This is a genomic window from Streptomyces sp. NPDC046909, assembly GCF_040644695.1.
Taxonomy (GTDB): Bacteria; Actinomycetota; Actinomycetes; order Streptomycetales; family Streptomycetaceae; genus Streptomyces.
In genome coordinates this window covers 1-55,473 of sequence record NZ_JBEYXC010000023.1, presented here as the reverse complement: position 1 = coordinate 55,473, position 55,473 = coordinate 1, and the positions used below count along the sequence as shown (strand labels likewise).

Here is a 55,473-nt window from a genome sequence, read left to right as displayed (position 1 = left end):
GTTACAACCGGCTCAACACCCTCGCGCAGGCGTACTGCCAGCAGGGCACAGGGCTGACCGGCGACGCGAGCCTCGCCACGGCGATCCTCACCGGCCTCGACCATCTGCACTCCGAGGCCTACAACGCCGCCCAGACCCGCTACGGCAACTGGTACAGCTGGCAGATCGGCGCCCCGCAGGCACTGCTGGACATCTGCGTCCTCATGTACGACCAGCTGTCGGCGACCCAGCTCGCCGACTATGTCGCCGCCGTCGACCACTTCGTCCCCGACTCGGCCGTCGCGAGCTACACCGGCACCAGCACCGGCGCCAACCGGGTCGACCTGTGCCGGGTGCTGGCGCTGCGCGGCATCGTCGGCGGCTCCGCCGCGAAGGCCGCGCTGGCCAGGGACGCCCTCTCCCCCGTCTTCCCGTATGTCACGAGCGGCGACGGCCTCTACACCGACGGGTCGTTCATCCAGCACACGACCGTCCCCTACACCGGCTCCTACGGCTCGGTCATGCTCGGCGGCCTCGGCATGCTGTTCGCGCTGCTCGCCGGATCGACCTGGGCGGTGACCGACACGAACCGGCAGATCGTGTTCGACGCCGTGGAGAACGCGTGGGCGCCCTTCCTCTACAACGGGCTCGTGATGGACGGGGTGTCGGGCCGGGCGATCAGCCGGGGTCTGTCGGCGACCGACACGAAGCAGATCCAGGCCAACGATCATCTGCGCGGTCATCCGATCCTCGCGTCGATCGTGCTGCTCGGCCAGGGCGCGAGCACGACGGAGAACGCCCGCTGGCGCGGACTGGTGAAGGGCTGGATCCAGCGCGACTACTACAGCCCGCCGATGGACAACCCCTCCCTGGGCCTGACGAGTCTGGCCCGCCTCAAGAGCGTCCTGGACGACACGACGGTCACCGCGATCGCCGAGCCGACCGGCCACCGCCTGTTCACCAACATGGCGCGCGCCACCCATCGCAGACCCGGCTGGGCGGCGTCGATCAGCATGGCCGACCGGCGCATCACCTACTACGAGACCGGCAACGGCGAGAACCTGCGCGGCTGGCACACCGGTTCCGGAATGCTCTACTGGTGGGGCGACACCTACGCCAACGGCCAGTACAGCGACGCCTTCTGGCCCACCGTCGACCCGTACCGGCTGCCAGGGACGACCACCTCCCGGCTGGCGCTCGCGGACGCGGCCGGCGGCGACTGGGGCGCCTCGCTGCCGGACGTGAACTGGGTGGGCGGGGCCACCGACGGATCACGGGCCGCGATCGGCCAGTACCTCAAGGGACTTCAGTCGACGCTCCTGGCGAAGAAGTCGTGGTTCTGTCTGGACGACTCGATCCTGTGTCTCGGCGCCGGCATCAAGTGCACCGACGGCACGACGGTCGAGTCGACGATCGAGAACCGCAACCTCGGCCCCACCGGCACCCACTCCTTCACCGTCGACGGCACCGCCAAGCCGACCGCCGCCCCCTGGTCGGAGACGCTCACCGGCGCGACCTGGGCGCACATCGGCGGCATGGGCGGCTATGTCTTCCCCGGCGGCGCCACGGTGAAGGCGCTGCGCGACTCGCGCGACGGCGCCTGGAGCACCATCAACAAGGGCGGCTCCACGACCGTCATCAACCGCAAGTACCTGACCCTGTACGTCGATCACGGCACCGATCCGACGAACGGCACCTACGCCTACCTCCTCATGCCCGGTGCCACGGCCGCCCAGACCCAGGCGCGGGCCGCCGCCACGAGCTGGCTGACCGTGCTGGCCAACACCGACGACCAACAGGGCGTGTCCGTGCCCTCGTTGGGCTTCACCGGCGTCAACTTCTGGTTCGGCGGCACGGTCGGCAGCCTTGTCGCGAGCGCCCCGTGCTCCGTGACGATCAGCGAGAAGAGCGACGGCACCGCGGTGATCTGTGTGAGCGACCCGAAGCGCATGAACACGAGCCTCACGCTCACCTGGAACCGGGCGGTGTCGTCGGTGGTGTCGAAGCCGTCCACGGTGACCTCGGCGACGACGGGATCCGCGTTGCAGCTGACCTTCGGGGACATGACCGGCCTGGTCGGCGCCACCCAGAAGATCACCGTCAAGCTGGGCTGACCGCTACGCCCCGAGGAACCGGTGCAGGGACGCCTTCATCGCGGCGACGAAGGCGTCCCGGCCGTCCTCGCTCAGCGCGTCCAGGGACAGATACGGGTTCAGGTCCTCCAGTTCGACGAGCAGCAGCTCACCGCCGGGCGCCCGGCAGGCATCGACGCGCTGGATGCCGTGGCCGATGCCGTTCCAGTCGATGAACCGGCGGGCGAACTCCAGGTCGCCCTCGGTGGGTTCGTACGGTTCCAGCTGCCAGCGCCGGTCGGTGTGCGGCGCGTACAGGGCGTACTGGAAGTCGTGGTCGACGAAGTAGAAGGACACCTCGTAGGCGAAGTCGACACACGGCTGGACCAGCACCTCCCCGGTGATGAGCGCGCGCACCCGGTCCGCGGTGACGATCTCAAGGCCCAGGGAGTCGGCGCCGAGCTTCGGCTTGACGACATACCGTTCCGCCTCCGGCAACCGGTGCAGGTCGTCGGCGCGGTCGACCGTGGGGATCACGGGATACCCCGCCGTACTCAGGTCGAGCAGATACCGCTTGCCCGCCATGTCGGCCTTGCCGGACAGCGGGTTGTAGACGCGCGTCCCGGTCCCGATCGCCCGCTCGCGGAAGGCGTCGTACGCCTCCTGGTACGCGAGGACCGGCCCGCTGTTGCGGACGACGACGGCGTCGAAGGCGTCCATCAACGCCGCCGCGTCCCGCGGACCGCACAGCGCGAGGTCGAACTCCTCGCGCAGGCGTGAGGTGAGGAAGATGTCCTCGTCGCAGTACCGGCGCCCGCGTGCCTCGTAGGCCAGGTCGGTGACGTACAGGATGCGGGACATGCGGCTCTCCTCGGCGGCTGCGGCGAGGAGCGATCGTATGCGGCAGGTGTTCCTCGAACAAAATTCCGGTCTACGGCGTCACAGGCCCGCCGCCCACAGCTCCCGCCGCCCGATCCCCTTCAGGTCGGGCACCACGGTCCGCCGGGGCGCGGGGTCGATCGCCGTGTACGAGGGGACGGCGAGCACCCGGCACCCCGCCGCCTCCGCCGCGGCCACCCCGGCCGGCGAGTCCTCGACCGCGAGGCAGGCCGCCGGGTCGACGCCGAGCGCGCGGGCCGCCGCGCGGTAGGGGTCGGAGGCGGGCTTGGTGCGTGGTGTCTCGCCTTCGGCGACCGTCGTACGGAATCGGTGGGCGCCCAGGATGTCGAGGACCGCGTCCACGACGGGCCGCGAGGAGGCGGAGACGAGGGCGGCCGGGATGCCGGACTCCTGGAGGAGGTCCAGGAGGTCGAGCGCGCCCGGCAGTGCGGTGGCCTCCTGCCGGACGGCCGCGAGGAAGTGGGCCTCCAGGTCGGCGGCGAGTTCCCGCGGGTCGGCGCCGGTGCGGGTGTGCAGGTGGGCGGCGGTGTCGGTGACCGAGCGGCCGAGGACGTGGTCCATGTCGACGTCGGGCGCGATCTCGCGGACCGTGCGCAGCCACAGGGACTCGGTGTCGACGAGGGTGCCGTCCATGTCGAGGAGGACGGCGTGCGGGCGGGCCGCGAAGGGGCGGCCGTCCAGCGACCAGTGCCGGTCCGGGTGGCGGCCGGCGGAGACCAGCGCCTGGACGGCGACATCGATGTGCCGGACGACGGGCGGCGCCGCGCCGATGCCCGGACCGACCGCGGCCAGCCACGCGGTGCGCTCCTCGGGCGTACGGCCGCCGTGGCCGCCCGCGTCGGCGTGGCCGTGGTCGGTGACGACGAGGAAGGTCCAGCGCTCGTCGGCGTACGAGGGCCGGGAGCGGACCGCCGTCAGCAGCCGGCCGAGGCGGGTGTCGGCCTGGCGTATCGAGGCCTCGTACTCCTCGCCGCAGCCCAGGAAGTGCGCCGTCTCGTCGGGTGCGCCGAGGTAGACGAACGTCGCCGCCATGTTCTCCCCGGCGAGCACGCGCACGGCCTCGGCGGTGATCCGCTCGTCGCACTCCTCCCAGGCCTCGGGGGTGTCCTCGGCCGGTGCGATGTAGACGGACCGGGCGGGGGCGCGGAACAGGGGGCCGCCGCCGCGGGCCTGCATGAGGGGTTGCCAGCCGGCCGCGACGAAGGTGGGGCGGTCGTCCTTCTCGGCGAGGCGGGTGGTGAAGTCGGGGAAGACGTCTAGCCGGTGGCCGGTGAAGTTGTTGCTCCACACCGCGTGCTTGGCCACCGTCACACCGGTGACGATGGTCGCCCAGCACGGGCCCGACATGGTCGGGGTGTCCGCGTCCACCTCGACCGGGGTGAGGAAGCCGTCGGCGGCCAGGGCGTCGAGGTGCGGGGTGGACAGCCGGCGCAGCACGTCGAGGCGTACGCCGTCGATGCCGACGACGAGGACACGATCCTGCACGGGATCTCCCTTCGGGGGTGGGGTGTTCAGGCCGAGCGGGACAGTTCCTCGGATCCGACCTCATGGGCGAACGGCAAGCCTCGCGCATACCGGGAGACCTCGTCGATGGCCCAATCGGTCATTCGGCGCAGTTCGTTGCCGAGGGAGCCGGCGATGTGCGGGGTGAGCAGCACGTTGGGCAGCGTGTACAGCGGCGAGTCGGCGGGCGGTACGTCCGGTTCCGTGACGTCGAGGACGGCGTGCAGGCGGCCGGTGACCAGGTGTGCGGTGAGGGCGTCGGTGTCGACGAGGGAGCCGCGCGCGGTGTTGATCAGTGTGGCGCCGTCCCGGAGGAGTGCGATGCGGCGGGCGTCGAACATGTGGCGGGTCTCGGGGAGTTGGGGCGCGTGGATGGAGACCACGTCGCATCGCCGGACGAGTTCGTCGAGGCTCACCGACTCCGCGCCGAGATCGCGGGCCTGCCGGTCGTCGACGTACGGGTCGTGGAGGAGTACGTCGAGGTCGTGCGGGCGCAGCAGGTCGAGGACCCGGCGGCCGATGCGGGAGGCGCCGACGATGCCGACCGTGCGGTGGTAGTTGCCGTGGCCGCTGTAGTACGGCAGGAGGTCGGGCCGGGTGCGGGCGGCGGCGTAGTCGCGGGCGACGTCGAGGACGCGTTTGTTCGCGAACAGGATGGCGGCCAGGGTGAATTCGGCGACCGGGAGGGCGTTGGCGGCGGCCGCGGAGGAGACGGTGATGCCGCGCCGCCAGACGGCGTCGGTGACATGGTGCTTGACCGAGCCGGCCGCGTGGACGACCGCGCGCAGCCGGGGCAGCCTGTGCAGGGTCTCCGCGGTGAGTTCGGGTGCGCCCCAGTGGGTGAAGAGAACCTCGGTCTCGGCGAGTCGACGGGGGTCGGCGGTGGCGAGGTCGGTGACGGCGGTGGCGATGTCGACCCGGGCGACGGAGTGGAGCCGGTCGAGGGAGCCTTCCGTGAGGAGCCGCTGGTGGATGGTGGCGCCCATGGCGAGCAGGGTGGCCGGCGGGTGGCTGGTGTTCAGGAGGGTGCCTTCCGGGGCGGGCAGGGTCACTTGACGGCGCCGGCGGTCAGGCCGGAGCGCCAGAAGCGCTGGAGGCAGACGAACGCGACGATCAGCGGGACGACCGCGACGAGGGAGCCGGTGATGACGAGCGAGTAGAACTCGGGCTGCTGCTGGGTGGTGCTGTTCCACATGAACAGGCCCAGGTTGACCGGGTAGAGCTTGTCGTCGTTGAGCATGACGAGGGCGCCGAAGAAGTTGTTCCAGCTGGCGGTGAACGAGAACAGGAAGATCGTCATGAAGCCGGGCGCCAGCATCGGCAGCGAGATCCGGGCGAACAGGCCGACTTCGCCGGCTCCGTCGACACGGGCCGCCTCCAGGACCTCGTTCGGGACGTAGCCCTCGGAGAAGACGCGGGCCAGGTAGACGCCGAAGGGGTTGACGAGGGCGGGCAGGAGCAGCGCCCAGTAGGTGTTTACGACGCCCGCCTCGGTGGCGAGGAGGTACATCGGCAGCTGGATGACGGTGGTGGGGACGAGGACGCCGCCGAGCACCAGGCCGAACAGCTTCTCCTTGCCCTTGAAGTCGTACTTGTCGAAGGCGTAGCCGGTGGCGACGCACAGGAGCGTGGAGGCGGCGGAGCCGACGACCGAGTACAGGACGCTGTTGCCGAACCAGCGCAGATAGATGCCGTCGTTGAAGGTGAAGACGCGCTGGAGGTTCGCGAACAGGTTGAAGTCGCCGAAGGCGAAGCCCGAGGTGGCGAACAGGTCGCGGTGGTTCTTGGTGGCGGCGAACAGCAGCCAGCTGACCGGCATGAGCGTGTAGAACGCGGCGACGAGGAGGAGGCCGTTGACGGCGCCCTTGGACAGCAGGGTGCCTGCGGAAGTGCGGCGGCGGGGGCGGGCGGTGGTGCGGGAGCTCGGCTCCTCGCGGGTGGCGGGTGCGGTGTCGTGGGTGAGGGTGCTCATGACGTGGCCGCCTTCCACCGGTTGCCGAGCCGGGTGACGAGATAGGAGAGGACGACACCGAGCAGCGCGAGCATCAGCGACGCGGCGGCGGCCAGGCCGTAGTCGTGCTGCACGAAACCGGCCTTCCAGATGAACAGGGTGGGCGACCACTCGGTGTCGATGGAGGGCGCGCCCCGCTGGCCCATCATCTTCGGCTCGGTGAAGATCTGGATCGCGCCGACGCAGGTGAACAGAACGGTCATGACGACCGCGGAGGCGATCATCGGCACCTTGATGCGCAGGGCGGTACGGATGGCGCCGGCGCCGTCCACGACGGCCGCTTCGATCACTTCGCGCGGTACGGCCTGGAGGGCGGCGTAGAAGATGACCATGTTGTAGCCCATCCACTGCCAGGCGCACAGGTTGACCATCGACGCGAGCACATGATCGTTGCTGTAGAAGTCCCAGGAGCCGCCGAACAGGCCGATCCAGTCGATCACCGGGCTCAGACCCGGGGTGTACAGATAGATCCAGATGATCGAAGCGATCAGTCCGGGGATCGCGTGCGGCAGGAACAGGGCGAGCTGGAAGAAGCGCTTGGCGCGGGCGAGGGCCGAGTCCACGAGCAGGGCGAGGCCGAGCGAGCCGCCGATCATCACGGGGATGTAGAGGGCGCAGTAGAGCGCGATGTGCGCGAAGGAGCTGCGGAAACCGGCGTCGCCCAGGGCATGGGCGTAGTTGGCGAAGCCTGCGAAGACGCGCTCGGTGCCGCCGAAGCCGAGTCCCATGGACCGCTCCTGGAACAGGCTCATCCACACCGCGTAGCCGATGGGCGCCGCCATCACCGCGGCGAACAGGACGAAGAACGGGACGATGAAGAGCGCGGCGGTACGACGCTGACTGCGCCGGAGCTTCGTCACGCGCGGCGGCTGATCCGGAGGCCGGCGCACGGCCGGCCGGCTCGCGGGTCGGGCGGAGGAGAGTGCCACGGGGGCTCCTTGACGGGCGGGGGTGAGGGACGAGGTCAGAAGGCTTGGCCACTGAAGGTGGCGGGGCCGTGTCGCCGGCGGGACACGGCCCCGTGGGGTTCGGTCGGGCCCCGTCGCTACTTCGCGAGCTTCAGGCCTCGGTCGGTGATGCCGGACTCCGCCTTGGTCTGGCCCGCGTCGACGCCGTCGGTGAAGCCGGACTTGGCGGTGGTGTCGGAGATGGCGGTGTAGACGTCCATCTGGTTCGGGCCCCAGGTCCAGCCGGGCACGATGGTGTCGGCCTGCTCGGAGGCGAGGGTGTAGAGGTCCTGGCCGTTCAGGTACGCGGTGTCGAACTTGGCGGCGGCCACCTCACGCATCTCGGGGTTGGCGGGCAGGGCGCTGCTGGGCGACTCCAGGTCGGCGAGCCGGGCCTCGACGCCGGCCTTGTTCGTGGTGAGCCAGGTGATGAACTCGGCCGCGGCCTCGGTGTGGTCGCTGCCCTTGAGGACGACGTAGGAGGTGCCGCCGTAGTTGCCGCTCGCGGCGGTGCCCCAGTTGGGCATGGGCGCGGCGGCCCACTTGCCGGCGAGGTCGGGCATGGAGGTCTTCATACCGCCCGCGGACCAGGAGGCGCCGAGGAAGGAGAGGGTCCTGCCGTCGGTGCGGGCCTTGGTCTCCTCCGGGCTCCAGCCGGTGAAGGTCTGCACGAGGTCGTCCTTGACGAGGCCGTCCCAGTAGGCGGCGACCTTCTTCGTGGCGGCGTCGTTCACGCCGGGCTTCCAGGCGTCGCCCTCGGTGCTGAACCACTTGCCGCCCGCCTGCCAGGACAGCGCGGCGAGCAGGGCCGGGTCGCTCTTGGGCATGGAGGCGAGGCGGACGTTCTTGTCCTTCTTCTTGACCGTCTCGGCGGCCGCCTTGAACTCGTCCCAGGTCTTGGGGACTTCGATGCCGTACTTCTTGAACAGGTCGGTGCGGTAGTAGTACAGCTGCGGCGCGACGTCGTAGGGAACGGTCCAGGTCTTGCCGCCGAAGGTGACCAGGCTCTGAATGGACTCCGGGAACTTCGACTTGACCGTTTCGCCGGCGTATTCGGTCAGATCGATCAGGTTCCCCTGGCTCGCGAACTCCGGGACCATCTGGTACTCGATCGTGGCCACGTCGGGCGCGTTGCCCGCCTTCACGGCGTTGGCGAGCTTGCTGTAGCCGTCCGTGCCGCCCGGTATCTCGGTGAACTTGACCTGGATGTCCTTGTGGGTCCTGTTGAAGGCCTCGACGGTCGACTTGGCGCCGAACGTCCAGGTCCAGTAGTTCAGGGTGACCGGCTTGCCGTCGGACGCGGAGTCGGTCGAGTCGCCGTCGCCGCCGCCGCAGGCGGTGGCGAACAGACCCAGCGCTGCGACGGCGGCTACGGCTGCGGTGCGGAACGAACGGGAAGTGCGCGTCATGTACGGCTCCTACGAGACCTCGTACGGAAAGAGGCGGTCGCAGGACATCTTTTGTGCGCACCCGATCGGAGTCAAGAGCGTTCGCGCAAGACAATCAAAACGATCGCACAACGCTCATTGATCGATCGTTTGACTTCAGTTGGCGGGCGCCTCGCCGCCGCAGGACGCCCGGACCCTCAACTCGGGCAGCAGATCGAGGTGTTGGCGGGGCGCCGGCTGACGCCCGGTCCGGCGCTCCGCGACCCGTTCGAGCAGCAGCTTGGCGGCCTGCTCCCCCACCGCTCGCATGGGCGGCGCCACGGCGGTGAGCGGGACGTCGGCGAGGCCAGCGACCTGGTCCTCGAAGGCGATGAGCGCCAGATCGTCCGGCACCCGGACCCCGCAGGCCTGGAGCCGGGGCACGAGCACGATCGCGTCCTCGTCGCTGTGCACGAGCGCCGCGGTGACACCGCGCTTCTTCACCGCGTCGATCAGATAGTCGACGCTGGCCTCATAATCCCCGTGTTCCCGCACGCTCGGGGCGCCCGCGTCGACGTCGAGGCCCAGCGCCCGCACGGCGGCCTGGAAACCGGCGGCGATCTGGGTGGCGTGCGGCCCCTCCTGCATCACGGCGGTCACCTTGCGATGGCCGAGCGAGGCGAAGTGGCCGACCGCGACGGCGGCGCCGTGCGCGCGGTCGGTGCGCACCCGGTCCAGTCCGGCCGCCGGATTGCCGGGCGGGGCCGAGCGTTCGACCAGGACGGCCGGCACGTCATGCTCCAGGAGCCACTTCTCCTGGCCGTCCGCGGGCACGCCATCGAACCAGCTGGGCGCGACGAGCAGCCCCTCCGCCCCGCCCGCGACCAGGTGTTCGGCCTGCACGGCGTCCTCGGCGTCGACATATCCCGTCACGCCCAGGACCAGACGGCCCCCTTGCGCGGCGACGACCTCGCGGGCGGCGCGTACGACGTCGACGAAGACATAGTTCGTGGTCGGAACGATCATTCCGACCACCACGCCCTCGGCGCTCTCCGGCCGCTCCCGCACCTCCACCGCGCTGTCCCCCGGCCACACCACCGCGCCGTGCAGCCGCTGCACCCGGCCCTGCGCCGCCAGCGCCTCCACGTCCCGCCGCAACGTGACCGCCGAGACGCCGAGTTCGGCGGCGAGTTCGGCGACCCGGAGGCTGCCCCGCTCCCGGACGAGTTCGAGCACCCGCTCATGACGCTCGTTGACGTGCAGTCGCATGGAATCCCCCTGGGGCGAGGCCGGACGAACGATCAGACGGGCCGACGCGGAGCGTGATCCCGAATCGCTCACTCTACGCCCCCAATCATATCGATCACTTACGATCAATACGATCGAAACGAGTGACGGCGGCACTCGGTACCCCTATAGAAGAGCACTTAGTGCCATCGGGCGCCGTCCGGTGCTACGTTCGCGTCCATGAGCTCCAGCAGTGCGGCGCCCCGCCGCGGCGAGAAGACGGACGCGGCGCCCAGCAAGCCGCCCATGCGGGACGCCCTGGTCGCGGCGGCTTTCCAGCTGTTCCTGGAGCGGGGGTACGAGCAGACCACGGTCGACGACATCGTGGCGCTGGCCGGGGTCGGGCGGCGGTCCTTCTTCCGCTACTTCCCCTCCAAGGAGGACGTGGTCTTCCCCGACCACGAGGGCTGCCTGGCCGATGTGACGGCGTTCCTCGCCGCGGGCGACGACACGGACGAGCCGGTGCAGCGGGTCTGCGAGGCGGTCCGGCTGGTGCTGCGGATGTACACCGAGAACCCGACCTTCTCGGTCCAGCGCTACCGGCTCACCAAGCAGGTTCCCGGGCTGCGCGCGTACGAGCTGTCCGTGGTGTGGCGCTACGAACGCGCCTTCGCCGAGTACCTCCGGGGCCGGCTCGCCGGGCGGCGCGACGGCTCGCTCCAGGCCGACGTGGCCGCGGCGGCCGTCGCGGCGGCGCACAACAACGCCCTGCGGTCCTGGCTGCGTTCGGACGGCAAGGGGGATGTAGGGACGGAGATGGACCACGCCCTCGGGTACGTCCGCGCCGCGTTCGACAGGCCCGCCGACCGGCCCGGGGACGCCGAGCGGTCCGAGGACGTCGTGGTGCTCGTGTCCCGGCGCGGGGCGCCGCTGTGGCGGGTGGTCCAGGAGATCGAGGCCACGCTCGGCCAGGACTGAAGCGAGGCCGTCGCGAAATTCAGGGTACGCAGTGCCTTTACGCATGACACTGAGTGCCATACGCTGAGCTCGTGCACGGTGGCACAGCGAACCGCGCACGTGTGATTCCGGCCGAGCGCAGGGAGTTGACCAGCGTGTACCACCACTCAGGAAGCGTTGCCCGTCAGGGGTTCGGCTCCGCCACGAGCCTTCTGGAACCCTCGGCCCCGGCCTCCGACGCCCTGCTCTACCAGCGCTGCAACTGGTGCGGCACCGCGATGTACCACCGGCTGCTGTGTCCGGTGTGCCAGGGCAGCGATCTGCGCACGGAGCGCAGCGAGGGCGTGGGCACGGTCCGGCACTCCACGATCGTGCACCGCAACACCCCCGCCGCGCGCAATGTGTCGATGATCGAGATGACCGAGGGCTTCGTCGTGCGCGGCCGGGTCATGGGCCCGCCCATCGGCATCCACAGCGGTGACCGCGTGCGGCTGTCCCAGGCGAAGGACCCGGTCCGCGGCGAGCCGGTCTTCCAGCTCGTCGACGAGCCCTACCGCGCCTGGACCTGATCCTTCCCGTCCCACACCCCCTGGATCAGCCGGTGAGGGTCACGCGCAGCCCGATGGTGCCGTCGGTGCCGCGGCGCAGCCGGCTGCCGAGGAGGCTGAGCCGGCCCATGAGGCCGTACTTGCGGGCGATCAGCTTGCGGTAGTGGGCGCTGATGCCCGCGTCGCAGATCTCCGCGGTGGCCGGGACGGGGTCACCGGTGGGGTTGCCGCGCAGGTCGCAGGGGCCGACGAGGATGTCGGCGCGGGCCCGGATCCGCTTGACCTTCCAGGAGTCGGCGACCGTCCATACGCCGAGGGCGTCCCCGTCGCGCACCACCCACACCGGGGTGGGGACCGGAGTGCCGTTCTTGCGGTAGCTGGTGATCAGCAGGTATTTGCCGGCGCCGAGCCGGTCCAGCGGCGAGTCATTCATGGCAGGGAGTCTAGGCAGCGCCCACAGGTACGGCCCCGGCGCGTCGTCACATCGGTTCATCTCGGGTTTCGTCCGGGGGATGCTGAGGGTGACGGACTGGACAGGGGGCTTCGGAGTGACCGGGAATCCTGAGAACGGCGCACGGGGCGCGCTGGAGGTCGTCTGCGACGAGTCGGGGTCGGACGGGGAGAACCTGACCGGCGGCAACACCGATGTGTTCGCGCACGCGAGCGTGTCCATGCCGGTGGATGTGGCCGCCGCGTACGTCCAGGAGGTCCGGGACCGGATCCGTTCGCCCGCCACCGAGTACAAGGCGACCCATCTGCTGCGGGAGAAGCACCGGGACGTCCTGGAGTGGCTGCTCGCGCCGTCGGGGCCGCTCGACGGGCAGGCCCATGTCCTGCTCGTCGAGAAGGCGTTCTTCGTCGTGGACCGGGTCGTCGACCTCCTGCTGGGCGACGCGTCGGAGGCACTGGACCTGTACCGGCAGGGGCGGCGGGCTTTCGGTGAGGAGCGGTGGCAGGGGTTTCTCGACGCGGCCAACCGGCTGCTGCGGGTCCGCACCGACGGGGAGCGCGGCGACCCCGTCGACGGCTTCTTCCGCACGGTGGACGATGTGCGGCGCGCGCATCCCCGTATGACGGCCCTGGAGCGGCTCGCGTCGGCCCGCCCCCGCGCCGACGCCTACCGGGCCCGGCTCGCCGAGGGGCCGCCGCTGATCCCCGTACTCAATCCGCTGTTGCCGGCCGTCGTCCGCACGCTCGCGCACTGGAGTGCGGGCGGCCGGACCGTGCGGCTGGTGCACGACCGGCAGAACATGCTGACGGAGCGGCGTATCGCCTGGATCGGGGAGCAGGCGGTGCGGGCGGGGATCCGGTTCGGCGGGATGGAGCTCGGGCAGGCACGCTGGGATCCGCGGATCGGGCTCGCGGACTTCCTGGCCGGGATCGCCCGCAAGGTCGCCTCCGACGAGCTCAACGGGCGGGCGGATCCGGTGCTCGTCGTGTTGCTGCGCCCCTTCGTGGGGCCGGCGTCGGTCTGGGGCGACGAGCGAAGTCGGGTCTCACTCATCGAAAATGCGTCCGCACCCTCACCAAACATCAACTCCGCGGTTTAGATTGCCGGTTGAAGCAGCACCCACTGCTTTCCAGCCAGGCATTCCAGGAGAACGAGCCCCGTGACGGACGCCGAGGACCTCGCCGCGACGCTTCGCCGGCGGATCAACACCCTGCAACCGCACACGGCCCGGATCTGGAACTACTGGCTGGGCGGCGGGGATTACTACGAGGTGGACCGCGTCGCGGGTGACCGGATCCGTGAACTGCACCCGGACATCGGCGAGTACGCGCGCGCCGACCGGCTGTTTCTGGGGCGCGCGGTACGTCATCTGGTCACCGACGCCGGGATCCGGCAGTTCCTCGACATAGGCACCGGGCTGCCCACCGCGGAGAACACCCACGAGGTGGCGCAGCGTGTCGCCCCGGAGTCGCGGATCGTCTACGTCGACAACGACCCGCTCGTCCTCGCGCACGCCCGCGCCCTGCTGACCAGTACGCCCGAGGGCGCCACGGACCATCTCGACGAGGACCTGCGCAATGTGGAAGCCATCCTCCGACGGGCCGCCGCCACCCTGGACTTCACCCGCCCCGTCGCTCTGATGCTGCTCGGCGTGGTCATCTTCATCGGCGAGGACGAGGACCCGTACGGCATCGTGCGGCGGCTCATGGACGCGCTGCCCTCCGGGAGCCATCTCGTCCTGTCGCACACCGTCGTGCGTCCGGAGATGCCGGACGTGGACGAGGCCGTGCGGTTCTGGAACGCGCACGGCACCCCCAGACTCACCCAGCGCACCCCCGAGGCGGTCACCCGTTTCTTCGACGGCCTGGACCTGCTGGAGCCCGGGGTGGTCTCGTGCTCGCGGTGGCGCCCTGAGCGGGTGAACGGTGTCGAGCCGGTGGAGGTGGCGATGTACGGCGGAGTGGGGCGCAAGCGCTGAACGGAGGCCGCCCGGGCCGCGTATGACAGGGGGGTGCTCAACAACCGGAGTGCCTCGCGGTGTCGACGCCGCGCTGTTCGGGGTTCGGGAGCCATGCATGAGGCACGCACGACGACGGGTCGTCCGGCGGGTGACACGGCTGGCCGCAGTCGGCGGACTTCTTCTGGGCGGGGCGATGGTCACCCAGGCGGTGGCGAGCGAGCCCGCGGGCACCTCCGCCGCGCCGCGTACGACCGCGCAGTCGGCCGCGGTGACGGGCACGGGCCTGGTGACGAAGCTCGGCACCGCCCGTACGGCGGGCACCTGGATCGGCTCGGACGGTAAGCCGGTCGTGGCCGTCACCGACGAGGAGGCGGCCGCCGACGTCCGCCGGGCGGGCGCCACGGCGAAGGTCGTCCCGCACAGCATGAACGAGCTCAAGTCGGCGACCAGCACGCTGAGTTCGGCGCCCCGGGTGGCCGGTACGGCGTGGGTCGTGGACTACCGGACCAACGAGGTGGTGGTCCAGGCCGACCGAACCGTCTCGGCGTCCGACTGGACCGCGCTCACCAAGGTCGCCAGCAGCATCGGCGGCTTCGTCCGGATGGAGCGCAGCCAGGGCGCCTTCACCACCCGGGTCAACGGGGCGCAGCCGATCCTGTCGACCGGCGGGCGCTGTTCGGCGGGCTTCAACGTGACCAACGGCCAGCGTGACTTCATCCTCACCGCCGGGCACTGCGGGCCCACCGGCTCGGTCTGGTTCGCGGACAACCGGGGCCGCACCCAGATCGGCGAGACCGTTCAGCAGAACTTCCCCGGCGCCGACTTCTCCCTGGTCCAGTACGACAGCGGCAAGGCGGGCGACGGTGCCGAGGTCGTCGCGATCGGCAACGGGAACGGCGTACGGATCACGGGTGCCGCCGATCCGTCGGTCGGGCAGCGGGTGTTCCGCAGCGGCAGCACGAGCGGGCTGCGCGACGGGACGGTGACGGCGGTCAACGCCACGGTCAACTACCCGGAGGGCACGGTCACCGGCCTGATCGAGACGAACGTGTGCGCCGAACCCGGGGACAGCGGCGGGCCGTTGTTCTCCGAGGGGATCGCGCTCGGCGTGACCTCGGGCGGCAGCGGTGACTGCACGGTGGGCGGTACGACGTTCTTCCAGCCGGTGACGACGGCGATGACCCAGCTCGGGGTGCAGCTGATCGTGGCGGCGCAGCAGGCCGGTGCCGGGCAGCAGAGCGCCTCCCCGGCACCGTCCGCGACGGCCCCGGCGGGCGCGGTCGCACCCGGTGCGGCCACGCCGGGTGCGACGACCCCCGTGGCGGGCGGAAGCGTCGGACAGACGCTGCTGGCCCGGCTCACCGACACCCGGAACATCGGGCCGGGACTGCTGGTGATCGGGGGCAGTCTGATCGCGCTGGTGGCGACCCGGTACATCCGGGCCGAGCAGGACCGCAAGGCGTATCAGCGGTACTACTCGGCGACCTGGGGCTGACGACGGGCGGGGACGGGAGGCGTGCGCGAGAGGTGTACATGAGAAAGGCACCCGCGTGAGCGGGTGCCAGGTGGTGGTGCTCCGAGGAGGGGGCGTCAGACCGGCTGCGGGGCCGCGGCGGCCCACTCCAGGACGAGCCGCTGGTACTCCTCGCGCTGCTCGACGCTCAGTGTCCCGCCCGACCGGAACCACAGGGCCCGGATCTCCTCGTTGACCTCGTCTGCCGTCCTATCGAAGGCGGGTTCAACAGTGGTGGACATGCTGTGAAGCATACGGCGCCCGAGGTGAAGGCCGCGTGAGTAAGTACGACCAATACGGACATTACGGACCGTGTTGCTGATCACGCCTCCGTCGCCCCGAGCACCAGCACCTGGATCGCCAACACGGCCGCTCCGCGCGCCCAGTCATGGAAGTCGGACACCTTGGTCTCCAGGTCGACGGGGGCGGCCAGCGGATCGCGTCCGGCACGGATCGTGTCGTCGACGGTCTTTCCGGCGACGTCCATCAGGCCGACCCCTTCGCCGGCGAGCAGGATCTTCTGCGGCATCACGAAGTTGGAGATCTGGGCGACCAGGGTGCCGAGGGCGCGGGCGGCCTCGTCGATGACGCGGGCGGGCAGGGGTTCGCCCGCGGCGGCGAGGGCGAGGATCTCCTCGTAGGTGTGGTCGCGGCCGGTGCCCGCGTGGACCTGGTAGCGGATGTTGGGGATGGTCAACAGCGAGACGGCGCTGCCGCGTTCGCCCTCGGGTGTGAGCGGTCCGTTGGGGTTCACGATCCAGTGCCGTCCGAAGCCGCGGTCCTCCTCGGCGCAGGGCACCCGTCGGCCGCCCAGGACGAGTCCGTAGCCGAGGCCGGCGCCGATGGTCAGGACGACGAACCGGTCGAGGCCGCGACCCGCGCCGAACCAGGTCTCGGCCTCCACCAGGGCGGCGACGTCGTTCTCCACGACGACCGGCAACCCCGTGCGCTCCTCGACGAGTTCGGCCAGCGGGACGTCGCGCCAGTGCAGGAAGGGCGACTCCCCCACGACGGCCCGCTGCTGGACCAGGCCGCCCACCCCGATGCCGATGCCGGCGAGGCGGGCGTGGTGGGCGCGGGCGAGCTCGGCGGTCATCTCCGCCAGCAGATCGGCGACTTCGGCCGGGTCATGGCTGGGCAGGGGGCGGTCATGGCGGGCGACGATGTGGCTCCTGAGGGTGGTGACGACGCCGTACACCATGTCGTCGGTGACCTTGAAGCCGATGAAGGAGCGGGAGTCGGCGACGACGTCGAGGGGCTGCGAGGGGCGGCCGGTGCGCGCCTCGGCCGGTGCGCCCGCCTCGGGGACCTCGATCAGCAGGCCCGACTCGATCAGCGGCTTGGTGAGCCGGGTCAGGCTGCCCGCGGACAGGTCAAGCCGGCGGGCGAGCTCGGTGCGCGACAAGGGTCCGTTGACGAGCACCTCGATCGCCACCGAGCGCTCACCGGGGCTCAGTGGATGCCAGCTGGCGGCTGCTGCGGTCATGCGGGTCAGTCTCCCCCCTCAGATTTCTTTCGAGATGAAAGCAATATGGCCACTCTATGCCGTCCGGGACGCCCGGAAAAGATGTTTGCACACCCCTTGACGCCCGGATTCTTTCGCCACAAAAGTAAGTGGCCCGAGGACGAGCCGCCGTAGACGAGGGAGTCTCCCGATGACCATCGCCTCCAGCAGCCCTCCGTCACGTCTGCCTGTGGGCGGCGGCGAGACGGCGGGGACGACAACCGGGACGCGGAAGGCGAGGGCCCGCGAGGGCGGGGGTGACGGACGGCTCGCCGCGGTGTTCATCGCGCCGGCGCTGCTGGGCTACCTGGTCTTCCTGCTCTGGCCGACGCTGCGGGGCATCTATCTCAGCTTCACCCGCTTCAACCTGCTCACCCCGGCGGAGTGGGTGGGCCTCGACAACTACGTCCGGATGGTCCACGACCCGATCTTCTGGAACTCGCTCACCGTCACCGTCGAGTACGTGGTCATCAACATCGGGGTCCAGACGGTCGCGGCGCTCGCCATCGCGGTCCTGCTCCAGCGGCTGACCCAGTCGGCGACGCTGCGGGGCGTCGTCCTGACCCCCTATCTGATGTCGAACGTGGTCGCGGGCCTGGTCTGGCTGTGGATCCTCGACACCCAGCTCGGCATCGGCAACCAGATCATCAGCGGGCTCGGCTTCGACCGCATCCCGTTCCTCAACGACGAGACCTGGGCCATCCCCACGATCGCCCTGATCAACGTGTGGCGGCACGTCGGCTACACCGCCCTGCTGCTGTTCGCCGGACTCCAGGCGATCCCGAACGACATGTACGAGGCGGCCAAGGTGGACGGCGCGAGCGAGTGGCGGATGTTCTGGCGGATCACCATGCCGCTGCTCAGGCCGGTCCTCGCGGTCGTTCTGATCATGACGGTGATCGGTTCGTTCCAGGTGTTCGACACGGTCGCCGTGACGACCGCGGGCGGTCCGGCGAACGCGACCAACGTCCTCCAGTACTACATCTACGGATCCGCCTTCGGCCGCTTCCAGTTCGGCTACGCCTCGGCGATGTCCGTCGCCCTGCTCGTCGTGCTGAGCGCGATCACCGTCCTTCAGTACCGGCTCACCCGGGCCGGCCGGACCGACCTCGGCTGACGGAAGGAGACACCGACATGGCCACGATGACGACCGCCACGACCACGACGCCCGGTGCACGACCGGTCCGGCGCGGGTTCTCCCCCGGCCGGGCCGCCGCCTGGACGGTGATGGGGCTGATCGTTCTGATCACCCTGCTGCCGTTCTACTGGATCCTGCGCACCGCGCTGTCCAGCAACGCGGGGCTCAACGCCGACCCTTCGAATCCCCTCCCCGTCGACCTCAGCACCAGCGGTTTCGAACGCGCCCTGGGACTCCAGTCCGCCGAGGAGGCGATCGCCCAGGGCGGGGCGGGCGGCGGGCTGGACTTCTGGCGCTATCTGCTCAACTCGGTGATCGTCTCAACCCTGATCACCGGCTGCCAGATCTTCTTCTCCGCCATGGCCGCCTACGCCTTCGCGCGGCTGCGCTGGCGCGGCCGGGACAAGGTGTTCGCCCTGTTCCTGGCCGGGCTGATGGTGCCGACCATCTTCACGCTGCTGCCGAACTTCGTGCTCATCAAGCAACTCCACCTGGTGGACACGCTGTGGGGCATCGCGCTGCCGAGCCTGTTCATGACGCCCTTCGCGGTGTTCTTCCTGCGGCAGTTCTTCATGAACATCCCCCGCGAGGTCGAGGAGGCTGCGCTCCTGGACGGCGCCGGGAAGGTCAAGATCTTCTTCCGGGTGATCCTGCCGATGGCGTCCACGCCGATCATCACGCTGTCCGTGCTGACGTACATCACCTCCTGGAACGACTACTTCTGGCCGCTGATGGTCTCCTACAGCGACTCCTCGCGGGTGCTGACCGTGGCGCTGGCGATCTTCCGGGCGCAGACCCCGGCGACCGGCGTCGACTGGTCCGGGCTCTCGGCGGCGACGCTGATCGCCGCGCTGCCGATGCTGGTGCTGTTCGCCTGCTTCGCCCGCCGCATCGTCAGCTCCATCGGCTTCACCGGGATCAAGTGAGGGACCTGGAATGCGACTTCGTACGCTGACCGCGCTGGCCGGAGCGCTGGCCCTGTCCCTGGCGACCGGCTGTGCGCGGGGCGACTCCACGGGGGCGTCCGCGAACACGGTGACGTACTGGCTGTGGGACGCCAACCAACTGCCCGCCTACCAGGCCTGCGCGAAGGGGTTCGAGAAGGCGAACCCCGGACTGCACGTCAAGATCACCCAGTTGGGCTGGAGCGACTACTGGACCAAGCTCACCGCCGGGTTCATCGCGGGCACCCAGCCGGACGTCTTCACCGACCACATCCAGAAGTTCGGGCAGTTCGCCGATCTGAAGGTCCTGGAACCGCTGGACGACCTCGACATCCAGGACTCCGCCTACCAGCCAGGCCTCGCCGCCAACTGGATCGGCCAGGACGGCCACCGCTACGGCACCCCCAAGGACTGGGACACCGTCGCCCTCTTCTACAACGACAAGATGGCCAAGGAGGCCGGTCTCACCGCCGAGCAGCTGAACAGCCTTTCCTGGAACCCGAAGGACGGCGGGACGTTCGAGAAGGCCATCGCCCACCTGACCGTGGACGAGAACGGCAGGCGGGGCGACGAACCCGGCTTCGACAAGGACAACGTCAAGGTGTACGGGCTCGCCTCCAACGGCGGCGGCTACGGCGACGGCCAGACGCAGTGGAGCATGTTCACCGCGTCCGCCGGGTGGGACTACACGGAGAAGGCGCGCTGGGGCACCGAGTACCAGTACGACAGCAAGACCTTCCAGTCCGTGATCAAGTGGTACTTCGGGCTGGCGAAGAAGGGCTATCTGGCCCCGTTCTCCGACTACAACGTGCAGTCCAACCAGTCGAACACCCAGGTCGCCGCGGGCAAGGCGGCCGCCTCCTTCGACGGCGCCTGGATGATCTCCACCTACGCCGGCTTCAAGGGCCTGGACATCAAGAGCGCCCTGACTCCTGTCGGACCGACCGGCCGGCGCGCGACCATGATGAACGGCCTTGCCGACTCCGTCACCAAGGCCTCCAAGAACAAGGTCAACGCCCGTAAGTGGGTGGCCTATCTGGCCTCCGACGCCTGCCAGACGGTGGTCGGGAAGGCCGGGGTGGTCTTCCCCGCGACGCCCGCCGGCACGGAGGCCGCCATCGCCGCCTACAAGAAGAAGGGCCTCGACGTCACCGCGTTCACCGAACCGGTGGCCGACAAGAAGGACTTCCGCACCTTCTCCTACCCGATCACCAACTACGCGGCCGACGTCACCGCGCTCATGCAGCCCGCCATGGAGGACATCTACGGCAACGGCAAGCCCGTGAGCAGCCTCGACGAGACCAACGACCAGATCAATCTGATCCTCGACCAGTGAAGGGCACCGCATCCATGACGTTCTCCCTCGGCATCGTCGGCGCCGGGCAGTTCTCGGGCCAGTTCGCGAAACTGTTCCTGGCCCACCCCGGCGTCAGCGACGTCCACGTCACCGACCTCCTGCCCGAACGCGCCGAACTCCTCGCCGCCGCCGAGGGGTTGACCGGCACCTTCCCCTCGTACGAGGCGATGCTGGAGTCGAAGGCCGTCGACGCGGTCGCGATCTTCACCCAGCGCTGGACGCACGGCCCGCTGGTGGTGCAGGGCCTGAACGCCGGCAAGCACGTGTACTCGGCGGTGCCCATGGCGATCACCACCGAGGAGATCGCGGCGATCATCGACGCGGTCCGGGCGACCGGACTGACGTACATGATGGGCGAGACCAGCCAGTACAACCCGGCGACCGTGCACGCCCGCAACCAGATCGCCGAGGGCGCGTTCGGGCGGCTCTTCTACGCCGAGGGCGACTACGTCCACGACATGGACCTGGGGTTCTACGAGGCGTACCGGTACAGCGGCGGCGACGACTGGAAGGCGACCGCCAGCTATCCCCCGCTGCTCTACCCGACGCACTCGGTGGGCGGGGTGCTCGGCGCCTGGCAGACGCACGCGGTGAGCGTGTCGGCGATCGGCGTGGTCGACGACCGCGGGGACGGGGTCTTCGACAAGGAGGTCAGCCAGTTCGGCAACGACTTCTCCAACGCCACCGCGCTGTTCGAGGTGGCGGGCGGGGGTTCGTTCCGTACGAACGAGTTCCGGCGGGTGGGCTATCCCTCCCACATCCGTGAGTCCCGTTTCCGGTTCTTCGGCACGGAGGGGAGCATGGAGCAGCTCGCCACCTTCGCGCTGTGGCAGGACAAGAAGGGCGTGAAGGACATCAGCGAACTGCTGGAACCCAAGCCCACACTGTCTCCTGACGATCCGTCACTCCAGCACATCGCGCCGGACCTGCGGGCCGCCTTCACCTCCGGTTCCGCTCCGGTGCACGACCGGTCGCGGCTGCCGAGGGAGTTCGACAACCTCCACAACGGGCACGAGGGCAGCCACCACTTCCTGGTGGACGACTTCGTGACCGCGGTCAACTCCCGCACCCTGCCGTCGGTCAACGCGTGGGTGGCGGCCCGCTACACCCTGCCGGGCATCATCGCGCACGACTCGGCGCGGCAGGGCGGGGCACGGCTTCCGATCCCGGACTTCGGGGACGCGCCTCAGTGAGACGCCGACCGTGAGCCGGGTGCCAGGGATCAGGTGCCCGGCTTGCGGCCGTACACGAAGACGTCGTCGCCCTTCTTCAGCAGCGACCAGTACTTCTTGGCGGTCGTCTTCGTCATGTTGACGCAGCCGTGCGAGCCCGGCGGGTTCCACATGCTGAGGTTGACCGAGTGGAAGGCCTGGCCGCCGTCGAAGAACTGGCTGTAGGGCATGGGCACGTTGTAGATGTTCGAGACGTGGTCGATGTCCCGCCAGTAGATCTTCTTCAGACCGGTGCGGGTCTCGTAGCCGTCACGGCCGGTACGGACGGGCACCGGGCCGTAGACCAGCTTGTCGCCGTCCTGGATCCAGCTCAGCTGGAGGGTCAGGTTGACGCAGGCGATCCGGCCCTTGTTCACCGGGCACTTGCCGTCCTTGTTGGGCTTGTTGCCCACGGCCTTCTGCTTGTTCATCAGGTCCATCACACCCCAGGTGACGGAACCCGCGTAACCGGCGTTCGGGGTGATCCCGTGCTTGTTCTGGAAGGCCTGGATCGCCTTGCAGTCGGTGCTGGACTGCTTGCCGTCCACGGGGAGGCCGAGGAACTTCTCGACCTGCTTCTGGTACGGCCCGGTCTGTGTCGTGCAGCTCGCCGCCTGCGCGGGCGCGGCGCCCAGCGTGAGGGTGAGCGGTGCGATCAGTCCGGTGATTCCGAGAGCGACTGCCCCTCGTCTGCGTATGTCCCCCATGGCGGGCCCTTCCCCTTTGCGCGGTCCTGTACGAGCTGCCTGCTAGACCGGTGCGCGGGGCCGGCGGTTGTATGCCTGCTCAGGCTGTGACGAAACGGTGAACTTCCTGCTCGGAGCAGCGGCGCAGCAGGCCCGCCGCGCGGGTGAGGACATCCGGGGTCGCCGTGAACGGCAGCCGGAGGTGGTGGGTGAGCGTGCTGCGGTCGGCGGCGAAGTGCGGACCGGGCGTCACCGCGAGGCCGAGCCGGGCCGCCCGGGCGGCGAGCTCCGTCGCCGCCGTGTCCGCTCCCAGGTGCGGCCACAACGACAGACCGCCGTCCGGGATCGTGTACGTCCATCCCGTCCCGTCGAGGAGTGCGGCGAGGTGGTCGCGCTGGGCGCGCAGCCGGGCCCGCCGGTCCTCCAGTACGGCGTCGATGCCCTCCCCGAGGATCTCGGACGCGATGAGCTGTTCCAGGGGCGGGGGCGACAGCTGTGCTTGGAGGGGGTTGCGGCGCAGGTGTCGTACGAGATCGGCGCCGGCGCGGATCCAGCCGACCCGCAGCCCGCTCCAGACGGTCTTGCTCGCCGAGCCGATCTGGATCACTCGGGGGCCCGCGAGGTGGGGTTCGGCGCCCGGTTGGGCTCTCAGGTCCAGGTCGCGCATGGTCTCGTCGGCGATGACGGTGAGCGGGAGGCGGGCGATCCCGGCGCGGGTCGCGGCGTCCATGTGGGCGCCCGTGGGGTTCTGGAAGTCCGGGATGAGATACGCGAGTCGGGCGCCGCGGGTGCGGACCGCGGTGCCGAGGTGGGCCGTGTCCCAGCCCGCCTCCGAGGTCACCGGGATGGACAGCAGTCTCGCGCGGCGGGCGCGCAGGACCGCCAGGGCGCCCGGGTAGGTCGGGCTCTCCACGGCGACCGGGCGTCTGCGGTCGGTGTGGAGGTGGTCGAGGAGCAGGGTGAGGGCGGCCTGGGCGCCGGAGGTGACGAGGATCTGTTCGGGGCGGGTGGCGAGGCCCGCGCGGGTGTAGCGGTCGGCGAGGAGTTCACGGAGGCGGGGCAGACCGGCCGTGGCGACGCCCGAGTCGACGAGGAGGGACGCGCTGAGTTCGGCGGCGCGGGCGAGGGCGGCGAGGTAGGCGTCGTGGGGTGCGGCCGTGACGGCGAGGGTGAGGTCGAGGTCCGCGTCGCCCGCTCCGCCGCGGTCCAGGGACCAGGGCGTGGTGCGTTCGGTGAGGCGGGCGGGGAGCCGGACCAGGCTGCCGCTGCCGTGCCGGGTGTGCAGCCAGCCGTCGTCCCGCAGCAGGGTCAGGGCGGCGACGACCGTGCCGCGGCTGAGGCCGAGGACGCGGGCGAGTTCGCGCTCGGAGGGCAGTCGGGTCCCGGCGGGCAGCCGGCCGTCGACGACCGCCTCGCGTACGGCCGCCGCGAGCGTGTGTGTCAGTGGTCCGCGCCGCTCGCGCCAGGCGCCGAGGGCAGTGGCGAATCCCGTCGTCATCGGTCCAGTCTGGCCCAGGTGGACCAGGTGTCGGACGGTGCCCCCTTCTCGGCGGTCTGAGCCGCAGCCCTGATCCAGTTTGGATCAAGTGGACCAGGCGCGGAGCAGAAGCCCCTCCTAGGCTGCCGCTCATGCACCGTACTCTCGCCGACGATCTCTCCCGGCTTCCCGAACTCCTCCAGTCCGCCCGCGACCTCGCCGCCCGTGAACTGGCGGGGCTGGCCGAGCGGCCGGTCGTGCGGCTCGACAAGGCGCCCGACCGCGAGGCGCTGCCGACGGGGGGTGCCGGGGCGGAGGGGGCGCTCGCGCGGTTCGCCGAGCGGTGGGCGCCGGGTTTCTCGGGCTCGGCGGGGCCGCGCTACCTCGGCTTCGTCACCGGCGGGGCGACGCCCGCCTCGGTCGCCGGGGACTGGCTGACGAGCGCCTACGACCAGAACGGCTCGGGGGCGGTGGGGTCCTGGGCGACGGCCCTGGAGCGGGAGACCGTCGACTGGCTGCGCGAGCTGTTCGGGCTGGGCGCGGCGCACAGCGGGGCGTTCGTCACGGGGGCGACCGCGTCCAACACCGTGGGGCTCGCCCTCGCTCGTGAGTGGCTGGGCGAGCGGCAGGGGGTGTCCGTGTCACGGGACGGGGCGGCGGCGCTCGGCCCGGTCGAGGTGCTCTCCGGGAGCCCGCACTCCAGCATCGGCAAGGCCCTCTCCGTGCTCGGCATCGGCCGGGACAGGCTGCGGACCGTGCCCGTGCTGCCCGGCAACCGGGAGGCGGTCGACGTCGAGGCGCTGGACGCCGCGATGTCCGGTCTGGAGGGCCGCCCGGCGATCGTGGTGGCGAACGCCGGCACCGTGAACACCGTCGACTTCGACGATCTGCGGGCCGTCGCGGCACTCAAGGAACGGCACGACTTCTGGCTGCACGTCGACGCCGCGTTCGGCGGCTTCGCCGCGCTCTCCCCGTCGTACGCCGATCTCGTCGACGGTCTCGACGCGGCCGACTCCGTCTGTGTCGACCTGCACAAGTGGCTCAACGTGCCCTATGACGCGGCCGTCCAGTTCACCCGGCGCCGGGATCTTCAGGTGGCCGTCTTCCACAACGCGTCGCCGTATCTCGGACTGCCCGCCGGCGAGCCCGACTTCGTGCATCTCACGCCGGAGAACTCGCGGCGGCTGCGGGCCCTTCCGGCGTGGTTCTCGCTCATGGCGTACGGCCGGGACGGGCACCGGGAGATCGTCGAGCGGAATGTCGCGCTGGCCCGTGAGCTGGGTGAGCTCGTCGCCGGGACCGACGGGCTGCGGCTGCTCGCCCCGGTGCGGCTGAACGTCGTCTGCTTCACCCTGGCCAAGGAGCCGACGCAGGAGCGGGTCGACGCGCTGGCCCGAGCGGTGGCCGCGACCGGCGAGGCGTTCGTGACGCCGACCGTGTACGGCGGAGTGCCGGGGCTGCGGGCGGCGTTCAGCAACTGGCGTACGTCGGCGGCTGATGTGGAGCGGATCAGCGGGGCTCTGGCTCGGGCGCTGTGAGCGGGGCGCGAGGGGCGGATCAACTCGGCTGCCTCGCCGGGGTCTTGACCGGGGCGTGCTGCGGGAGTTCGCGGCGGGTGCGGACCGGGGAGAGGTAGACCGGCAGGAAGGCCGTCGCCATCAGCGCGCCCCCGACCCACAACGTGGCGCGTACGCCGATGAGTTCGCCGAGCACGCCCGAGACGGCGGCGCCGATGGCGAGCATGCCGGTCAGGGCGAAGCGGTAGGTGGCGTTCATGCGGCCGAGGAGGTCGTCGGAGGTCATCCGCTGGCGCAGGCTGACGCCGAGGACGTTGTCCGTGCCGGTCTTGAACAGGATCAGGGTCCATCCCGCGCCGGCGATCCACGGCCAGGGCCCGCGGTCGATGAGGGGTACGAGCAGGGCGGCGGGCGCCAGTGCCGCGCCGACCAGGCCGAGGGTGCGGCCGTAGCCCAGTCGTGCGGCGAGGGGGCGGGCGCAGCGGGCGCCGAGGAGGAGGCCCAGACCGCCCGCGGCCCAGAAGAGGCCCAACGCGCCGGCGGGGAGGCCGAGTTCGTGGACGAAGAGGAGGGGCAGCATGGTGTTCACGGTCTGCATGCCCAGGTTGATGAGGGCGGCGGTGAGGGCGAGGGCGCGCAGTTCCGGATTGCCGAAGACGTGCCGGAGGCCTTCGGCGATCTCGTTCTTCAGGCCGGCTCGCCGGGTGCGGTCCCGCGGGCTCTCCTCGCCCCGGATCAGGGTGAGTTGGAGGGCGGAGGCCAGATAGGTGAGCGCCGCGCCGAGGACGGCGACGGGGGCGGTGAGGAACTGGACCATGGCGCCGCCCGCGCTGCGTCCGGCGACGTTGCCGACCGCCTGGAGGCCCACCAGGGCGGCGTTCGCGGGGACGAGGGCCTCGCGTCCGACCAGTCGGGGCAGGGTGCTCTGGGAGGCGACGTCGAAGAAGACGGTCGCGGCACCGTTGAGGAGGACGACGGCGTACAGCTGGGCGAGGGTGAGGGTGTCCGTCCACCAGGCGAGCGGCACGGAGGCGAACAGGAGCGCACGGGCCAGGTCGGCCACGATCAGCACCCGGCGGTGCCGCATCCGGTCCACCCAGGCCCCGGCGGGCAGCCCGATGAGCAGGAACGCCAGCGTACTGAGGGTGGCCAGCGCGCCCACCTGTGCGGGACCGGCGTCCAGCGCGAGGACAGCGATCAGGGGGACGGCGACATAACTGACGTTGGTGCCGAGCTGGCTGAGGGTGCTGGCGGCGAAGAGGGTGCGGAAGTCCGCGCTGCGCCAAGGGGATTCGGTGTCGGGCACACGACCACGCTGCCCGACGGCGACCGCGAAGAACAAGTGAAAAGATCTACATCAGTACTTAAGCGTTCCTACGGAATCGCCGGAACCCGGTGTCGCCCGCGGTGATCCCGCCGTCGACCGGCAGGGTGGCCCCGGTGATCCAGGACGCGTCTCGGGAGGCGAGGAAGAGGATGGCCGCGGCGATGTCCTCGGGTTCGCCGACGCGTCCCAGGGGATACAGCTCGCGCAGAGTGTCGAGCTCCTCATCGCGGCCCTCCCAGGCGCTGGTGCGCACGGTGCCGGGGGCGACGAGGTTGACGCGGACGCCCCGGGCCGCGGCGTGTCCGGCGAGGGTACGGGTGAGGGAGCCCAGGCCGGCCTTGGCGGCGCTGTAGGCGTGGTTGCCGAAGTCGGACAGGCCGTTGACGGAGCCGACGTTGACGACGGCGCCGCGACCGGAGGCGGCGAGGTGCGGGAGGGCGGCCCGGCAGCAGCGGTAGGCGCCGGTGAGGGTGATGTCGAGGTCGGCGGCCCACTCGTCGTCGGGTTCGTCCTCGAAGAGCGGGGCGTCCGGGGTGCAGTGGAAGGCGTTGTTGACCAGGACGTCGAGCGAGCCGAAGAGGTCGACGGCGTGCGCGACCGCCGCCTCCACCGCCCCCCGGTCCCCCACGTCGCACCCGAACGCCTCGGCCGCCAGGCCCTGTTCGCGCAGGCTCGCCGCGGTCTTCTCCGCCGCGGGCACGTCGATGTCGGTCACCAGTACCCGCGCCCCCTCCGCGGCGAACCGCCGTGCGGTCGCGGCGCCGATGCCGCGGGCCGCGCCGGTGATGAGAACTCCGTACCCCTCGAAGCGCGTGGTGTCCGTCATGGCCTCGCACCGTAGTGCCCCGTCGGTCAACTGGGCAGATACCGCGCGCCCATGTCCGCGTTCCTACAGCAACTGCCCGCGCTGCTCGGTGTCGTGATCGGCGCACTCGGTTCGTATCTGGCGGTCGTCCGGACGTGACGGCTACTACGCCGCCGTACGCGACGACTTGGCGCTGCCACCCGGACTGTCGGTGCGGAGGCAGCTCCCGTCCGTGGATCAGCCCTGATCTCGGAGGTGGCCGGTTGAACCCACCGGCAGCCAGTCGATCCCACCGATAGCCGGCTGATCTCACCGGTAGCCGGCCGTGTCCGCCGGTTTCCCCGCGTCCTGGACCTCCACGAGATAGCGCCAGGCGTCCGGGCGGCTGCCGTCGAGGTCGGTGAAGCCGTAGGTCCGGGCGAGGGCGCCGCTGGAGAGGGACTCGCCGTTGAAGCGGGCCACGTCGGGGTCGGCGGCCAGGGCGGCGACGGCGCGGCCGACGTAGCGCGGGGTCTCCGAGATGGCGAAGTGGGGGACGCGGTCGAGGGCGTCGCGCCAGTTGTCCTCGCGGACGCCGAAGTTCTCCAGCATCATCTCCGAGCGCAGCCAGCCCGGGGTCAGGGCGACGGCGGTGGCTCCGCGCGGGCCGAGTTCATGGCCGAGGGCGAACGCCATGCGCAGGACGGAGGTCTTGGCGAGGTCGTAGAAGAAGGAGTTGCGGTAGGTGGTGCCGTTGTACTCGGCGGTGCCGTCCGTCATCTCGACGACCAGGCCGCCGGGGTGGCGCAGCAGCAGGGACAGGGCGTGGTGGCTGGTGATCGCGTGGGTCTCGACGGCGAGGCGGAGCAGCCGGAGTCCGTTGTCGAGGTCGTGCTCCCAGACGGGGTTCTCCCATTCGAAGAGCTTCTCGCCGCCCCAGATGTCGTTGACGAGCACGTCGAGGCGGCCCTGTTCGTCCGCGATGCGGTCGACGAGGGTGCGGACCTGTGCGGGGTCGAGGTGGTCGGTGGGTACGGCGATGCCCTCGCCGCCCGCCTCGGTGACCAGGGCGGCGGTGTCCTCGATGGTCTCGGGGCGGTCGTACTCCGAGCGGCTGGTCCGGGTGCTGCGGCCGGTCGCGTAGACGGTGGCGCCGGCCGCGCCGAGCTCCACGGCGATCCCCCGTCCGGCGCCCCGGGTCGCCCCGGCGACCAGTGCGATCCTGCCCTTCAGCGGTTGTGACATGTCCGGCCTCCCGTGTGTCCGTCGTTCACACCACCGTGCCGGGTAAGCCGGACATCTTCTGTCACCTTTTCGCAAGGTCACCCGGTTCTTCGCAAGGTCACCCGGTCGCCTGCCTAGTGGCCCCGCGTGATCGCCTTCCTAGTGGCCCCGCGCGATCCACTCCTCCAGATGCGGGGCCTCCGCGCCGATCGTCGTGGGGTCGCCGTGTCCGGTGAGGACCTTTGTCTCGGGTGGCAGGGCGAGCAGCCGGTCGCGGATCGAGTCGATGATCGTCGGGAAGTGGGAGTAGGAGCGGCCGGTGGCACCGGGGCCGCCCTGGAACAGGGTGTCGCCGGTGAAGACGGCGCCCAGGGCCGGGTCGTAGAGGCAGACCGCGCCGGGTGCGTGGCCCGGGGTGTGCAGTACCCGCAGATCCGCGCCGGCCGCCTCGATCACCTGGCCGTCCTGGAGGCGGGCGTCGGGGTCGCGGTCGGGGTGGGTCTGCTTCCACAGCGGCAGGTCGTCGGGGTGCAGCCAGATCGTGGCACCGGTGAGGTCGGCCAGGGCGGGCGCGGCGTCGATGTGGTCGTTGTGGGCGTGGGTGCACACGATCGCCGTGAGTCTGCGGTCGCCGACGGCGGCGGCGATGGCCTCGGCGTCGTGGGCGGCGTCGATGACGATGACCTCGTGGTCGTCGCCGACGATCCACACGTTGTTGTCGACGTCCCAGGTGCCGCCGTCGAGGCTGAACTGCCCGGAGGTGACGAGGTGTTCGATGCGGACGGCCATCAGAGCGTCACCACCGAACGGAGGACGTCGCCGTGGTGCATGCGCTCGAAGGCCTTCTCCACGTCGCTGAGTTCGATGGTCTCGGTCACGAACGCTCCCAGGTCCAGGCGGCCTTGCAGATGCAGGTCGATGAGCATCGGGAAGTCCCGGGAGGGCAGGCAGTCGCCGTACCAGGACGATTTCAGCGAGCCACCGCGTCCGAAGACGTCCAGGAGCGGCAGTTCCAGCTTCATGTCCGGCGTGGGGACTCCGACCAGGACGACCGTGCCGGCGAGGTCGCGGGCGTAGAAGGCCTGCTGGTACGTCTCCGGGCGGCCGACCGCCTCGATGACGACGTCGGCGCCGAAGCCGCCGGTCAGTTCGCGGATCGCCTCGACGGGATCGGTCGCGCGCGAGTTCACCGTGTGGGTGGCGCCCATCGACCGCGCCTTGTCCAGCTTGGCGTCGTCGATGTCGACGGCGATGATCCGCGCCGCGCCCGCGAGCCGGGACCCGGCGATCGCCGCGTCCCCGACCCCGCCGCAGCCGATGACGGCGACCGTGTCACCCCGGCCGACGTTGCCGGTGTTGATCGCGGCGCCGATCCCGGCCATCACCCCGCATCCCAGCAGCCCGGCCACCTGTGGCGCGACCGACGGATCGACCTTCGTGCACTGCCCGGCCGCCACCAGGGTCTTCTCCGCGAACGCGCCGATGCCCAGCGCCGGGGCGAGTTCCTGGCCGGTCGAGGCGAGGGTCATCTTCTGCCGGGCGTTGTGGGTGTTGAAGCAGTACCAAGGACGCCCGCGCAGACAGGCACGGCAGTTCCCGCACACGGCACGCCAGTTGAGGATCACGAAGTCCCCGGGCGCCACGTCGGTGACGCCCTCGCCGACCGCCTCCACGACACCGGCCGCCTCATGGCCGAGCAGGAACGGGAAGTCGTCGGAGATCCCGCCCTGCTTGTAGTGCAGATCGGTGTGGCACACCCCGCACGCCTGCACTTGGACGACCGCTTCGCCCGGCCCGGGGTCGGGCACCAGGATCGTCTCCACCCGGACCGGCTCGTCCTTGCCCGGTGCGATCACGCCGCGAACTTCCTGCGCCATGGTGGTGAACCCTTCGGTAGAGCGGTGTCCGTCCTTTCGACCCTACGTGCAACTGATCAGTAACGGCAGGTGAGCGGTCCCGCCGGGAGCCGCGGCCTCAGCTCAGGAAATGCCCGTCTCACCTCAGGAAATCCCGTATGGCCCGCCCCAGCGCCGCCTCGTCGCGGACGTCCGCCCCGCCCAGGGCCAGCAGCCGGTGCGGTACGTGGACCAGGGTCCGGGCGACCTCCCGGGCCGAGGTCCCCGCGAGGCCGGGCTCGACCAGCACCACGTCCGCCCGGTCGGCGGCCAGCGCGGCGGTGCGCAGCCCGATCTCGTCGAAGGGCCGGACGGTGGTCGCGTAGAGCACGGCCAGATCCAGCCCCTCGGTGGCGCGCAGCACCGGGTCGAGGGTGGCCCCGACGGCGGCGACCACGCCCTCGAGGCCCTCGCGCACCAGCTGGAACCCCTCCGCCGTCGCGCGCGGAGCGCCGTTGGTCTCGGCGGTGACATGCACATACGCCCGTTCCCCGTCCCGCACGGCCGCCAGGACCGCCCGCCGTGCCTCGTCGGGGTGGCCGGGGATGTGCACGGTCCAGCCCGGGGTGGCGGCGAATCGGGTCAGTTCCTCCATGGCTCCGTAGCCGATGAGGACGGTGCCGTCGGTCGGAGCCCCGGGGAGGGGCTCGGTGGCGGCGAGCAGCATGTCGGATCGCATGGAACGGCCTCCGGGTGAGAATTCTCTGCCGATGCGTCAAGAATTCGTCAGGAAACGTCTCGACGCTCTCTCATATCGTTCCGGATTCCCCGGACTTGAGCCGCGCACCCCAGGTATTTCAACCCTTTAACAGGCTCACAGGAATGTGGGCGTCTCTTTGCCCGGTCAAGATGTCCGCCTGGTTCTTGTCCACGGCTCTCCGCGTTTACGTTGCCGTACATGACTGATACGCCACCCACTCCACATCCATTGGTCCATCTCATCGCCGGGCCGACCGGGGTCGGCAAGAGTGCGGCGGCCACGCGCCTGGCCCGCGAGACGGGGGCGCCGATCGTGGTCGCCGACCGTCTCCAGTGCTTCACCGACCTGGCCACGACGAGCGCCCGTGCGGGGGCGGAGGTGCCGGGGGTGTGCCGGTACTGGCTCGGGGACCGTACGTTCGCCGACGGTGATCTGAGCGCGGTGGCGGCGACGGACGCGCTGGTCAGGCTGGTGGAGGAGCTGGGCGGCCGGTATCGGCTGGTGATCGTGGAGGGTGGTTCGATCTCGTTGCTGCGGGAGCTGGCCGCCCGCCGGGCCGAGCTGTCCTGGCGGCTGACGGTGCGCCTGCTGTCCCCGCCCGGGCCGGACGAGTACGTCGCGGCCCTCACCCGCCGGGCGCGCGAGATGCTCGCCCCGGACGGACCCGGCCGCGGTCTGCTCGCGGAACTGGCCGCGCTCTGGCACGAGCCGCGGCACCGGCTGCTCGCGGCCTCCGTCAACGGTTTCGAGGCCGTCCTGGAATGCTGCGCCAAGTACGCGCTGGATGTGGAAAGCCTCGACGAACAACCGCCTCCCGAGCGTGTGCTGGAACGGATGGCCGCGCTGATCGCCGAACGGCACGCCGAGCACGGCTTTCTGCAACATCGGGTGTTCTCCGAAATTTTCGACAGTCGAATACCGGATTCCGGATTCGACGAACGCCATTGGGAGCGTGTGGCGTGAATACGACTCACGAGGGCACGACACCCGCCTCACGCGATTTCGGCCATATCGTCGAATCCCGTCCGCTCGGTGTGCTGACCGCGCGTTCCTGCGCGGCGGTCGGCGAACTCGTCACCTTCGCCGGATCGCACGGACTGCCGGTCGCGGCCCGGGGCCGCGGGCACGCCCCCTACGGACAGGGGCAGGCACACGGCGGGTACGTCGTCGACATGGGTGCCTTCGACGAGGTGCGCTGTGTGCCGGGCGACCGGACCCTGGTCGCCGGAGCGGGCGCGACCTGGAACGAGGTCGTACGGACCGCGCTCGCCGAGGGCCTCGTGCCGCCGGTGCTCCCCGACCATCTGGGGGCGAGTGTCGGCGGGGTGCTGAGCACCGGCGGGTTCGGCGCCTCCAGTCACCGCTGCGGTCTGGTCGCCGACTGGGTACGGGAGCTGGAGGTCGTCACCGGTACCGGCGAGCGGCTGATCTGCTCGCCCGAGCAGCACCCGGACCTCTTTCACGCGGTCCTCGCCGGCCTCGGCCAGTGCGCGCTCGTCGTCCGGGCCACCCTCCGTCTGGTGCCCGCCCCCGAACTCGTCCGCCGCTACCGCCTCTACCACGACGACCCCGGCACCTACTTCACGGACCAGCGGCGCCTCGCCCGCGACAGCCGCTTCACCCATGTCGCCGGACAGGCCCGCCCGGCGCTCGGCGGGACCTGGCGGTACATGATCGAGGCGGTGACCCCGCACGACGGCCGACTGTCCTGCGTGGACGACCTGTTGATCGGCGACCTGGACCACGACCGGGACACCGAGGAGATCGAGGATCTGTCGTTCGCGGAATACCTGCACCGCCTCGACCGCGACGAACGTCTGCTGCGCGCCACCGGCGAGTGGGACCGCCCGCACCCCTGGCTGACGCTGCTGCTCCCGGAGGCGGCGGCCGCGTCCTTCGTCCCGGCGGTGCTGGCCGAGGCCGATCAGCGGGGCCTGCGCTGCTGCGGAACGGTCCAGCTCCGGCCGCTGTCGGGGCGCGCCCTGCGCACACCGCTGCTGCGCAGGCCGCCCGGTGAACTCCTGTGCCTGCTCTCCCTGATGCGCACCGCGCCGCCCACGGACCCGGAGACCGTACGGCGGATGGTCGCCGCCAATCGCGTCCTGTACGAGCGGGCCAGGGCCCTCGGCGGTGTCCTGCACCCCGTGAGCGCGCTGCCGATGACCCCGGACGACTGGCGGGTCCACTTCGGCCCCGTCTGGGCGGACCTCGCCCGCGCCAAGGAGCGGTATGACCCGCACTCCATTCTGACCAGGGGGTACGGACTGTGGGCGTGAGTGCCGTGACCGTCTTCTGCGGCGCCTCCCCCGGTCAGCGGCCCGGCCATCTGCGGGACGCCACCGCGCTGGGCCGGGTCCTGGCCGAGGCGGGGATCCGGCTCGTCTACGGCGGTGCCCGCACCGGTCTGATGGGCGCCGTCGCGGACGGGGCGCTGGCCGCCGGGGGCGCGGTGACCGGGGTCGTGCCGCACGCCATGCTGCCGTACGAGCTCACCCATACCGGGCTCACCGAGCTGGAGGTCGTCGCGGACCTGCATCAGCGCAAGGCGCGGATGGCCGCGTCCGGGGACGCGTTCGTGGCGCTGCCGGGCGGGCTCGGTACGGCGGAGGAGCTGCTGGAGGCGCTGTCCTGGGGGCAGTTGGGCCTGCACGGCAAGCCGTGTCTGCTGCTTGACCCGTCCGGGTTCTACCGTCCGCTGCTGTCCTTCCTCCAGCACGCCCGCGACGAGGGTTTTCTGCGCCCCGGGGATCTGGAGCGGATCGTGGTGTGCGGGTCGGCCGAGGAGGTGGTGGCGCGGCTGACGAGCATGCCGCCGACGGGCCCGGCGGCTCGGGTGCCGCGGGGCCGCACCGCGTTCCTGTTCTCGGCGGCCGGGTCGCAGCAGCCGGAGATGGGGCGTGAACTCCACGCCGGTTCACCGGTGTTCGCGGAGGCGCTGGACGAGGTGTGCCGCCTCCTCGACCCGTATCTCGAACTGCCCTTGCGGGACGTGATGTTCGCCCCGGCCGGGACACGCGCGGCGGCGCTCCTCGACCGGGTCGTGTTCGGCCTTCCGGCGATCTTCGCGGTGCAGGTCGCCCAGTACCGGCTCCTGGAGAGCCAAGGGCTGCGCCCCGGCGTGCTGTTCGGCTACTCGGCGGGGCATCTGGCGGCGGCGCACGCGGCGGGGGTGTTCTCGCTGCCGGACGTCTGCCGTGCGGTCGGCACACTGTCGCGGCTGATGGGAGAACTGCCGGAGGGCGGGAGCATGGCGGCGGTGGAGGCGGCCCCGCGGGAACTGCGTCCGGCGCCGGGCGTGGTGGTCGCGGCAGTCAACGGGCCGCGGTCGGTCGTGGTGTCCGGGGACCGCGCGGCGGTCGCGGCGGTGTGCGAGGAGTGGTCGGCGCGGGGACGGCGCACCCATGTGCTCCGGGTGGACGCGGCCGCGCACTCCCCGCGGTTCGAACCCCTCCTGGCCGCCTACCACCGCACCCTGCTCACCATGGAGCTGCACGTCCCCCGCATCCCGCTGTTGTCCGACACCACGGCGGAGCCGATCACCAAGGCGGCCACGGAGCCCGGCTACTGGGTCCGCGCCCTGCGCCGGCCGGTCCGTTTCGCGGACGCGGTCGCCCGGCTGCGCGCCGACGGCACGACCACCTACCTGGAACTCGGACCGGGCGAGGTCCTGACCGGAATGCTCGACGCCTGCCTCCCCCGTGGCGCCGAACGCCCCCTGATCCTGTCCGTGACACGGAACTGGCGAGCCTTGCGCGAGGGGGCGGACGTAGCCTGAATGCTCCGCCCGACCCGCAAGGAGCGCCGTGAGCATCGCCGCGACCGAGCAGGCCCCGCCGACCTGGCGGCTGCTCCTCGGATACGTCCGCCCGCACCGCTGGGCCCTGCTGGCGGGCGCCCTGCTCTCCCTGGTCACGGGCGCCACCGGACTGCTGCTTCCGCTGGTGGCACGGAAGTTGATCGACGACCTCTCCCACGACCGCACCATCACCGGCGCGTTGCTCGTCATGTCGGGCCTGGTGGTGGCCAACGCGGCGCTGGGAGCGCTGGGTTCGTACGTGCTGCGGCGCACCGCGGAGTCGGTCGTGCTCGGGGCGCGGCGCGCGCTGTCGTCGTATCTGCTGCGGCTGCGGATCACCGCCGTGGACCGCAGCGAGCCGGGTGACCTGATGGCCCGCATCACCTCGGACACCACCCTGCTGCGCGAGGTCACCACCGACTCCCTGGTCGGTCTCGGCACCGGCGGGCTCACCCTGGTGGCCACGGTGGTCATGATGGGCCTGGTCGATCCGGTGCTGCTGGGCGTCACCCTGGCCGTCATCGCGGGCGCGGCGACCGTCCTCGGGCTGATCGTGCCGCGCATCAACCGGGCCAGCCGGCGGGCACAGGACGCGGTCGGGGTGATGGGCGCCTCCCTGGAACGGATCCTGGGCGCGCTGCGCACGGTGAAGGCGTCCGGCGCGGAACACCGCGAGGAACGCACCCTGCACGAGGCGGCCGAGGAGTCGTGGCGGCAGAGCGTACGGGCCGCCAAGTGGTCGGCGGCCGCGGGCAATACGGCGGGACTCGCGATGCAGATCGCCTTCATCACCGTCCTCGCGGTGGGCGGGGCACGGGTGGCGACCGGCGCGATCGACGTCGGCACACTGGTCGCGTTCCTGCTGTACGTCTTCTATCTGATGTCGCCGATCCAGCAGGTGGTGGGTGCGATCACCCAGTACCAGACGGGCTCGGCCGCGCTCGCCCGTATCCAGGAGGCGCTGCGGCTGCCCGCCGAACCGGCCGGCGCGCCCGCCCCGTTGCCCGCCACCGGCGCGGAACCCGCCCAACTCGCGTTCACCGACGTGCGTTTCCGCTACGCCGACGACCTGCCGTACGTCCACCACGGCGTGACGTTCGCCGTGCCCGCCCAGGGGATGACGGCGTTCGTCGGCCCTTCCGGCGCCGGGAAGACGACGGTGTTCTCGCTCATCGAGCGGTTCTACGACCCCGAGTCCGGCTCGATCACCCTCGACGGCCGCGACCTCGCCGACTGGGAACTGCCGCGGCTGCGTTCGGCGATCGGGTACGTCGAGCAGGACGCGCCGGTGCTGTCCGGGTCACTGCGGGACAATCTCCTGCTCGGCAACCCGGAGGCCGACGAGGCCGCGCTGGCACGGGTGGTGAAGACGACCCGGCTCGACGGTCTGGTCGCACGCCTGCCGGGAGGCCTGGACACCCTGGTGGGCCATCGCGGCACCAAGCTGTCCGGCGGCGAGCGTCAACGCGTAGCCATCGCCCGCGCGTTGCTGCGCCGCCCCCGGCTGCTGCTGCTCGACGAGGCGACGTCACAGCTGGACGCGGTCAACGAGGCGGCGCTGCGGGACACGGTGTCCGATGTGGCGCGTACGACGACGGTGCTGGTCGTCGCGCACCGGCTGTCGACGGTGACGATGGCGGACCGGATCGTGGTCATGGACGCGGGGCGAGTACGGGCGGTGGGGACGCATCGGGAACTGGTCGAGTCCGACCCGTTGTACGCGGAACTCGCGGCGACGCAGTTCCTGGCGACCGCCGGCTAACTCTCCAGTCTCCGCAGCCTCTCCGCGTCGCTCGTGCGCGGGCACGTCGAGCAGGCCTCGGCCGGGCGGATCGCGTAGAACATGCAGCAGCCGGTGCGGGTACGGGTGGCGTGCCGGCTGCCGTCGTCACCCACCAGATAGCGGAAGTCGGCGCCGCTGGGGTACGGCGGCACCGGGATCGGCAGGACCTCGGTGGCGGCCCTGATCGCGGCGCCCTCCTCGCCCAGGGTCCGGCCGAGGTACCAGATCGCGGAGACGAGGTCGTCGGAGACCATGCCCCACAGGGCGCGTGAGCGGCGGCGGGCGACGGGGGCGATCGCGGCGAGGAGCGGGCGCATGTGTTCGGCGAGGGACATGCGCAACTGGGCCCGCAGCTGGTCCTCCTGAGGGAGTGTCAGTACACCGGGGAGTGCGGTCATCGTGTCCTCCGGCAGACAGGCGAGTTCGGTGCCGGGGGCGATCTCGTACGTCCCGGAGGCGAGGTCGAGGCGGAGGTCCTCGGGGCGGATCCGGGGCACCCGTCGTTCCAGGTGCCAGGCGCCGCCCATCAGCATGCCCACCGTCCAGGCGTAGTCGTGCAGGGCGCGGGACGCGGCGACGTCCGGGCGTACGGCGACGCCGTGACGGTCTCGGACGCGGGCCGCCTCGGCTTCGACGAACGCGTCCAGTGCGGTGCGGTCGGATGCCAGCTCGGCGGCGGAGAGGGCGACTTGAGGGGTTTCCGTGATCCGTACGTCCAGCACTTCGCAGATTCCTGCCAGCCGTCGGTACACCTCACCGAGGGCTCGCGCGACTGCACCGTCCGGTGAGGTCTTCAGGGCCACGGACATGAGCGTGCTCCAGTGCGGGGGAGTTTCAGTAGAGTCTTAATAGGCAAGCCTTACCTTAGCTTGATCAAGGGACTCCCACGTCAAAGCCGCTCAAAGGAATCCCACAGTCAGTTGAAAAGTAAAGCAAGCCTCACCTAAGCTCACGCCTCGTGACTGCGACCCATCGGGGCGCACCCCCCACAGGTGTGCCCTTCCGTGCCTTCAGGCACATACCGCTCCTTCTGACCGGCCTCGCGGCCCTGACCCTCTGCACCGCCCTGAGTCTCGCCCTCGGCGCCCGTTCGGTGCCCCTGTCCACCGTGGCCGACGCCCTGTTCGGCCACGCCCACGGCCGGGACGCGCTCGTGGTGACCGGGCTGCGGCTGCCGCGTACCGTCATCGGCCTCGCGGTCGGTGCCGCGCTCGGCGTCGCCGGGGCCGTCGCCCAGGGCATCACCCGCAACCCGCTGGCCTCCCCCACGACCCTCGGCATCAACGCGGGCGCGGGCTTCGCGGTCGTCGTCGCGATCTACGCCCTCAAGCTCAACGACCCCGTCGAATATGTGTGGTTCGCCTTCGCGGGAGCCGCGGCCGCCGCCCTCTTCGTACAGGCGCTGGCCCGGCGCGCCGGGGACATCGACCCCGTACGCCTCGCGCTCGGCGGCACCGTGCTCCAACTCGTGCTGCTGTCCTGGACGTCCGCGGTGATGCTCCTCAACCAGCGCACCCTCGACGAGGCACGCTTCTGGCTGGCCGGCTCGCTGTCGGGGCGGCCGCTGGACACGCTGTGGCCGGTCCTGCCGACCCTGCTGCTCGGGATCGTCGTCGCACTGGCCGTCTCCCCCGCGCTCAACGCCCTCGCGCTGGGCGACGATTCGGCGCAGGCGCTGGGTGTTCCGGTGGCCCGGATCCGGCTCGCCGGCGGTGTCGCGGTGGTCCTGCTCGCCGGGTCCGCGGTCGCGGTGGCCGGGCCGATCGCCTTCATCGGGCTCGCCGCACCCCATCTCGTACGTCCGCTGCTCGGCGGCGACCACCGGCTGCTGCTGCCGGGTTGTCTGATCGCCGGTCCGCTGCTGCTGCTCTCCGCCGATGTGCTCGGCCGGATGGTGATGCGCCCCTCGGAGCTGGAGGTCGGCATCGTGACCGCGTTCCTCGGCGCGCCCCTGCTGGCGCTGCTGGCCCGGAAGGTGGCGACCCGATGAGCCCCGCGACCCGCCGCACCCGCGTCCTGCTCCACGCCGTCTCCGCGGCCGCGGCGCTGTTCGTCCTGCTCACCGTCTCCCTGACGACCGGTGAGATGCGGATCCCCGCGCTCACGGCGCTGCGCGCGCTGGTCGGGCTCGGCGACGCGGGGGACGTCCTCGTGGTGCAGCAGTTCCGGGCGCCCCGGTCCATGGCGGCGATCGTCGGCGGCGCAGGGCTCGGGGTGGCGGGGTGCGTGCTGCAACGCCTGTTCCGCAACCCGCTGGCCTCCCCCGACGTCATGGGCGTGACCGGCGGCGCCTCGCTCGGCGCGGTCGCGCTCATCGCCGCCGGGGCCTCGCAGACCCTGATCCCGCTCGGGGCACTGGGCGGCGGCCTCCTCTCGGCGCTGCTGCTCGGCGTGTTCGCCTGGGGCTCGGGACTCGCCGTGACCCGCCTGGTCCTCACCGGACTCGCGGTGCAGGCGGGCCTCGCCGCCGCCGTGAACCTGATGATCGTGCGCTTCCCGGCCGAGCTCGCCGGCTCCGCGCTCCAGTGGACCACGGGTTCGGTGTACGGGCGGACGTGGACGGACGTGTGGGGAGCGGGCGGCGCCATGGTGCTCGCGCTCGCCGCCGCCTTCGTACTGCACCGCCGGCTGGCCGTGCTCGACCTCGGTGACGACTCGGCGGGCGCCCTCGGCCTCAACACGGCCGCCGCCCGCCTCCAACTGCTCTTCCTCGCCGTCGTGTTGGCGTCCCTGGCCGCCGCGCTCGCCGGTCCGGTGACGTTCGTGGCGCTCGCGGTGCCGCACATCGTGCGGTTCGTCACCGGACCGCCGACCGCCGCGTCCCTGGCGCTGGCCGGTCTCACCGGGGCGGTGCTGCTGCTCGCCTCCGACCTGGTGGTGCAGCACCTGCTGCCGATCGAGGGGCTGCCGGTCGGCGCGGTCACCGCCACGCTCGGCGCGCCCTGGCTGCTGGTGCTGATGTTCCGGCAGAGCTCGCCCGTGAAGAGGAGTCACGCATGAAGGCCGCACCGGAGAACCGGATGGACACCCTCAATCAGCTTGCCACCCAGTCCCTCGACCTCCGCTACGGCGACCGTGTCGTCGTCGGCGGCCTCGACCTCACCCTCCCCGGCGGGGCCGTGACCGCGATCGTCGGCCCCAACGCCTGTGGCAAATCGACCCTGTTGCGGGGGCTGAGCCGACTGCTCGCCCCGGCCGCCGGTACGGTCACGCTCGACGGCTCCGACATCCACCGCATGTCGGCCAAGTCCCTCGCCCTGCGCATGGGTCTGCTGCCGCAGCAGCCGGTCACCCCCGAGGCGATCACCGTGGAGGCACTCGTCCGGCTCGGCCGCTATCCGCACCAGCGGCTGCTGAGCCCCTGGTCGGCCGCCGACCAGAAGGCCGTCGACGAGGCCCTGGAACGCACCGGCACCACGGCCCTGCGCGACCAGCCGGTGGACCGGCTCTCCGGCGGTCAGCGCCAACGCGCCTGGATCGCCCTGGCGTTGGCCCAGGACACCGAGCTGCTCCTGCTCGACGAACCCACCACCTTCCTCGATCTGCGGCACCAGCTCGACGTGCTCGACCTGGTGGCCGCCCTGCACGCCGAGGCGGGCCGCACCGTGGTCATGGTGCTGCACGACCTCGGACAGGCCGCCCGTTACGCGGACCACATGGTGGTCCTCAAGGACGGCCTGCTCGCCGCCGCCGGAGCCCCGGCGGACGTCCTCGACGCGGAGCTGGTCAAGTCCGTGTTCGACGTGGACTGCCGGGTCATCCCCGACCCGGAGACCGGCACCCCGCTGGTCATCCCACTGAGCCGGCGGGGCGCGCCGGTGTCGAGGGTCCGAGCGCGCGGAGGCCCGGAGGGCTGAGCACGGTCGGGCCCTCGACACCGGCTCAAAGCGCCCCGTTGGCGAACAGTCAAAGGGGCGCAGCGCGGTACGGCACTCCGCCGCCACCGTCTGATCAACTCCTACCCGGAAAGAACCAACCCCCCATGTCCCACCGCTTCGCCATGCCCGGAATCCGCCGGATTCTGGCCCCTCTCCTGGCCGTCACCCTCGGTACGGCCGCCCTGGCCGCGTGCGGAAGCTCGGAGTCCGACGACTCCGCCGCCGCGAAGCCCGCCGCCGACACGAGCGGCGCCTTCCCGCGCACCCTCAAGACCGCCATGGGGGACGTGAAGATCCCCTCCCAGCCCAAGCGGGTCGTCGTCCTCGACACCGGTGAGCTGGACGACGTCACGCTCCTCGGCATCGACCCGGTCGGCGCGGTCGCCCCGCACTTCAAGACCGAGGGCGGCTTCCCGACGTATCTCAAGGGCGAGTTGAAGAACACCGCCGATGTCGGCCCACTCCTGGAGCCCAACCTGGAGAAGATCGCCTCGCTGAAGCCCGATCTGATCCTGTCCTCCAAGATCCGGCACGAGAAGGTCTACGACAAGCTCAGCGCCATCGCCCCGACCGTCTTCACCGAGACCACCGGCGGGGTCTGGAAGGAGAACCTGAAGGTCCACGCCGAGGCGCTGGGCCTGGAGAAGGAGGCCGCGGCCAAGCTCAAGGAGTACGAGACACGGGCCAAGGCGCTGGGTGAGGCCATCAAGAAGAAGGACGGCGGCACCATGCCGACCGCGTCCGTGGTCCGCTTCATCGCCGGTCCGACCCGCCTCTACCAGTCCAACTCCTACAGCGGTGTCGTCCTGAACGACATCGGCTTCAAGCGGCCGTCCTCGCAGGTGTCCGACGACCCCGAGGTCACGATGAAGGACGTCAGCCCGGAGCAGATCGACCAGGCCGACGCCGACCTGATCTTCGTCACCTCCGCCGACGTGGACGACAAGACGCAGAAGAAGCAGGTCACTTCGAACCCGGTGTGGAAGTCCCTGCCGTCCGTCAAGAACGGCAAGGTCTTCGAGGTCCCGGACGAGACGTGGATGTCCGGCATCGGCGTCCAGGCCGCCGAGCAGATGCTCGCGGACGTCGCGAAGGCCACCGGCGTCGCACTCCCCGCCAAGTAACTCCCGCTGAATCGGGGCGGGCCGCAGCCATGGCCGAGGCCCGCCCCTTCAACCCCCCACCCGCTAGCGGAAGTTCTCACCCAGTCATGCGTCTGTATCTGCTCGCCCTCAATCCGACCGACTCCGTCACCGAGGGATTCCTGCCCGCGGCCGCCCGGCTCGGCCTGGACGTCACCGTCCTCACCGACCACCCCGACGCCCACCGCGCCACGTATCCCGACATCGAGATCCTGGAGTGCGACGTCCGCGACTTCCGGGCCGTCGTCACCCGCGTCTCCACGCACCACCGCCCCGACGCGCTCTTCACCAACAGCGACCACCTCCAGACACAGGCCGCCCTGGCCGCCGCCTACTTCGGCCTTCCCGGCAAGGACTGGCGGGCCACCCTGCGCTGCAAGGACAAGGCCGAGATGCGCCGCCGCCTGGCCGAGGCGGGCGTGGACACCGTGTGGTCGACCGAGCTCACGGAACCGGCGGCGCTCGACGCGCCCTACCCCTGTGTCCTCAAGCCGCGCGAGGGCGTGGCCAGCGAGGACGTCGTCCTCGTCGACACCGCCGAGGACCTGATGACCCGGTCCAAGGAGATCTTCGACCGGCGTCCCGGCACCGTCCTGGTCGTCGAGGAGTACCTCCCCGGCGAGCTGTACACCCTCGAAACCCTGGGCGACGGGCACACCCGGCATGTCCTCGGCGGCTTCCACACCGAGCTGTCGCCACCGCCCTACTTCATCGAGGAGCGCCTGACCTTTGTCCCGGCCCACCCCGAGCCGGTCGTCGAGCAGGTCCTCGCCCAACTGGACGCGCTCGGTGTCGGGTTCGGCGCCTGTCACACCGAGTTCGTGGTGCACGAGGGGCGGGCGCGGATCATCGAGGTCAACTACCGGGCCATCGGCGACCAGTGCGACCTGCTGCTGGCACGGCTGCTGGAGATCCCGCTCTTCGAGCACATCCTCCGCACCCACCTGGGCGAGCGGCTGGCCGGGGACCTGGGCGCCCGCCGCGACGGCGCGGCCCGCCTGGAGTACCCGTGCGCCGAGCGCCCCGGCACCCTCACGGACGCCCCCGAGGCGACCGAACTGACGGTGGACGGCGTCCACTTGACGTACCGTCCGCTGCGCGCGGTGGGTGAGCGGCACGACCTGTACCGCACCAACCGCGACTACCTCGGCGTCCTGCGCGCCACCGGCACCGACCAGCCGACCGTGGACCGGGTGACGGCCGACTTCCTGGCCGGGCTGCGCTGGGAGATCCAGCCATGACGGCCGCGACGACCGACACCCGCGAGGAGACGACCGACGCCTGCGAGCAGGAACTGGTCACCCGCGTGCTCAGCGCCTTCCTCCGCGAGGACGTGGTGGGCCTGCGCACCGGCAGCACACTCACGCACCGCCCGGACGGCCCCTGGCTGCGGCTGCCCGGCGCGGACGACGCGCTGCTGCTGCCCGTCGTCGAGGACGGCTTCCAGTGCGAGTACGCCGCCCGGCTGCCGCTGCTGGTACGCGAGTCGGACGGCGCCGAGCTGACCTCGTACGACACCGTCCTCGCCGCACTGCGCGCGCTCGCGGACCCGGTGGACCGCGGGGGCTTCGACGCCTACGCCGAGGAGTGCCGTCAGACGCTGGCCACCCTGCGGCTGCACGCGGCCACCCGGGCCGACATCACCGAGACGTTCGGCGACGACTCGACGCGGTGGCCCCCACTGGCGTACGACACGCTCGCCGCCCGTCTCGACCATCCCGTCTATCCGACCGCCCGGGGCCGCTCGGGACTCTCCGAGGCTCAACTCCAGTCGTACGCACCGGAGTTCCATCCCCGTTTCGCGCTGCGCTGGATCGCCCTACGCCGGGAGACGGTCACCCTGACCGGCACGCTGCCCGACTTCTGGCCGACGCCCCGGCAGCTCGGTCTGGCCGGGGTGGAGGGTACGCATGTCGCCCTGCCGGTGCACCCGTTGACCGTCGGCGCCCTGCTGGACGCGGGGCTCCCGGACGGGGCGGTGCTCGCGGATCGGGCGCATCTGGAGGTCGTACCGACGCTGTCGATGCGCACGGTGGCCGTCAGCCCGTCGGTGCATCTCAAACTCCCGTTGGCCACCGCCACGTTGGGGCTGCGCAACAAGCGGACCATCAAGCCCGGCACGCTCGTGGACGGCGCGGCGGGACAGCGGCTGCTGGAAGCCGTGATCGCCCGCGAGCCCCGGTTCCGGGACCGGATCCTGCACGCCGACGAGACGACGTACGCGCATGCCGGGCACGAGCTGCTCGCGGTCCTGTGCCGTCGTTTCGCGACGGGCGGCACGGATGAGGTCGTGCCGCTGGCGGCCCTGCTCGCCGATGCCCCGGACGGGCGGCCGGTCATCGACCACCTCGCCGACCGGTTCTACGGCGGTGACCCGCTCGCGCTGCTCGACGCATTCCTGACCTTGCTGTTCGACTGGCAGACCACGCTGTTCGGGTACGGCATCGCCCTGGAGTCGCATCAGCAGAACATCTCCCTGGTGCTGCGGCCGGGCGAGCTGCGGCTGCTGTTCAAGGACAACGACGGGCCCCGCGTCAACGCCAAGCGGCTCGGCGCCGTGCTTCCCGGCCCCTGGGGCTTCGACGACGCGCGGACCTATGTCTCCGGTGACAGCCCGGTCGCCGACCTGTTCGCCACCATCACGGTCCATCTGTGCGCGGGAGCCTACGCGTTCGGCCTCCCCCGGCACCGGCGGGCGCTGCTGGATCTCGTACGGGACCGGCTGACCGAGGCGGTGGACCGGCTCGGCGGCGACGCGGACGCCGTGCTGCGCGCCCGGGTGCTGGAGGCCCCGCGGCTGCCGGTGAAGGCGATGGTCACGGCCGGCACGCTGCTCTCCAAGGAGCGGTCGGGCGCGGCCGACATCAACAAGCACTACACCACCGGGCCCAACTACCTCCTGCGGCAAGGGGGTTCGGCATGACCGCCGAAACCCTCCGGATACCCCGGGCCGCGTTTGGGCGGGGCCATGTGCACGCGGTGGCGGGCTGCTACTTCGTGGCCTCCTTCGCGGCCCTGGGTCTGCCGCCGTATCTCACCGAGATCCTGCCGGGGCTGGGTGACCGCGAGGCCCGTTGGGCGGGCGTGCTCTATGTCGTGCCGACCGTGTTCGGTGCGATCGCGGCCCCGCTGTGGGGGCGGCTGGCCGACCGGTACGGGCGCAAACGGCTGCTGCTGCGCGCCCAGTTGGGGCTCGCGGTCGCCTTTCTGCTCGCGGGCTGGGCGGACTCGCTCGCCGGCTTCACCCTCGCGCTGGTCCTTCAGGGCATCCTCGGCGGCACCTTCGCCGCCTCCAACGGCTATCTGGGCGCGGCCCTGGAGGGCCCCGCCCTGTCGAAGGCGCTCACGCTGATGCAGGGCAGCGCCCGCGCGGCTCTGGTGTTCGCGCCGATCGTGGTCGGTGCCCTGTCCGGCTGGCTGTCACCGCACCGCCAGTACGCGCTCCTGGCGATCCTCCCGCTCACGGCCGCCCTGCTGCTCGCGGCCCTGCCCGAGCCGGATCCGGTCGAGCCCGCCACGCGCGAGCCGCGAACGGTGGCCGCCACACCCCCGGTGATCTCACTCAAGGCCCTCTACGCCCTCGAGTTCGCCTTCGTCTTCTCCACCGTCATCTCCTTCCCCTATCTCATCGCCCTGGTCGACAATCGCCTCCCGGGCACGTCCCCGATCCTGTCCGGGGTCCTCTTCGCCCTCCCTCACCTGTGCTATCTGGTGGCCGCGCTGGCCGTGCACTCCGCGTTCCGGAGCCGCCCCAGGGCCGGGATCGTGCTGGGCTTCCTCCTCATCGCCCTCGGTCTCGCCGGACACGGGTTCGTCGACTCGCTGCCCGCGCTGATCGCCGTACGGCTGCTGCTCGGCGCCGGACTCACGCTCGGTCTGGTCTGCCTCCAGGTGCTGGCGGCGGACTGCGCCAAGGGCCGGGCGCCCGGCGGGATGTTCGGCTCGCTGGAGTTCTTCTCCAAGGCCGGCGCGGTCGCCGCCGGTCTCGCCGCGGCCGTCGGCAGCGCCCGCTTCGGCCCGGCCGCCCCCGTGCTGACCGGGGGCGCCGCCGCCGCGCTCACCGCCGTGGTGACCCTCCTCCCCTCCATGACCCCCCGCTGGAGCCGCTGATGCCCTCGCTCACCCATACGGAACTGCCCACCGCCGACGAGGTCGTCGCCCACACCCTCCTCAACTGCCTGCTGCGCGAGGTCTCCGGACCCGAGCACCAGAGCGTCGTCACCGACGGCGGGCTCCTGCTGCGCCTGCCGCGCCGCGGAGTGCTGCTGCGGGTCGCCCTGCGCCGCACCTCGCTGCTGGGCGCGCACCGGTTCAGCGGTGCCGTGCACGAACAGCGCGACGGCGGCTGGGCCGAGGTGGACTGGCGGCGGCTGGCCGAGTACACGCACGACGAGCTGGCGCTGCGGACCGGGGTGCGCAACGACGAGTTCCTGGAGCAGGTCGCCTCCAGCCACGAGGCCGTGACAGCAGGGCTCGCCGGCACCCGCACCTCGCCGACCGACGCCTACCTCGCCTCCGAGCAGTCCCTGCTCTTCGGTCACCGCTTCCACCCCACCCCCAAGGCCCGCACCGGCGACCCGCGCGCCTGGTCGGCCTACGCCCCGGAGGTCGGGGCCGCCTTCCCGCTGCGGTATCTCGCCGCGCGGGAGCACCTGATCGCCGAGGAGTCCGCGCACCCCTCGGCCACCGCCGCCCTGGACCGGCTGCGCCCCGGCGTCCCGGACGGCTACCGTCTGCTGCCCGCGCACCCCTGGCAGTACGACACGCTCCGCGAGCACCCGGCGCTCAAGTCGGCGCTGGACGACGGCGATGTCCTGGACCTCGGTCCGGGCGGGCGGCTCTTCGCCGCGACCGCGTCCGTGCGCACGCTCTACGACGGGGAGACCTTCCTCAAGTGCAGCCTGAACGTGCGCATCACCAACTGCCTGCGCAAGAACAGCAGTTACGAACTCTCCGGCGCCGTCGCCCTGACCCGCGTCCTGGCTCCGGCCCTGGCCGACCTCGCCGAGCGCTTCCCCGGCAGCGCGGTGCTCCGCGAGCCCGCCTACCGCACGCTCGCCCTGCCCGGCCCGGACGGCACCCCGGACCGCGCCCTGTTCGAGGGCTTCGGAGTCATCGTCCGCGAGGGGCTCCCCGCCCGGCTCGCCCCGGGCACCACTCCCCTGCTGGCGGCGGCCGTGGCCGACGAGTACCCGAGCAGCGCCGCGCACATCTCCCGTCTGCTCGGCGCGGCGGACGAACGGACGGCCCTCGACTGGTGGTCGGCCTATCTCGACCTGCTGCTCCCGCCGGTGCTGGCCGCCTACTTCGACCACGGCCTGGTCCTCGAACCCCACCTCCAGAACGTCCTGGTCTGCGTGGCCGACGACGGCATGCCCGCCCAGGTCCTCTTCCGCGACCTGGAGGGCACCAAGCTCGTCCCCGAGCACCACGCCGACACCCTCGCCGCGCTGCCGCCGGAGGTTGCCGGGCCGATGACGTACGACGCCCAGCGCGGCTGGGACCGGGTCGTCTACTGCCTGCTGGTCAACCATGTCGCCGAGCTGCTCGCCGCCCTCGCCGACCTGCACCCGGGGGCGGAGGCCGCGCTGTGGGGGCGGGTGCGGGAGACGCTCCGGGCCTACGCCGACCGCCTCGGCTGCCCGCCGCGGCTCGCCGCGCTGCTCGCCGGGGTGCCGCTGCCCGCCAAGGCGAACCTGCTGACCCGCTGGGAGCGCAAGGCCGACCGCGAGGCCGGATACGTCCGTCTGCCGTCCCCCCTCGCGGAGGACATCCTCTCCGGGAGCACCCGATGACCCCCGCCGTGCACGACCGCGCCCTGACCCTGCCGGCGCCCGAACTGCCCGCGTACGTCTACGACTTGGCGGCACTGCGGGCCCACGCCGCCGCCGTCCGGGCCGCCCTCCCCGAGCGGGTCGAGCTGTACTACGCCGCGAAGGCGAACCCCGAGCCGGAGATCCTGGCCGCGCTCGGTCCGTACGTCGACGGCTACGAGGTGTCCTCGGGCGGCGAACTCGCCCATGTCGCACGGGCGGTGCCGGGTCGGCCGCTGGCGTTCGGCGGGCCGGGGAAGACGCCGGACGAGGTGCGGGCCGCACTGGAGCACGGGGTGGAGCGCTTCCACGTCGAGAGCGAGCACGAGCTGCGCGTGCTGGCCGAGCTGTCGCGGCAGCCGGGACGGCGCGTCGCGGTGCTGCCCCGGGTCAATCTGCCGTTGTCCGACGGCTCGTTGGCGGGCAGCTCGCTGGCGATGGGCGGGCGGCCGACGCCGTTCGGCATGGATCCGGCTGAGGCCTCGCGGGTCGTGCGCGCCCTCACGGACGGCACCTACCCGCATCTCGAACTGCGGGGCATCCACGCCCACTTGGCCAGCGGTCTGGAGGCGCTGGAGCAACTCGCCGTGGCCGAGGCGGTCGTGGCCTGGGCCGTTGGGCTGGGGGTGCCGCTCGCGGAGGTCAACGTCGGGGGCGGCATGCAGGTCGACTACGGCGACCCGGACCGCCGCTTCGACTGGGGCACCTACGGGAAGGGGCTCGCCCGACTCGCCGAACGGCACCCGGGGTTGACCTTGCGCATCGAACCGGGGCGGGCACTGACGGCGTACTGCGGCTGGTACGTCACGGAGGTGCTGGACGTGAAGCACAGTCACGGCGAGGAGTTCGGCGTCGTCCGGGGCGGCACGCACCATCTGCGGACCCCGGCGACGAAGGGGCACGACCAGCCCTGTGCCGTACTGAAGGTGGACGACTGGCCGCACCCTTGGCCGCGACCGGCCGCCGAGGGCGAACACGTCACGCTGGCGGGGCAGTTGTGCACGCCGAAGGACGTCCTCGCGCGCCGGGTGCCCGCGCCGGGGCTGCGAGCCGGGGACCGGGTGGCGTTCTCGCTGGCGGGGGCCTACGCGTGGAACATCTCCCACCACGAGTTCCTGATGCACCCCCGGCCCGGCTTCCACTTCCTGGACGCCGGGCCGGAGTCAGGGGTCTAGAAGGGGTAGTGCGCCTGCTGGGTGGCGATGGTCACCCAGCGGGTGTTGGAGAAGGCCTCCAGGCCCCAGCGTCCGCCGAAGCGGCCGTATCCGGAGGCCTTGAAGCCGCCGAAGGGGGCCTGGGGTTCGTCGGCCACCGACTGGTCGTTGATGTGCACGATGCCGGTGCGGATCCGGCGTGCGACAGCCAGTCCGTGGGTGGCGTTCTCGGTGATGATGCCGCAGGTCAGACCGTTCTCGGTGTCGTTGGCGACGGTCACGGCGGTGTCGTCGTCGGAGAACGTCTCGACCACGCAGACCGGCCCGAACGCCTCCGCGTGGTACAGCTCGGCGTCCTTCGGGACATCGGTGAGGACGGTCGCCGGGTGGACCGCGCCGTCGGGCTTGCCGCCGCCGGTGAGGACCTTCGCGCCCTTGGCCACGGCGTCCTCGACCAGCCCGGCCACGCGCTGTGCGGCGGAGGCGGCGACGAGCGGACCGACCACGGTGTGCGGGTCGCCCGGGTCGCCGGCCTGGAGCGAGGCCGTCTTGGCGGTGAACTTGCGGGTGAACTCCTCGGCGAGGGACTCGTGGACGAGGATCCGGTCGCCGGACATGCAGATCTGCCCGGCGTTCATGAAGACGCTGAAGGTGACGGCGTCCACCGCGTAGTCGACGTCGGCGTCGTTCAGCACGATGACGGAGTTCTTGCCGCCCAACTCCAGGACGGCGGGCTTGAGATGACGGGCCGCGTGCTCGCCGATGATCCGGCCGACGCCCGTGGAGCCGGTGAAGTTCACCGCGCGGACCCGCGGGTCGGCTATCAGGGCCTCGGCGATCCCGGCCGCGTCCTCCCGGGCGTTGGTGACGACGTTGAGGACACCGTCGGGCAGGCCCGCCTCGCGGAGCACGTCCGCCACGAACAGAGCGCAGGCGATGGGCGCGTCCTCGCTCGCCTTGACGACGACCGTGTTTCCGGCGGCCAGCGGTGCGGCGACCGCCCGGACGCCGAGGATGACCGGCGCGTTCCACGGCGCGAACGCGGCGACCACGCCCACCGGTTCGCGGACCGCGAGGCCGAGCGCGCCCTGTTCCTGGGCGGTGAGGACCTCGCCGCGCGGCGCGGTCACGGCGGCGGCGGCCTCGCGCAGCATGTTCGCGGCGAGGTAGACGTTGAAGTGCGCCCAGGGCCGGGTGCCGCCGGCCTCGTGGGCCATCAGCTCGGCGACCTGGTCGCCCTTGCCGTCGAGGAGGTCGGCGGCCTTGAGGAGGATGGCGCGCCGCGCGAAGGGGGCCAGCGCGGCCCACTCGGGGAACGCCGCGTCGGCCGCGTCCACGGCCCGCCGCACGTCCTCCGGGCCCGCGGCCGCGACGGTCGCGTACACCTCGCCCGTGTAGGGGTTGAGGTCCTCCGCCGTGCGGCCGGAGGCGGCGGGCACGTCCTTGCCGCCGATGAACAGTTCGCGCGTGATGGGCATGATGCGGACCTCTTTGTTCGCCACGTGAACCAAGATTCATTTCTAAGCGCATGCTCTGTTCAACCGGCAACAATGTCAAGGGCCGCCCGGCTGTGCTCGGCCGGGCGGCCCTCGGTGTGGACGTACGCGTTGGTGTCAGTACTGGATTCCCGGCAGCAGCTGGGTGACGGGGGCGGCGAGGTCGGTCACCTGGCTCAGCTGGTTCAGGTCGTTCAGCTTGTTGAGCTCGGCCAGCTGCCTGGAGGGCCGCGGGATCGCGTCCTTGTACTGCGCGGGCAGGTCGCTGACGGTGAGCGAGTCGAGCGTGGCCATCGGGCTGAGGGGGGCGGCGCCCGCTTCCTCGGGGGCCGCGCTCGCCATCGGAGCGGCGAGACCGGCGACGCCGGCGGCGAGGCCTACGACGGCGGCGATACGTCGAGTGGAGATCATGTTTTCAGCAACGCCGACAGGCCCGCCGTGGACACGGGCACCGGGTCCTCCTCACCCGTCAGGCGGAGTGCGGCCGCTGCGCTTGCCGAGCCCGGCGGGGCGGAGGAGTCTCGAAGAAGAGGCCCACGCGGCCCGCTCCCGTCTGCCGCGGGCCTCGCAGGAGGTCGACATGGGCACCGGGTTCAGCACCGACACACTGCGCCGGGGCATCGAGGGAAGCACGGCGGCGAATCTGCTGTCGCTCTACACGGACGACGCCGAGTTGCGCGTCGTGGACCGCAACACCCAGCCCAGCAGCCCGAGGGTGCTGCACGGCCGGGACGAGATCGCCGAGCTTCTGGAGGACGTCTACAGCCGCGACATCAAGACGCACAAGCTGGAGGAGTGCATCGTCCAGGGAGACCGCGCCGCGTACACCGAGTCCTGTGAGTACTCGGACGGGGTCCGGGTCTTCGCGGAGTCGATGATCACGCTGCGGGACGGCAAGATCGCCGAGCAGACGATGATCCAGGCATGGGACGAGTAGGGAGGCGGTTGCCGAAGGTCCAGATCACGACTCGGCTGACCTGGACCTTCGCGATGCGGGCCGCTCCGGTCCGCGCTCCGCGGCCACGACGAGCTTCCGCAACAGGTCGGCTAGCGTCCGTTGCTCTGCTGCGGTCAGTACTGCGAGGAGCGCGAGCTCGTTCGCTTCCTCCGCCGCCGCGTGCTGTTCGAACGCGGCGTTCCCGGCATCGGTGAGCCGGACCCGCACTCTGCGCCGGTCGCCGCTCTCGTGCGTACGGGCGATCAGCCCGGCCTCCTCCAGCGGCGCCAGCCGCGCCGACAGCGCGCCCCGCGTCAGCCCCAGCCGGTCGGCGAGTTCCGAGGGACTCGCGGTGTAGGGCGGGCCGTTCCGGCGCAGCGTCAGCAGCACCTTGTACTGCCAGTGCCGCAGCCCGTCGGAGTCGAGGGCGTCGCGGCGGGCCTGGGAGGCGTGCCGGGCGAGCTTCGCCAGCCGTGCGTAGATGGCCTCCTTCACCGGGTCCATCCAGACGAGTTCCTTCGACCACGCCGCGACATGCCGGTCGACGGAGTCCTCCATTGTCTGCCTCCCGCAGTGATTTCCTTGTGGATGGTTTTTTCTCTCACTACCTTCCCCTGTCATGACGAACACCACGAGCACTTTCGTCGATCTCGACGAACTCCTCGCCTCCGCAAGGGACTTGGCGTTGGCAGGACGATGGCAGCGAGCGCTGCGCCTGCTGGACACGACGACGTGCGAGGCACCCGAGGACCGCGCGCGCCTCGCCCTCGCGGCGGCCGAAGTCGCCCTGGAGAGCGACTGGTTCGGCGGTACGCGGCTCACCGCCGACCGCGCCGAGCGGGCGGAGAAGGAGGTGCCGGGCGGGGACTGGGACCTGGACTTCGTGCGGCTGCGCCACGACTACCTGCGGCTGTTGCGCCCCGACGGCGCCTCCCGGCACGGCCCCGAGGGCAAGGCGCCGGATGCCCTCGCGGAACTCCGGCGCCGCGGACAGGCCCTGCGCGAGGGCGCGCCCGACGAGGTGCGGCGGGGCTGGGCCTCGATGTATCTGGGGCTCATCACCGACAATCTCTTCGGCGAGCGTGACGCGGCACCCGCCCACTACGAGGCCGCCCTGCGCGCGGGCGAGTCCGGCGGCGACGACCTGCTGGTCCGGGAGGCGCTGCGGCACCTCGGCGACCACGACCACGACGCCGGCGAGCACGAGCGGGCCCTGGAGCGCTGGCGGCGGGCCACCGCGCTCGGCGCCCGGGCGGGGATGATCCCGGGGGTGCTCAGCCAGCAGATGCTGCTGGCGGTGCTGGCCCGCGACACCGGCGACGAGGGCGGCGCGACCGCGCTGGCCACGGAGATCGCCCGCTGGGCCGAGGCGATCGGCGCCGGTCATCTGCACGGCCAGGCGGCCGGGTTCCTGGCCGGGATCGATCCGACCGCGCCTCCGCAGGGCAGGTAGGCTGTCGGCGGGCCGTGACTGGCGCTGAGGTGGAGCACCACCGGGGAGCGGACCGCAGGACCTGATGCCGTGCGCCTGGGCGAACCTACTACCAGCCCAGGAGTGGATCATGTCTCAGGCCCGGCTCATGGACGGCACCGCGCTCGCCCGGCGGATCGTGGAGGAGACCGGCAAGCGCGCCGCCGACCTCACCGAACGCACCGGCACCACCCCCTGTCTCGCCACCGTCCTGGTGGGCGAGGACCCCGCCTCCGTGACCTACGTCCGGATGAAGCAGAACCGCTGCCGCAAGGCCGGCATCGCCTCCCGGCATGTGGAGCTGCCCGCGGCGACCACCACCGAGGAACTGGTGGGCACGCTCAAGGAGCTGTCCGCCGATCCCGCCGTGCACGGCATCCTGCTCCAGCACCCGATGGGCGAGCACATCGACGAGCGGGCCGCGTTCGAGGCGATCGCGCCCGAGAAGGACGTCGACGGGGTCACCTTCGCCTCGTTCGCGACGATGAGCTTCGGTCTGCCGGGCTTCGTGTCCTGCACGCCGGGCGGCATCATGCGGCTCCTCGACGAGTACGGCGTCGACCCGTCCGGCAAGCGGGCGGTGGTCGTCGGCCGCAGCGCGATCCTCGGCAAGCCGGCCGGGATGCTGCTGCTCGCCCGGGACGCGACGGTGACGTACTGCCACTCGCGGACGGCGGACCTGTCGGCGGCCGTCCGGGAGGCGGACATCGTGGTCGCCGCGGTGGGCCGGCCCAAGCTCATCAAGGGGCAGGACATCAAGCCCGGCGCCGTGGTGATCGACGCCGGGTACAACGAGGGGAACATCGGCGACGTCGACTTCGACTCCGCCGTGGAGCGGGCCTCCCTGATCACCCCGGTGCCGGGCGGCGTCGGCCCGATGACCATCGCCACGCTGCTGGAGCAGACGGTGGACGCCGCCGCCCGGCAGCTCGGGGCCTGAGTCAGCGCATCCAGGCGCTGTACTCCATGACATCGCCGGCCTTGACGCCGTACTCGGGCTCGGCCTCCGTGAAGGTGGTCTCCAGCCCGAGTACGGCACCGGTCGCCGGGTCCATGATCAGCATGCTGCGGGTGCCGGACCGCTCGTGGACATACGCCTGTCCGCGCCGCCCGAGCCGGTCGATGACCTGCCCGACGGGCTTCAACCCGTCGGCCTCCGCGAGGAGTTGGGCGAGCGTCGCCGTCTCGCGGGCGCCCAGGGTCCAGGTGTTGAGGAGCACCTTGACGGCGTAGAGAAACTCGCCGGTGTCCAGCTTCTCCTTGCTGTACGTGGCCTCCTGGAGGTAGGCGCGCAGGCGGGCGACGTCGTGCGGGGGCGGGGACTGCGGTGGTGCGTCGCTCCAACTGGGCGGGTACGTGCGCTCGGTGCGGTGGCGGCCGTCGTCGACGATCTCCGTGTGGCTGTCGTCGGCGTGCCAGCGCACGATGCGCTCCTCCGGATAGGTGATCGGGGGCTTGTCCTCGCTCATGCCCAGGCTCCATGACTTCACATGGGTGCCCTTGCGGAGCTCGGCCCCGGCCTCGGCCGCGCGCGCCCGTCCGGCCAGGGTTTCCAGGGGTACGGGGGTGGAGTCGGCCTGCACGATCAGCGGGCGGGGTGCGGCGACCGCCGGCGCGGTGGTCTGGTCGGCGAACAGCAGCGCCGACACCAGCGCGGCGACGACCGCGGTGGCCGCGAGGCCCCAGTAGAGCCGGGGGCGGCGCGAAGTCCGTTGCCGCAGCAGCCGGTTGAGCCGTCGCTCGGCGTTCTGGTCGAGGGGGCCGTCGCCGAAGTGGGGGGCGTCGGTGGGCACCGGGTTGGCACGGCGCAGGAGTTCGAGTTCATCAGCCATGGCCGTATTCCTTCGCTTCCTTCGCGAGGCTCGTGGTGCTCGTGGGACTCGTCCGGTCGATCTCGGCTCTGAGCCGGCGCCGGGCCCGGTGCAGCCGCATCGACGCGGCCCGGCTGCCGCAGCCGAGGACGACGGCGACCTCGTCGATGCCGAGTTCCTCCCAGGCCGTCAGCCGCAGCACCTCCTGGTCCGCCGGGGAGAGCCGGGCCAGCGCCTCGTGCACCCAGGCGCCGGGGGTCTCCGCGTCGGGGCCCGCCTCGATGTGCCGCCGGTGCGCGGTGTCGTCGTGGCCCAGCCGGTCCACCAGTCGCCGCCGGCGCCCCTGCCCCCGTACCGCGTTCGCCAGGCAGTTGCGGGCCACCCCGTACAGCCAGGGCAGCGGGGTGTCCGGGAGGTCGGTCCGTCGGCGCCAGGCGACCGTGAACACCTCCGCCACCACTTCCTCCACGTCGTCGGTACGCCCGTCCAGTCGCCGCGCGACATAGCGGCTGACCGCCCAGTAGTGCTCGCGATAGGCAGCGGCGAAGTCGTCGTCGTTGCTCATGTTCCGTTCGTGTCCGGCACCCTCGGGATCGTCACAGCCGTTTCCGTGATTCTCGTCGCGCCCCCGAAGTGTGACGTCCGGGCCGCGGTCGGACACAGGCGGGGCATGAGACACCTCAAGTGGCTGACGACCACGGATCACAAAACAATCGGAACGCTCTATCTGGTCACGTCGTTCGCGTTCTTTTGCGTCGGTGGCGTGATGGCGCTCTTCATGCGCGCCGAGCTCGCCCGCCCCGGCTTGCAGATCATGTCGAACGAGCAGTTCAACCAGGCGTTCACGATGCACGGCACGATCATGCTGCTGATGTTCGCGACGCCGCTGTTCGCCGGTTTCGCGAACTGGATCATGCCGCTCCAGATCGGCGCCCCCGACGTCGCCTTCCCGCGGCTGAACATGTTCGCCTACTGGCTGTACCTGTTCGGCTC

General features: G+C 71.3%; 52 protein-coding genes and 1 riboswitch (1 of these 53 only partly in view). Of the genes, 28 read left to right on the top strand and 24 right to left on the bottom strand.

Annotated elements, in window-relative coordinates; all coding sequences use genetic code 11:
• Positions 1 to 2,093 carry the 3' portion of a polysaccharide lyase 8 family protein gene (locus ABZ928_RS47030; RefSeq protein WP_361534135.1) on the top strand. Its footprint begins 352 nt before the window's first position, so 2,093 of the gene's 2,445 nt are visible here — the last part of the coding sequence; its start codon lies beyond the left edge, outside the window; its stop codon occupies positions 2,091 to 2,093.
• A 3-nt stretch (positions 2,094 to 2,096) separates the two neighbouring features.
• Here ABZ928_RS47030 and ABZ928_RS47025 read toward each other — a convergent pair whose 3' ends face one another.
• From ABZ928_RS47025 to ABZ928_RS46995, 7 genes are all read right to left on the bottom strand, one after another.
• A complete protein-coding gene (locus ABZ928_RS47025) occupies positions 2,097 to 2,912 on the bottom strand; it encodes a hypothetical protein (protein ID WP_361534132.1) in 816 nt (271 codons plus the stop codon).
• Between the two features lie 78 nt (positions 2,913 to 2,990).
• Positions 2,991 to 4,436, bottom strand: coding sequence for an HAD-IA family hydrolase (locus ABZ928_RS47020; RefSeq protein ID WP_361534129.1), 1,446 nt, complete (start codon positions 4,434 to 4,436; stop codon positions 2,991 to 2,993).
• A gap of 26 nt (positions 4,437 to 4,462) precedes the next feature.
• Positions 4,463 to 5,440, bottom strand: a complete 978-nt coding sequence (locus ABZ928_RS47015; protein ID WP_361534411.1) for a hydroxyacid dehydrogenase — start codon at positions 5,438 to 5,440, stop codon at positions 4,463 to 4,465.
• 62 nt (positions 5,441 to 5,502) lie between these two features.
• Positions 5,503 to 6,426 carry a carbohydrate ABC transporter permease gene (locus tag ABZ928_RS47010; RefSeq protein WP_361534126.1) on the bottom strand — a complete coding sequence of 308 codons (924 nt, stop codon included), beginning with the start codon at positions 6,424 to 6,426 and terminating at the stop codon, positions 5,503 to 5,505.
• The gene (locus tag ABZ928_RS47005) at positions 6,423 to 7,325 is read right to left on the bottom strand and encodes a sugar ABC transporter permease (RefSeq protein WP_361534123.1); all 903 of its coding nucleotides are present in this window, start codon (positions 7,323 to 7,325) and stop codon (positions 6,423 to 6,425) included. Before ABZ928_RS47005 ends, ABZ928_RS47010 begins: the two co-directional genes overlap by 4 nt.
• Before the next feature lie 185 nt (positions 7,326 to 7,510).
• Complete coding sequence (locus ABZ928_RS47000; RefSeq protein WP_361534120.1) at positions 7,511 to 8,821, bottom strand: sugar ABC transporter substrate-binding protein; 1,311 nt, start codon at positions 8,819 to 8,821, stop codon at positions 7,511 to 7,513.
• Positions 8,822 to 8,956: 135 nt separating this feature from the next.
• A complete protein-coding gene (locus ABZ928_RS46995) occupies positions 8,957 to 10,048 on the bottom strand; it encodes a substrate-binding domain-containing protein (RefSeq protein WP_361534117.1) in 1,092 nt (363 codons plus the stop codon).
• Positions 10,049 to 10,246: 198 nt separating this feature from the next.
• Here ABZ928_RS46995 and ABZ928_RS46990 point away from each other — a divergent pair, with 198 nt between their 5' ends.
• Together ABZ928_RS46990 and ABZ928_RS46985 are read left to right on the top strand one after the other, a co-directional pair.
• The gene (locus tag ABZ928_RS46990) at positions 10,247 to 10,984 is read left to right on the top strand and encodes a TetR family transcriptional regulator (RefSeq protein ID WP_361534114.1); all 738 of its coding nucleotides are present in this window, start codon (positions 10,247 to 10,249) and stop codon (positions 10,982 to 10,984) included.
• A gap of 134 nt (positions 10,985 to 11,118) precedes the next feature.
• On the top strand, positions 11,119 to 11,532 hold the full coding sequence (locus tag ABZ928_RS46985; protein WP_361534408.1) for a zinc ribbon domain-containing protein: 414 nt from the start codon (positions 11,119 to 11,121) through the stop codon (positions 11,530 to 11,532).
• A gap of 25 nt (positions 11,533 to 11,557) precedes the next feature.
• Here ABZ928_RS46985 and ABZ928_RS46980 read toward each other — a convergent pair whose 3' ends face one another.
• Positions 11,558 to 11,944, bottom strand: a complete 387-nt coding sequence (locus ABZ928_RS46980; protein WP_361534111.1) for a PPOX class F420-dependent oxidoreductase — start codon at positions 11,942 to 11,944, stop codon at positions 11,558 to 11,560.
• A 115-nt stretch (positions 11,945 to 12,059) separates the two neighbouring features.
• On the opposite strand from ABZ928_RS46980, the gene ABZ928_RS46975 reads away from it, so the two are divergent.
• The 3 genes from ABZ928_RS46975 (at position 12,060) to ABZ928_RS46965 (ending at position 15,417) form a co-directional block, all read left to right on the top strand.
• On the top strand, positions 12,060 to 13,061 hold the full coding sequence (locus ABZ928_RS46975; protein ID WP_361534108.1) for a hypothetical protein: 1,002 nt from the start codon (positions 12,060 to 12,062) through the stop codon (positions 13,059 to 13,061).
• A 60-nt stretch (positions 13,062 to 13,121) separates the two neighbouring features.
• The gene (locus ABZ928_RS46970) at positions 13,122 to 13,940 is read left to right on the top strand and encodes an SAM-dependent methyltransferase (protein ID WP_361534105.1); all 819 of its coding nucleotides are present in this window, start codon (positions 13,122 to 13,124) and stop codon (positions 13,938 to 13,940) included.
• A 97-nt stretch (positions 13,941 to 14,037) separates the two neighbouring features.
• Positions 14,038 to 15,417, top strand: coding sequence for a S1 family peptidase (locus ABZ928_RS46965; protein WP_361534102.1), 1,380 nt, complete (start codon positions 14,038 to 14,040; stop codon positions 15,415 to 15,417).
• Between the two features lie 95 nt (positions 15,418 to 15,512).
• On the opposite strand, the gene ABZ928_RS46960 is transcribed toward ABZ928_RS46965, so the two are convergent.
• Positions 15,513 to 15,677, bottom strand: a complete 165-nt coding sequence (locus ABZ928_RS46960) for a hypothetical protein (RefSeq protein ID WP_361534435.1) — start codon at positions 15,675 to 15,677, stop codon at positions 15,513 to 15,515.
• Between the two features lie 80 nt (positions 15,678 to 15,757).
• On the bottom strand, positions 15,758 to 16,921 hold the full coding sequence (locus ABZ928_RS46955) for an ROK family transcriptional regulator (RefSeq protein ID WP_361534099.1): 1,164 nt from the start codon (positions 16,919 to 16,921) through the stop codon (positions 15,758 to 15,760).
• Between the two features lie 169 nt (positions 16,922 to 17,090).
• On the opposite strand from ABZ928_RS46955, the gene ABZ928_RS46950 reads away from it, so the two are divergent.
• The 4 genes from ABZ928_RS46950 to ABZ928_RS46935 are packed head-to-tail and all read left to right on the top strand — an operon-like array spanning position 17,091 to position 21,571.
• Entirely contained in the window at positions 17,091 to 18,056 is a 966-nt protein-coding gene (locus ABZ928_RS46950) for a sugar ABC transporter permease (RefSeq protein WP_361534096.1), read from the top strand.
• A gap of 17 nt (positions 18,057 to 18,073) precedes the next feature.
• Positions 18,074 to 19,003 carry a carbohydrate ABC transporter permease gene (locus ABZ928_RS46945; protein WP_361534093.1) on the top strand — a complete coding sequence of 310 codons (930 nt, stop codon included), beginning with the start codon at positions 18,074 to 18,076 and terminating at the stop codon, positions 19,001 to 19,003.
• Positions 19,004 to 19,013: 10 nt separating this feature from the next.
• Entirely contained in the window at positions 19,014 to 20,357 is a 1,344-nt protein-coding gene (locus tag ABZ928_RS46940; RefSeq protein WP_361534090.1) for a sugar ABC transporter substrate-binding protein, read from the top strand.
• A 14-nt stretch (positions 20,358 to 20,371) separates the two neighbouring features.
• The gene (locus tag ABZ928_RS46935) at positions 20,372 to 21,571 is read left to right on the top strand and encodes a Gfo/Idh/MocA family oxidoreductase (RefSeq protein ID WP_361534405.1); all 1,200 of its coding nucleotides are present in this window, start codon (positions 20,372 to 20,374) and stop codon (positions 21,569 to 21,571) included.
• A 29-nt stretch (positions 21,572 to 21,600) separates the two neighbouring features.
• On the opposite strand, the gene ABZ928_RS46930 is transcribed toward ABZ928_RS46935, so the two are convergent.
• Both ABZ928_RS46930 and ABZ928_RS46925 read right to left on the bottom strand, forming a co-directional pair.
• Complete coding sequence (locus ABZ928_RS46930) at positions 21,601 to 22,296, bottom strand: L,D-transpeptidase (RefSeq protein ID WP_361534087.1); 696 nt, start codon at positions 22,294 to 22,296, stop codon at positions 21,601 to 21,603.
• A gap of 79 nt (positions 22,297 to 22,375) precedes the next feature.
• Complete coding sequence (locus ABZ928_RS46925) at positions 22,376 to 23,773, bottom strand: PLP-dependent aminotransferase family protein (RefSeq protein WP_361534084.1); 1,398 nt, start codon at positions 23,771 to 23,773, stop codon at positions 22,376 to 22,378.
• A 131-nt stretch (positions 23,774 to 23,904) separates the two neighbouring features.
• Here ABZ928_RS46925 and ABZ928_RS46920 point away from each other — a divergent pair, with 131 nt between their 5' ends.
• Positions 23,905 to 25,290 (top strand): pyridoxal-dependent decarboxylase, encoded by a 1,386-nt coding sequence (locus ABZ928_RS46920; RefSeq protein ID WP_361534081.1) that lies wholly within the window; start codon positions 23,905 to 23,907, stop codon positions 25,288 to 25,290.
• A gap of 19 nt (positions 25,291 to 25,309) precedes the next feature.
• On the opposite strand, the gene ABZ928_RS46915 is transcribed toward ABZ928_RS46920, so the two are convergent.
• From ABZ928_RS46915 to ABZ928_RS46890, 6 genes are all read right to left on the bottom strand, one after another.
• Positions 25,310 to 26,575, bottom strand: a complete 1,266-nt coding sequence (locus tag ABZ928_RS46915; protein ID WP_361534078.1) for an MFS transporter — start codon at positions 26,573 to 26,575, stop codon at positions 25,310 to 25,312.
• A 58-nt stretch (positions 26,576 to 26,633) separates the two neighbouring features.
• Positions 26,634 to 27,422: an SDR family NAD(P)-dependent oxidoreductase gene (locus tag ABZ928_RS46910; protein ID WP_361534075.1), complete on the bottom strand. Its 789-nt coding sequence runs from the start codon at positions 27,420 to 27,422 to the stop codon at positions 26,634 to 26,636.
• Positions 27,423 to 27,710: 288 nt separating this feature from the next.
• Positions 27,711 to 28,625 (bottom strand): SDR family oxidoreductase, encoded by a 915-nt coding sequence (locus ABZ928_RS46905; RefSeq protein ID WP_361534072.1) that lies wholly within the window; start codon positions 28,623 to 28,625, stop codon positions 27,711 to 27,713.
• Positions 28,626 to 28,763: 138 nt separating this feature from the next.
• Positions 28,764 to 29,393 (bottom strand): MBL fold metallo-hydrolase, encoded by a 630-nt coding sequence (locus ABZ928_RS46900; protein ID WP_361534069.1) that lies wholly within the window; start codon positions 29,391 to 29,393, stop codon positions 28,764 to 28,766.
• Positions 29,393 to 30,481, bottom strand: a complete 1,089-nt coding sequence (locus tag ABZ928_RS46895) for an S-(hydroxymethyl)mycothiol dehydrogenase (RefSeq protein WP_361534066.1) — start codon at positions 30,479 to 30,481, stop codon at positions 29,393 to 29,395. The genes ABZ928_RS46900 and ABZ928_RS46895 overlap by 1 nt, the downstream gene beginning before the upstream one ends.
• 118 nt (positions 30,482 to 30,599) lie before the next feature.
• Positions 30,600 to 31,178, bottom strand: a complete 579-nt coding sequence (locus tag ABZ928_RS46890) for a transketolase (protein ID WP_361534063.1) — start codon at positions 31,176 to 31,178, stop codon at positions 30,600 to 30,602.
• A gap of 219 nt (positions 31,179 to 31,397) precedes the next feature.
• On the opposite strand from ABZ928_RS46890, the gene ABZ928_RS46885 reads away from it, so the two are divergent.
• From ABZ928_RS46885 to ABZ928_RS46870, 4 genes are read left to right on the top strand one after another with little or no spacing between them, the layout of a single operon-like run.
• The gene (locus ABZ928_RS46885) at positions 31,398 to 32,162 is read left to right on the top strand and encodes an isopentenyl transferase family protein (protein ID WP_361534060.1); all 765 of its coding nucleotides are present in this window, start codon (positions 31,398 to 31,400) and stop codon (positions 32,160 to 32,162) included.
• Positions 32,159 to 33,475 carry an FAD-binding protein gene (locus ABZ928_RS46880; RefSeq protein WP_361534057.1) on the top strand — a complete coding sequence of 439 codons (1,317 nt, stop codon included), beginning with the start codon at positions 32,159 to 32,161 and terminating at the stop codon, positions 33,473 to 33,475. The genes ABZ928_RS46885 and ABZ928_RS46880 overlap by 4 nt, the downstream gene beginning before the upstream one ends.
• A complete protein-coding gene (locus ABZ928_RS46875; RefSeq protein ID WP_361534054.1) occupies positions 33,472 to 34,974 on the top strand; it encodes a TIGR00730 family Rossman fold protein in 1,503 nt (500 codons plus the stop codon). Before ABZ928_RS46880 ends, ABZ928_RS46875 begins: the two co-directional genes overlap by 4 nt.
• 28 nt (positions 34,975 to 35,002) lie before the next feature.
• Entirely contained in the window at positions 35,003 to 36,757 is a 1,755-nt protein-coding gene (locus ABZ928_RS46870; protein ID WP_361534051.1) for an ABC transporter ATP-binding protein, read from the top strand.
• Here the strand turns inward: ABZ928_RS46870 and ABZ928_RS46865 are convergent.
• Entirely contained in the window at positions 36,754 to 37,587 is an 834-nt protein-coding gene (locus ABZ928_RS46865) for a (2Fe-2S)-binding protein (protein WP_361534048.1), read from the bottom strand. The genes ABZ928_RS46870 and ABZ928_RS46865 overlap by 4 nt on opposite strands.
• Before the next feature lie 185 nt (positions 37,588 to 37,772).
• Here ABZ928_RS46865 and ABZ928_RS46860 point away from each other — a divergent pair, with 185 nt between their 5' ends.
• The 9 genes from ABZ928_RS46860 to ABZ928_RS46820 all read left to right on the top strand — a co-directional run bounded on the left by ABZ928_RS46860 (position 37,773) and on the right by ABZ928_RS46820 (position 48,786).
• Entirely contained in the window at positions 37,773 to 38,768 is a 996-nt protein-coding gene (locus ABZ928_RS46860) for an iron ABC transporter permease (protein ID WP_361534402.1), read from the top strand.
• On the top strand, positions 38,765 to 39,778 hold the full coding sequence (locus tag ABZ928_RS46855; protein ID WP_361534045.1) for an iron ABC transporter permease: 1,014 nt from the start codon (positions 38,765 to 38,767) through the stop codon (positions 39,776 to 39,778). Before ABZ928_RS46860 ends, ABZ928_RS46855 begins: the two co-directional genes overlap by 4 nt.
• Positions 39,775 to 40,635, top strand: coding sequence for an ABC transporter ATP-binding protein (locus ABZ928_RS46850; RefSeq protein ID WP_361534042.1), 861 nt, complete (start codon positions 39,775 to 39,777; stop codon positions 40,633 to 40,635). The genes ABZ928_RS46855 and ABZ928_RS46850 overlap by 4 nt, the downstream gene beginning before the upstream one ends.
• Positions 40,636 to 40,760: 125 nt before the next feature.
• Positions 40,761 to 41,780 carry an iron-siderophore ABC transporter substrate-binding protein gene (locus ABZ928_RS46845; RefSeq protein ID WP_361534039.1) on the top strand — a complete coding sequence of 340 codons (1,020 nt, stop codon included), beginning with the start codon at positions 40,761 to 40,763 and terminating at the stop codon, positions 41,778 to 41,780.
• An 86-nt stretch (positions 41,781 to 41,866) separates the two neighbouring features.
• Positions 41,867 to 43,039 (top strand): ATP-grasp domain-containing protein, encoded by a 1,173-nt coding sequence (locus ABZ928_RS46840; protein WP_361534036.1) that lies wholly within the window; start codon positions 41,867 to 41,869, stop codon positions 43,037 to 43,039.
• Positions 43,036 to 44,721, top strand: coding sequence for an IucA/IucC family protein (locus ABZ928_RS46835; RefSeq protein WP_361534033.1), 1,686 nt, complete (start codon positions 43,036 to 43,038; stop codon positions 44,719 to 44,721). Before ABZ928_RS46840 ends, ABZ928_RS46835 begins: the two co-directional genes overlap by 4 nt.
• Positions 44,718 to 45,908: an MFS transporter gene (locus ABZ928_RS46830; RefSeq protein WP_361534030.1), complete on the top strand. Its 1,191-nt coding sequence runs from the start codon at positions 44,718 to 44,720 to the stop codon at positions 45,906 to 45,908. Before ABZ928_RS46835 ends, ABZ928_RS46830 begins: the two co-directional genes overlap by 4 nt.
• Positions 45,908 to 47,593 (top strand): IucA/IucC family protein, encoded by a 1,686-nt coding sequence (locus ABZ928_RS46825; RefSeq protein ID WP_361534027.1) that lies wholly within the window; start codon positions 45,908 to 45,910, stop codon positions 47,591 to 47,593. The genes ABZ928_RS46830 and ABZ928_RS46825 overlap by 1 nt, the downstream gene beginning before the upstream one ends.
• Positions 47,590 to 48,786, top strand: a complete 1,197-nt coding sequence (locus tag ABZ928_RS46820) for a type III PLP-dependent enzyme (RefSeq protein ID WP_361534024.1) — start codon at positions 47,590 to 47,592, stop codon at positions 48,784 to 48,786. The genes ABZ928_RS46825 and ABZ928_RS46820 overlap by 4 nt, the downstream gene beginning before the upstream one ends.
• On the opposite strand, the gene ABZ928_RS46815 is transcribed toward ABZ928_RS46820, so the two are convergent.
• Together ABZ928_RS46815 and ABZ928_RS46810 are read right to left on the bottom strand one after the other, a co-directional pair.
• Positions 48,783 to 50,243, bottom strand: coding sequence for an aldehyde dehydrogenase family protein (locus ABZ928_RS46815; protein WP_361534021.1), 1,461 nt, complete (start codon positions 50,241 to 50,243; stop codon positions 48,783 to 48,785). The genes ABZ928_RS46820 and ABZ928_RS46815 overlap by 4 nt on opposite strands.
• A gap of 135 nt (positions 50,244 to 50,378) precedes the next feature.
• Positions 50,379 to 50,672, bottom strand: coding sequence for a hypothetical protein (locus tag ABZ928_RS46810; protein ID WP_361534018.1), 294 nt, complete (start codon positions 50,670 to 50,672; stop codon positions 50,379 to 50,381).
• Between the two features lie 169 nt (positions 50,673 to 50,841).
• Between ABZ928_RS46810 and ABZ928_RS46805 the strand changes: the two genes are divergently transcribed.
• The gene (locus ABZ928_RS46805; protein ID WP_361534015.1) at positions 50,842 to 51,198 is read left to right on the top strand and encodes a nuclear transport factor 2 family protein; all 357 of its coding nucleotides are present in this window, start codon (positions 50,842 to 50,844) and stop codon (positions 51,196 to 51,198) included.
• A 24-nt stretch (positions 51,199 to 51,222) separates the two neighbouring features.
• Here ABZ928_RS46805 and ABZ928_RS46800 read toward each other — a convergent pair whose 3' ends face one another.
• Positions 51,223 to 51,756 carry a MarR family transcriptional regulator gene (locus ABZ928_RS46800; protein WP_361534012.1) on the bottom strand — a complete coding sequence of 178 codons (534 nt, stop codon included), beginning with the start codon at positions 51,754 to 51,756 and terminating at the stop codon, positions 51,223 to 51,225.
• A 61-nt stretch (positions 51,757 to 51,817) separates the two neighbouring features.
• On the opposite strand from ABZ928_RS46800, the gene ABZ928_RS46795 reads away from it, so the two are divergent.
• Entirely contained in the window at positions 51,818 to 52,651 is an 834-nt protein-coding gene (locus ABZ928_RS46795; protein WP_361534009.1) for a hypothetical protein, read from the top strand.
• A 4-nt stretch (positions 52,652 to 52,655) separates the two neighbouring features.
• Positions 52,656 to 52,739, top strand: a riboswitch (ZMP/ZTP riboswitch).
• Between the two features lie 21 nt (positions 52,740 to 52,760).
• Positions 52,761 to 53,609, top strand: coding sequence for a bifunctional 5,10-methylenetetrahydrofolate dehydrogenase/5,10-methenyltetrahydrofolate cyclohydrolase (locus ABZ928_RS46790; protein WP_361534006.1), 849 nt, complete (start codon positions 52,761 to 52,763; stop codon positions 53,607 to 53,609).
• A gap of 1 nt (position 53,610) precedes the next feature.
• On the opposite strand, the gene ABZ928_RS46785 is transcribed toward ABZ928_RS46790, so the two are convergent.
• Positions 53,611 to 54,501 carry a CU044_5270 family protein gene (locus tag ABZ928_RS46785; RefSeq protein ID WP_361534003.1) on the bottom strand — a complete coding sequence of 297 codons (891 nt, stop codon included), beginning with the start codon at positions 54,499 to 54,501 and terminating at the stop codon, positions 53,611 to 53,613.
• Positions 54,494 to 55,045, bottom strand: coding sequence for a sigma-70 family RNA polymerase sigma factor (locus ABZ928_RS46780; protein ID WP_361534000.1), 552 nt, complete (start codon positions 55,043 to 55,045; stop codon positions 54,494 to 54,496). Before ABZ928_RS46780 ends, ABZ928_RS46785 begins: the two co-directional genes overlap by 8 nt.
• A 105-nt stretch (positions 55,046 to 55,150) precedes the next feature.
• Between ABZ928_RS46780 and ABZ928_RS46775 the strand changes: the two genes are divergently transcribed.
• The coding region (locus ABZ928_RS46775; protein WP_361534399.1) for a cbb3-type cytochrome c oxidase subunit I at positions 55,151 to 55,473 on the top strand (323 nt) is incomplete at its 3' end.

What these genes read in the sequence shown, in the direction of transcription:
- ABZ928_RS47025 (WP_361534132.1), bottom strand. Translation starts at nt 2,912, where the DNA reads ATGTCCCGCATCCTGTACGTCACCGACCTGGCCTACGAGGCACGCGGG.
- ABZ928_RS47015 (WP_361534411.1), bottom strand. Translation starts at nt 5,440, where the DNA reads ATGGGCGCCACCATCCACCAGCGGCTCCTCACGGAAGGCTCCCTCGAC.
- ABZ928_RS47010 (WP_361534126.1), bottom strand. Translation starts at nt 6,426, where the DNA reads ATGAGCACCCTCACCCACGACACCGCACCCGCCACCCGCGAGGAGCCG.
- ABZ928_RS47000 (WP_361534120.1), bottom strand. Translation starts at nt 8,821, where the DNA reads ATGACGCGCACTTCCCGTTCGTTCCGCACCGCAGCCGTAGCCGCCGTC.
- ABZ928_RS46995 (WP_361534117.1), bottom strand. Translation starts at nt 10,048, where the DNA reads ATGCGACTGCACGTCAACGAGCGTCATGAGCGGGTGCTCGAACTCGTC.
- ABZ928_RS46990 (WP_361534114.1), top strand. Translation starts at nt 10,247, where the DNA reads ATGAGCTCCAGCAGTGCGGCGCCCCGCCGCGGCGAGAAGACGGACGCG.
- ABZ928_RS46980 (WP_361534111.1), bottom strand. Translation starts at nt 11,944, where the DNA reads ATGAATGACTCGCCGCTGGACCGGCTCGGCGCCGGCAAATACCTGCTG.
- ABZ928_RS46965 (WP_361534102.1), top strand. Translation starts at nt 14,038, where the DNA reads ATGAGGCACGCACGACGACGGGTCGTCCGGCGGGTGACACGGCTGGCC.
- ABZ928_RS46960 (WP_361534435.1), bottom strand. Translation starts at nt 15,677, where the DNA reads ATGTCCACCACTGTTGAACCCGCCTTCGATAGGACGGCAGACGAGGTC.
- ABZ928_RS46955 (WP_361534099.1), bottom strand. Translation starts at nt 16,921, where the DNA reads ATGACCGCAGCAGCCGCCAGCTGGCATCCACTGAGCCCCGGTGAGCGC.
- ABZ928_RS46950 (WP_361534096.1), top strand. Translation starts at nt 17,091, where the DNA reads ATGACCATCGCCTCCAGCAGCCCTCCGTCACGTCTGCCTGTGGGCGGC.
- ABZ928_RS46945 (WP_361534093.1), top strand. Translation starts at nt 18,074, where the DNA reads ATGGCCACGATGACGACCGCCACGACCACGACGCCCGGTGCACGACCG.
- ABZ928_RS46940 (WP_361534090.1), top strand. Translation starts at nt 19,014, where the DNA reads ATGCGACTTCGTACGCTGACCGCGCTGGCCGGAGCGCTGGCCCTGTCC.
- ABZ928_RS46935 (WP_361534405.1), top strand. Translation starts at nt 20,372, where the DNA reads ATGACGTTCTCCCTCGGCATCGTCGGCGCCGGGCAGTTCTCGGGCCAG.
- ABZ928_RS46930 (WP_361534087.1), bottom strand. Translation starts at nt 22,296, where the DNA reads ATGGGGGACATACGCAGACGAGGGGCAGTCGCTCTCGGAATCACCGGA.
- ABZ928_RS46925 (WP_361534084.1), bottom strand. Translation starts at nt 23,773, where the DNA reads ATGACGACGGGATTCGCCACTGCCCTCGGCGCCTGGCGCGAGCGGCGC.
- ABZ928_RS46920 (WP_361534081.1), top strand. Translation starts at nt 23,905, where the DNA reads ATGCACCGTACTCTCGCCGACGATCTCTCCCGGCTTCCCGAACTCCTC.
- ABZ928_RS46910 (WP_361534075.1), bottom strand. Translation starts at nt 27,422, where the DNA reads ATGACGGACACCACGCGCTTCGAGGGGTACGGAGTTCTCATCACCGGC.
- ABZ928_RS46905 (WP_361534072.1), bottom strand. Translation starts at nt 28,625, where the DNA reads ATGTCACAACCGCTGAAGGGCAGGATCGCACTGGTCGCCGGGGCGACC.
- ABZ928_RS46900 (WP_361534069.1), bottom strand. Translation starts at nt 29,393, where the DNA reads ATGGCCGTCCGCATCGAACACCTCGTCACCTCCGGGCAGTTCAGCCTC.
- ABZ928_RS46895 (WP_361534066.1), bottom strand. Translation starts at nt 30,481, where the DNA reads ATGGCGCAGGAAGTTCGCGGCGTGATCGCACCGGGCAAGGACGAGCCG.
- ABZ928_RS46890 (WP_361534063.1), bottom strand. Translation starts at nt 31,178, where the DNA reads ATGCGATCCGACATGCTGCTCGCCGCCACCGAGCCCCTCCCCGGGGCT.
- ABZ928_RS46885 (WP_361534060.1), top strand. Translation starts at nt 31,398, where the DNA reads ATGACTGATACGCCACCCACTCCACATCCATTGGTCCATCTCATCGCC.
- ABZ928_RS46865 (WP_361534048.1), bottom strand. Translation starts at nt 37,587, where the DNA reads ATGTCCGTGGCCCTGAAGACCTCACCGGACGGTGCAGTCGCGCGAGCC.
- ABZ928_RS46855 (WP_361534045.1), top strand. Translation starts at nt 38,765, where the DNA reads ATGAGCCCCGCGACCCGCCGCACCCGCGTCCTGCTCCACGCCGTCTCC.
- ABZ928_RS46850 (WP_361534042.1), top strand. Translation starts at nt 39,775, where the DNA reads ATGAAGGCCGCACCGGAGAACCGGATGGACACCCTCAATCAGCTTGCC.
- ABZ928_RS46845 (WP_361534039.1), top strand. Translation starts at nt 40,761, where the DNA reads ATGTCCCACCGCTTCGCCATGCCCGGAATCCGCCGGATTCTGGCCCCT.
- ABZ928_RS46840 (WP_361534036.1), top strand. Translation starts at nt 41,867, where the DNA reads ATGCGTCTGTATCTGCTCGCCCTCAATCCGACCGACTCCGTCACCGAG.
- ABZ928_RS46835 (WP_361534033.1), top strand. Translation starts at nt 43,036, where the DNA reads ATGACGGCCGCGACGACCGACACCCGCGAGGAGACGACCGACGCCTGC.
- ABZ928_RS46830 (WP_361534030.1), top strand. Translation starts at nt 44,718, where the DNA reads ATGACCGCCGAAACCCTCCGGATACCCCGGGCCGCGTTTGGGCGGGGC.
- ABZ928_RS46825 (WP_361534027.1), top strand. Translation starts at nt 45,908, where the DNA reads ATGCCCTCGCTCACCCATACGGAACTGCCCACCGCCGACGAGGTCGTC.
- ABZ928_RS46820 (WP_361534024.1), top strand. Translation starts at nt 47,590, where the DNA reads ATGACCCCCGCCGTGCACGACCGCGCCCTGACCCTGCCGGCGCCCGAA.
- ABZ928_RS46815 (WP_361534021.1), bottom strand. Translation starts at nt 50,243, where the DNA reads ATGCCCATCACGCGCGAACTGTTCATCGGCGGCAAGGACGTGCCCGCC.
- ABZ928_RS46810 (WP_361534018.1), bottom strand. Translation starts at nt 50,672, where the DNA reads ATGATCTCCACTCGACGTATCGCCGCCGTCGTAGGCCTCGCCGCCGGC.
- ABZ928_RS46805 (WP_361534015.1), top strand. Translation starts at nt 50,842, where the DNA reads ATGGGCACCGGGTTCAGCACCGACACACTGCGCCGGGGCATCGAGGGA.
- ABZ928_RS46800 (WP_361534012.1), bottom strand. Translation starts at nt 51,756, where the DNA reads ATGGAGGACTCCGTCGACCGGCATGTCGCGGCGTGGTCGAAGGAACTC.
- ABZ928_RS46795 (WP_361534009.1), top strand. Translation starts at nt 51,818, where the DNA reads ATGACGAACACCACGAGCACTTTCGTCGATCTCGACGAACTCCTCGCC.
- ABZ928_RS46790 (WP_361534006.1), top strand. Translation starts at nt 52,761, where the DNA reads ATGTCTCAGGCCCGGCTCATGGACGGCACCGCGCTCGCCCGGCGGATC.
- ABZ928_RS46785 (WP_361534003.1), bottom strand. Translation starts at nt 54,501, where the DNA reads ATGGCTGATGAACTCGAACTCCTGCGCCGTGCCAACCCGGTGCCCACC.
- ABZ928_RS46780 (WP_361534000.1), bottom strand. Translation starts at nt 55,045, where the DNA reads ATGAGCAACGACGACGACTTCGCCGCTGCCTATCGCGAGCACTACTGG.